Here is a 50050-nt window from a genome sequence, read left to right on the forward strand (position 1 = left end):
AGCGGTAAGGGTGACCGCTCCCCCGTCCAGAAAGCCCTTAATAGCATCGTCGAGGAAAACGGCCTTAATAAGCTCATCCATGAGATGGTCATCGGGGCCGGTATCCGCGGAGACGCTTTCCTTAAAGTGCGATATGACTACAGGCAGGACTTTTCCGAAATCCCCGAAGGTTATCCGAAGCCGAAAGGAACTAAGCCGGAGCCGATTATCGAATCGGTCGACCCGGCCTACGTGTTTCCCGAGGTTTCGGCCAACAGCCGGAAACAGTTTAAAGCTATCAATATCGCATACGTTTACTTCATTGATACCGGTAAGGAGGAAAAGCCGTTCCTCCGTGTCGAGCGACACGTCCCCGGATACGTTATCCGAGAGGACTTCGAGCTGGCGGAAAAACCGCGAGTCGTTACGGTGGACGGAGTCGACCTGCTCCAGTATGACATTATCGACCAGGTAAGCGACCCCGAAATTAAGGCGACAGGAGCCGACGTTCCCCTGGTTTTTCATGTTCCGTATAAAACGACAGATGAATCCTGGGAAGGTATCGGCGGTATCGAAAAAATCCTCTCGCTGTTAGAAGCGATTATGGACCGTCTGGTACAAATCGACTATATCCTGTTTAAGCACTCCGACCCGACTATGTACGGGCCTGCACTTGACGAGAGCGGGACCAGCACGGCGGCAGGCGGTCGGTACCTGGAGGTTAACGACCAGGACGTTACCCCCGGTTATATGACGTGGGAGTCCCAGCTACAGGGAGCTTTCCAGGAACTCGATAAGCTGGTCTCTATGGTTTTTCAAATCTCCGAGACTCCGCAATGGATTTTCGGTACGGTAGTCGCGGACAATGGCTCCGACGGCGGGACCGGTACCTCCCATACGGACGGCATGGCGATTAAGGCCCGGTTTATGCCTATCCTTTCAAAGGTTAAGCGTATTCGCGTCCATGTCGACGAGGCTGTCCGGGACTCGCTCTACTACGCTATGGTCATGGATAAGGAGAAGGGTGGCGCGGATTATAACGCCGAATACCCGAAAATACACTGGAAAGACGGTCTCCCCGATTCCGATAAGGAACTGGCGGAAATTATGAACCTCCGGACCGGCGGAAAACCGACTATCGACGTTAAGACCGCTATTAAACGGATGGACGAACTAGATGACGCCCAGGCGGATGCCATTCTTAAGTCAATCGAAGAGGACACCGAGAAGGCCGCGGGATTCGTTGACGCGTCCATTTTTAATAAGGACTCCGGTACCGAAAAACAAACCGAAGAAAAACCCGAAGGAGACGACGAGCAGGACGGTGGTAGCTAATGCGAACGGCTCCCGAACCGACCTACGAGCACGACGTCGAAACGCTCGCCCGTCTCTATAAGCAAGCGGTCCGAAACATCCTCGCAGAGCTGGAACGAATCGACTTAATGGACCCCTCCCGCCCCTTCGTGCAGACCAGGCTCCGGGAAATCGCCCGTATCCTGGCCGAGCTTAACGAAGCGTCGGCGGCCTGGGTCGAGGAAAACGTACCGAAAGCCGCACAGGACGGCGTCGAGTCGGCCCTGTACGAGCTCGGTATAGCTGAGACGATGGAACAGGCGGCCACTATGGCCCAACTGAACCAGGTTAACGCTGAGGTTGTAGCCGCGGCGGTCGCGGATACCCAGGAGGACCTCCTAGCGGTAACGCGTAACATTGACCGCCGGGTACGACTGGCAGTTCAACAAGTGACGTCGGAAGTTATGCGGGCAAACATGACGGAAGGAATTAACGGCCGTAAGACGATTACCGGCGATATGATGCGCGCCTTACGCAAGCGCTTAGGTGACGCGGTTAACACCGGCATTATAGATGCGGCGGGGCGTCGCTGGCGGCCAGAGGTTTACGTCGACCTCGTAGCCCGTACGAAATTAAACGACATCCACCTGGAGGCAAGAGCTAACGAGGCTATCGCGAACGATTCCCCGTACGGGATTATCAGCTCCCACGGGGCGAAGGACGCGTGCCGGTTCCACGAAAACCGTATCGTTAAGCTGGTCGCAAGTGCTCCGGGTCCTTACCCGACTATTTCCGAGCTTCGGGCCACAAATCAGATATGGCACCCCAATTGTAAGCATACGGTCCACGTCCTACGGGACCCCTCTTTATTGCCGGACGATTTACAACGTACCGCCGAACGGCAGGCGGCCAGGAGTAACGCGGCAATACAGACCGGAAAACGAAACCCCAGCGAGGACGAGCTGGAAACTTAAGGAGGGCTAGCAAATGAGCTTTAAAACGACTATCGAGGAAGACGCTAACGGGCACGTCGTCCAGGAAAGCGTAAAGCGTAAGGCGATTAAGAAGTCCGCTACGGTTAGTATCGCGGCAAGTGGAGCCGACGCTACCGCTACGATTTCCGTACCCGAAGGCGAGCTCTGGTACATCAAGGCTATTACCGTAACGAAAGGAACTAACGTAACCGTCGACTCTATCACTATCGACGGTGAGGTATTCCCCGAAACTGCTACAGTTTCCGACGTTGAGGCCAGTTACGGGGCCCTCGTTTCCGCGGAAAAGTTTATCGCTATTCAAGGCGATAACGCGAACACCACGGTGGCCGAGGACCTGACTATCGAAGTAACCGGCTACTCCATTGTCTAACAGCTCCCGCCCTTCGGAGTGCACCGTGGGGCGGAACTTCTTATAATCGAACGCCGTACAGACGGGCGTTAAACGTCTGGAAACCGGGCGACGGCCCTAAAACGGGAGGAACGCATTATGGCGGAAGAACAACAGCAGAACCAACAAGTCGAGGAACCCCGCAGAGAGGAAACCCAAGGGACTGAAACCGCGGATAACAGTCCGAAAACAATTTCCATGACGCAGGAGGAACTCGACGAGCTTATCGCTAAGCGTGTCGGCCGCGTTAACAAGAAGTTGGAGAAGCTGAAAGAACAATACGCGGACTATGACGACGTTAAGTCCAAGCTTAGCGAGTTCGAATCGAAAGCCGAAGAACAACGGCAGGCGGAACTCTCCGAGGTGGAGCGCCTTAAGGAAGAACTCGAGGTCGCTACCCGCGAAAAGGAGGAGCTCTCGAACAAGCTTAACGAGGTTTCCGAGTCTATGAAGAATAGTAAAATCGACGCCCGGTTCCAGGAGCTGGCTAAGGAGCACAATATCGAGTACCTGGCGGCCGCTAAGAAGTTGGCGGACCTATCCGAAGTGACTGTCGACGACGAAGGCGTCCACGGTATGGAGGACATCGTTAAGAATCTCGTTAAAGAAAATCCTTTCCTCGTTGCTAGAGCCGAACCCGAAACCGTAGGCGAAGCGTCCAACCCTCCGAAGAAAACAGACGCGAAGACTAAAGCGCAGATGCTCGAAGAAGCCAAGCAAAGGGCCCGCTCGGGTAATCCACGTGATATGGCCGCCTATCTGAAACTGAAACGTCAACTCAACACAAAGTAAAACGCCCCGCCTTTTTTGCGAGTTAAATATCAAAATATTTTGAAAAAGGAGAGTTACCTCTACTATGATTTACAAAACGAATCTGCAAGTAGGTATTCCTGAGTCCGTATCCGATGAACTTCTGTGGCTGAATCCGAACCAAATCCCGTTGCTGTCTATGGTCGGGTTTGCCGAGGCCGCCGCCAACACCAAGCACGAATGGCTCGAAGACGAAATGTTCGCCACTGAGTCCAAGCTGGCCGCGGACGTTCTCGCGGGTGATACCTCTATCTCCGTCGAAGACGCTGAGCCGTTCCGCGCGGACGTTATTGCTCGCGTCGGTTCCGAAATGGTTAAAGTAACCAGCGTTTCCGGTACTACTTTGACCGTGGAACGGGGCTACGCTGGCACGACCGATGCCGACCATACCACCGGGGATAAAATCGAATTCCTGTTCGTGGAAGGTGTGGAAGGTGCGGACGCTCGTAAAGCCCGCTTCAAACAGCGTACCCGGAAAGAGAACTATACCCAAATCTTCGACGAAACCATCTCTATCTCCGGTACCTCTTTGGCAGTGGCTAACTACAACATTGACGACATTTACGATTACGAGCGCTCTAAGAAAATGCTCGAGCTGGCCCTGCAATTGGAAAAGGCCGCTATCAGCGGTATCAAGCTGGAAAACGGACAAATCCGCCAGATGAACGGTATCCGTAACCAGGTCGTTACCCATGTTGATTCCGCTAGCGAAGCGCTGACTATGGACAAAATTAACAACCTGGCGCAAGACCTGTACGAAGCTGGCGCGTTCGCTTCCGGTTCCGACCACGTCCTTATCGTTCCGGCCAAGCAGAAGCGCGTCGTTTCTCAGTTTGATAGCACTAAGGTTCAGCTCGACCGTAACGACCGCGTGCGCGGTATGGTTGTGGACGCCCTGGTTACCGACTTCGGAGAGTTCCCGGTCCTGCTTAACAACAACCTGGACGCAAACGAAGCTATGCTCGTCGACCTGAACCGCGTGGCTATCCGCCCCCTGCGCGGCCGCGAGTTCTCCCACGAGTTCCTCGGTAAAAAAGGCGACTACGTCGAGGGTCAAATCGTCGGCGAGTATACCCTGGAACTGTACCAAGAGAAAGCCCACGGCCGCCTCTCCAACCTCACCTAATAAGATTTAAAGTTTCTCGCCCGTGGTCCCTGACTGCGGGCTTTATTTTTTGAAATCATAGCCCGAAGGAGTGAAACGCGTGTACGAACTGATTTCAAAACGTTTCCCCCGGCTGGGCTTCTACGTAAATGGAGAGCGTTACAAATTCTATAACGGAAAGCTCCGCACAGACGACTCGAAAGTCGTAGCCGTGGCGGAAAAGCTGGAAGGCGTAGAAGTGGTAAACAGGCCGGAATCCAAGAAGGAGCCGGAAAAGAAGTCGGAGGAAAAGCCGAAAAAATCGGCTCCGAAAAGAAAGAAAACGGCGAAAAAATCCTCCGATAAGTAAAGGAGGACGCCGTTATGGCTAAGACAGTAAATATAGAGGACGCAGTGTCCTATTTCGATACGGAAGTCCTGCATAGTGGCGCGTGGGACGAAGCGGACGACGCCCTCCGCCAAAAGGCGTTAAACAATGCCGAGCGGATTCTCTACCGGACCTACGGAAAAACCTACGATATCGACGATTCTTCGAAATGGATGCCGGAGGAAGCCGTTTACGAGCAAGCGCTTTGGATGCTACGACAGGACGACGCGGTCCAAAAGACCGAACTCGGACAGGTGGGCGTTAGCGTGTCCGGAATCTCGGTACAAATGGCCGGGAAGCCCCAGTATATCGCCCCCGAGGCGCGCCGGATTATCGCTGAGGACGGCGGTTCTAGTCCCCGCTCTAAGTGGACGGTGATTTAATCGTGGCAGTTATCCCGCTTAAACAGAAGGTCACCGTAACGAAGCCCGGAGAGCTGGACGAATGGGGCGAAATCACCCCCGGAGAGTCTTTCGAGCATAAATGCCGCATCGACGAGGGGTCCGACCTGGTGCGGGATGAGAACGGCCAGGAGGTTGTATCCTCCGCTAGAATCCTCATTGAAGGCCTAGTGGACGTAGGTTATGACGACGACGTTTCCTACACCAACGAGATAGGACAGACCTACAAGGAGAAACCGATACGCATTCGGGTACTCCGGGGACCAAGCGGTAAGCCCTGGTTTACCGAGGTACGGGTTTAACCCCCTCTCCCCTGCCGTTCACTACCTGGAAGGCCCTAAGAAACGTAGCCGGGTCCACCTGTTCGGTATCGGAAGGAGGTTAACGAATGCGGATTAAGGTAAAGGTCGATACGAAGAACATCGGGCGCGCGTCTAAGGCGGCCATAGAGGCGGCGTACCAGTCTACCCAAGATTGCGGGCAGGACTTGGCACGCGCGTCGTCCGGAGCGGCTCCCCACGATAAAGGCATACTCGAAAAATCGTATTCGGTTCTCCCCCGGAAGGACGGTACGGGAGGGTCCGTAACCGTCCGATATGCGGCGTATGAGCGCGGGTATAACTACGCTATCAAGATGCACGAGGGGACGTATAACCTGGGCGAAGGGTCAAGGTCTAAAGGCGGCGGTACCGGTATGTCCGGGACTAACTACTCGGTAGGGCCTAAGTTCCTCGAGCGCCCGCTACGGGGCGAAGCTGAAACGTATAAAGACTTCATACGAAACCAAGTAGCCGTGGCCGTTGCGGCGTTTGGTTAAAGGGAGGCGTGTCGGTTGCGTATTATCGAGCTGGTCCGGTTCGTTAAGTCGGAATATTCTTACGACTTTTACCCGAACGCCTTTCCCGCTACCGCCCCCGATAACTCGGGTATAGTCCGGATTTTCCCCGCCCCCACTACCTCGCGGCAGGTTAACCGCCTGCCCTGCCAGGTGCTGGTCCGGGCGTCGGACATGACCACGGCGGAGTCGAAGGCGTATGAGATTTACGAGTCACTAAGGATGCGGACCGACTTTTACGTAGGACCCGACCGCGTGGTACTGTGCACCGCCTCTCAACCCCTTTTCGTGGAGAAGGACGAGAACAACCGCACGGTCTACTCGGTCAACTTTGAAATCATAACGGAGGAGTGAGCCACGTATGGCCCGTACGGCTATTCCGGTCGATTCTCCTACTACTAACGGTATTCTGCTACAGGTGGATACCACTATCGACCAAACTAACGGGATGGAGTTCACTAACACCGGGCGTGAAGTCCTGCTCGTCGAAAATACCGGTACAGGCGCTCTAACGGTTACGTTGGATTACGCTCCGGACCGTTTCGGAAGAGACGGACAGAAGTCTGTGACGCTCCAAGAGGGAGAAACCAAGGTTATCGGTCCTTTCGACCGTGACCTGTATAACCAAAACAACAAGGTTTACGTGGACTTTGACGCCGCTACGGGTAACGTTGCGGTCGTAAAAGTCCTTCTTTAATTCCGCTAAACGAGGAGGAAAACGCTAATGGCTTCTAACAAAGTTGCAGGCGTGGACATTCTCCTGTATGTGAATACGGGAGATTCCGATACGCCTAACTTCGTTACTTTAGGCGGGCAGGGGGATGCCACCCTTAACCGGGGGGCTGAGGAGGTCGACGTAAGCGCGAAAACCGACGGTAACGGTTACGGGGATTTCTTGCCAGGCCGGAAGAGCTGGTCCGTCGAATGTGAAGGATTCATCGTAGACGGGGATGCCGCGTACGAACAACTCGAAACGAAATACGAGGCTCGCGAGTCCGTGCAAATCGAACTCCGTATGCCTTCAGGTAAAATCTACGAAGGCGAAGTCGTTATTACTGAGTTCCCGATGGAGTTCCCGCAAGACGACGGGGCGACGTTCTCCCTGACCCTGCAAGGTCGCGGACCGCTGACTACAACCCCGGCCGCTTAAGTAACCCTTAGGTATCAAGGGCATTGGATAAACCGATGCCCTATTTTCCCAATAATCTGACAGGAGGAATTATTTACTTATGTCTACCAAACAAAGAGGCTACGTGCCACTTACGCTTGATAAACAGCGTCGAATCCATTTCGGTATGAACGCTTTTTGCGCGTTGGAGGAAAAGGGCTACGATATTACCGCTCTGGAGCAAAAAGGTATCAAGTTTTCCGATATCCGCGCTATGCTCTGGGCTGGACTCCTGCACGACAAGGACTTCGAAGATAACCCGGAATGGGACGAAAAGGCCGCGGGCGACCTCGCCGACAAGGCCGAAAACCTGCAAGAGGTATTTAAAGCCGTCTCCCGTGCCGTCTCCCTCGCGTTCGGCCAGGACCCCGACACTCCGAAGGAGCAGAAGCCGGGAAACTAACGGAACCGTCCGAGGAGTCGGAGCCGTGGGACTGGGAAGGGCTTCAGAAACGAGCCTATGCATTAGGGCTCAAGCCGGAAGAGTTCTGGGCCCTTACTCCCTACCAGTTTACCCTCCTGTCCGACGCTCGGGCGGAAGATGAACAACGACAGTACGACAACCTCCATCACCTTCTCGCGTGGACGGCCGCGAACATTATGAACGCAAGCGGAAACCTTAAGAAACCTGTCTCTGTCGAGAAACTTATGGGCAAGAAAAAGCGGCATGATAACCCGAAAAGGATTCTCACGGAAGAAGAACGCCGGGCGGAACTCGACCGGATTAAACAACGATTCAGAAAGGAGGACGCGTAAATGGCCTTAGCGGAACTAGCGGCAAGAATTAGTGCAGACATTAGCGACTTTAAGTCGAAAATGGCGACAGTGCAAAACGACATGAACAGCACGCGGGGCAACTTCCAGCAAGCCGGGAAGTCATTCCAGCAGGTCGGGCAAAATCTCCGTAGTGTAGGTGCTGGAATGACAGCGGGCGTGACCGCTCCGGTTCTCGCCGCGGGGACGGCCGCTATTATGACCGGGGCGAACTTCGAGTCCGCTATGTCGGAGGTTCAGGCGGTGACGATGGCTACGGGTAAGGACTTTACGAAGTTACAGGAACTCGCGCAAGACCTGGGCTCGTCGACTAAATATAGCGCCACAGAGGCCGCGCAAGGTATGGCGTTCTTAGGGCGTGCGGGTTTCGATACGACGGAGATTATGTCCGCTATGCCTGTAATGCTGGACCTTGCTACCGCTGGTAACCTAGACCTCGCACGGGCCGCGGATATTTCCTCGAATATCCTTTCCGCCTTTGGGATGGAAGCTTCCCAGTCCGGGCATATGGCCGACGTCCTTGCATTCGCCGCGGCTAACGCTAACACTTCCGTGGAACAAATGGGTTACGCTATGGGTTACGTGGGTCCTGTCGCGAACTCCATGGGAATCAGCGTAGAGGAAACGGCGGCCGCTGTCGGGATTCTGTCGGATGCAGGTATCCAGGGCGAGCGGGCCGGTACAGCACTCCGGGGCATGCTTTCTCAGTTGACTACAGTAACCGGACAAACAAAAGACACCCTAGCGGCGTATGGACTGACCGCCGAGGACGTAAACCCGAAAACAAAATCTCTTGCGGAGATTATACAGACGCTTAAAGATGCTGGGGTGCAAGCCTCTGACGCTATGGAACTTGTCGGCCAGGAGGCGGGGCCTGGACTCGCGGTCCTGCTCGAACAAGGTAGTGGAAGCATAACGAACTTTACCGGAGAACTGAAAACCGCCGACGGGGCCGCTTCCGAGATGGCTACAACCATGGGCGAAAACACTAAGGGCGGGTTTAAGGAGTTCCTTAGCTCGCTAGAGGCCCTCGGAATCGCCATCTCGGAAGAGCTTCTCCCTGTGATTAACCCGATAATTGATGGGCTTACTCAGATGTTCCGCTGGTTCTCGCAAATGAACCCGGTAGTTAAACAGGCGGCTATTATTTTCGCACTAGTTGTCTCCGCCATCGGGCCCATTATTATGGTAGTCGGCGGCCTAATTGGTGCCGTAGGTGCCCTCGCCACAACATTTGCCGTCTCTGTAGGCACGATAATGTCATTTATAGGCGTTGCGGTAGCTGTCGTCGCGGGCATAACCGCCCTCGTTGCCGCGTTCATTTACGCATACAACAAAGTCGGATGGTTCCGCGATAGGGTTAATTCGGCATGGGAACGTATTAAATCCGGGTTCCAGGCGGTTGTCGATTTCCTCCGCCCCGCCGTCCAGGCTGTAGTCGATTTCGTAGTCCAGCAATGGGACAAAATTAAAAACTGGTGGGGGCAGTCGGGCGGAACCATTATGCAGGCCGTGAGTAACGTATGGAACTTCATTTCGACGATTATCTCCACGGTTATGAGTGTCATTTGGGGAATCATGCAATTTATTTGGCCCGCTATCCTGTTTATCATTCAAAGCGTATGGGGAAACATCAAGGCTGTAATTTCCAGCGGTATTAACATCATTCTCGCGATTATCGATATCTTCACGAGCCTGTTTACCGGGAACTGGTCGAAGCTCTGGGAAAGCGTTAAGTCGCTTATCTCGAACGCCCTTACGTTTATCTGGAATCTGTTCCAGCTCTGGGGCTGGGGTAAGCTTCTCGCCGGGGCACTCCGTCTAGGAGCGGGACTCCTTAACGCGTTTAAGGGTTCGTGGACGAAAATATGGAACGTCGTTAAAAGCATCGCGTCTAAGCTGTGGAACTGGCTTAAAAGCGCATTTAACAGTGGAAAACAATTCATCGACGACGTTTGGAAAACCATCGGAAACGTAACCAAAACCGTATGGAACGGCATTAAATCAGCGCTTAAAGCTGTTTGGAACGTCATTAAGACCCAGCTAAAAAACTCCTTCAACTTTTATAAAAACCTAATCACCGGGGTTTGGAATGGAGTTAAAAGCGTATCGACCAGGGTCTGGAACGGGATTAAGTCGTTTCTTTCTAACACGTTTAATGCGATTAAGTCCCGCCTAACCAACGCATGGAACGCCATTAAGTCGGCCACGTCCAACGCATGGAGCAAAGTTAAGAGCTATATCTCGAACGTGGGCTCTAACATAAAGAGCACGTTGTCCGGGCTGGCTTCGAAGGCGAAGTCGTGGGGGAGGAACCTGCTAAACATGTTCATCAAGGGGATTAAATCGAAAATCCGGGCAGTCGTCGGCGTCGTATCCGACGTCGCGGGCAAGGTTAAGGGCTTCCTCGGGTTCAGCTCTCCGACTAAAGAAGGTCCGGCCTCGAAGTCGGACAAATGGGCACCGAACTTTATGGGCATGTTCGCGGGCGGTCTGGAGAAAAATATTCCGGCCCTACGGCGGACAGCCGCGAAGGTTGCGGGCGTTATGGAAGGCGTAAACGTGTCGCCTACCGCTCCGAGGGTTTCCCATGCCGCCGTCGGCAACCTGTCGGCGAGCCGCTCCGGGTACGTCTCCCCCGCTGACCGTGCAGAAGCCGCGGGCGGCGTAGTGGTGACCGGTAATACGTTTAACGTACGCCAGGAATCGGATATCGACAGTATCGCGCGCGCTATCGACCGTAAGAAGCGCAATAAATCACGAGCTAGAGGAAGGGTGACGCCGTAATATGTTAACGTTTGATAATCAACACGCTACAAACTACGTCGACAAGGTGCTCGACGTTGTGCGGCCCGCGGCCGCTCCCCGCTCTGCTCGTTTGCAGGAGGTCGAGGGACGCGCGGGCGCTTACTATTTCGGGACCGATACGGAGGTTTACGAGATAGAGGCGCGGCTTTTCATTAAGGGCGAGAACCGCTCGGACTTGTGGCAGAAGGTACGGGCGGCTAACGCCTGGCTACTTAAGGAGGACCTCCGTAAACTCGTACTCGACGACGAGCCGGATAAACACTATATGGCCGTCTGTAATGACGCTATCGACCTGGAGGAAATCCTGGAGTATGGGTTCGCTACCGTTACCTTCATCGTACCGGACGCTTACGCTGTCGGAGAGACCAAGGACGAGCGCATAACCGCCCCTGCCCTGGTATTCGAGCGGAACAGCGTACGATATAAAGACAACGGAAGCGAAATAACGAGCAATTATCCATACTACAAGTCCGGTAAGTATGCTGAAGGAATTTTCGTAGAGGAGGGAACCGAAAACCTCCTCTACTCTGCGGCGGCTCCGGAGTCCGAAGAACTATTCCTCCCGATAAGCTCTGCGTATTTCCTGTCATTAATCGACGGTTCCGCAAGCATTGAGCATAAGTTCTCGAATGCTCCAGCTCAGTCTCTCGATAAAGAGGGCGCGAACTATAACGGATTAGTCGATACCGGCTGGGACGGTGGCACTCATTCCGGAACCACTGGGGTTAGTAACGACTTCCTGGAATTAGCTCGTTCCGGGACTGACCTGTATATCTCACGGAGCACAACTGAGGATTGGGATATGGGAACCCACGTGAACACCGAAGCGGTTAATCATACGCTAACTCTCTCGTCGGATTATATGCCGGGATGGGAAATAGTGGACGAAATGGACGACTATGCGGCTACCGGCTGGACGGAGTTCAGTGGCTCCGGGCCTGTATCCCAGGAGGACGGTTTCGTCCGAATATTCACCCCCGAGGGTGAAACTCAAACCTCTAACACCGGGATTTATAAGGACCACGGCAGTGCCCAAACGAGTTATACTTTTACCTTTAAATACAAGCTAACCGGCGGCCCTGGTCGTGTGTGGGTATCAAACAGTACGGACGCCGTTCGGGCCATCCTGCCAGAAACCGGGGGTGGGTGGAAGTGGGCGTACCTTGATATCCAAGACATTACGTCCTCCGCTGACTTATACGTAGACGGCGAGCTCGTTAACGAAGGAGTAAGCACGGGTTTTTCTTCTAGCTCTACCCGTTTCCAAATTTATATCGATGAACCGGACACCGGGAACGCGGATATTACACTGGACTTCGACGCCTTCCGCGCTGACCTCGGCTATTCAAAAGGCGCTCCGCCTTCTAACGGAGAATGGACCGGAACCTGGACGTCTGGCTATGATTCGTTAAGCTCCGTAGGCAACTCGTTAAATGACCTCGTCGATTCGGCTTTCTCCGTTACCGCGCCGGACGGCTCCGACCAGAATATCGTAATAGAGACCCAGCTAAGGGCCGACGGTGTAGAGCAGGGTTGGAACGAAGTAGCAGGAGGCTCAGGAAGCATTCCGGGAATTAAAGATGGAGACAACCTTTCGAATGTAGAGATTAACCTCCGGTTCGCCTTAACGACAAAGGACCCGGCCCACTCCCCGGAGGTTTATTACGCAGATATCGACATTACTTCCGGGTATTTGACTTCCGGTTACCGCGATTCTCCCGTAGTTACCAGCCTCCAACAAGTCGTAAAAGCGGCACGTACGGCCGTATCGTGGGTTAACAACGCTGTCCCGACGGGAACGTCCGTAAGGGTCTATACGCGATACTCCCCCGACGGAGGAATGACCTGGGCAACGTGGGCAGAAGTCGCAAACAACGGAGACCCGGTAACCGGAATCTCCCAGGATACGGACCTTTCGGACGCGCAATTCCAGTATAAAGTCGAATTAAGCACCGAGGATGTCTCCGTTACGCCTTCGGTCGATAGCCTGTCATACGATTTTTATACCGGATATAAACCATCTCAGACGTTCTCTTTTCCGGCGCAGGATGTAAACAGCATAGGGGTATCTGCGGGTTCCGTTATTGACTGGACCGCTAATACTACGGACACCGGAACTAGCGTAACGGTCGAAACTAGCCTTGACGGCTCTACCTGGACGACGGCCACGGACGGTGGGTCCCTCGTTTCGTCTGGCACTGACCTGACGGGTAAGTCCATTTACGTTAGGTACACGTTATCGACAAACGACACGAACAATACTCCGACTATGGATTACATCGAATGGAGAATCGCCCAGAATGAGCCTAACCACATTGTTCCGGCTACTGGGGCCGTGGTTATCACTCCCACCAACGTAGCACGCTGGCAACTAGAGAGTAAGCCTTACCCCACGAGCTGGCACGATACTGGAACTCGCGAGGACGAAACCGCCAAGGTATGGGTCAAGCAATTCGCCACAACGAGCGGGAACGGAGGAACGGCCGCTCTCTGGTTCGAGAAAAAGCCGTCGGTCGATAGCTCCCGCCGGTTCCTGTGGGAGTTTAGCGGAAGCCTTAAGCCGCTGGCCCTTTTCCGTGAGGACGACGTCTATGTGCTCGAGTACCAAGACGAAAGGGTTATCGAGTGGGACGGCTCCGGATTGGCCGACGGTTTTCACCACGCCGCCGTCCGCTGGTCCGAGGAATCCCTCGACCTGTTTATCGACGGGGAACTGGTCGGAAATCATCCGATGTCCATGGAAATGGACCTTACCGGGGCAGAACACCTATACGTCGGTTGTTCCTCTGCCGGTAACGGCCAGCTTAACGCAGTAATAGACGACATTATGCTCTCGAAAAGGACTTTTACTGATGAGGAAGTCGAGGACCTGGCGAGCTCTGATACGGAGGCCGAAGTCGACAAGGATACCGCCGCTCTCTACCACTTGGACGAATCACTTTCTGCCTCGCAGACCAGTAACGTAGTAGTGTCCGGGACCGCTCCTACCTTCCCGGTATTTACGTTCACCTTCTCGAACTCCCAAGACCACGCGCGGGTATCGAACGGGGCGGACTTCGTACTGGTTAATCGGGATTTCGAGCCCGGAGACGTGCTCGTCATTGACTGCGAGGCGGGAGTCGTAACCCTTAACGGCTCCAGAGATGCGGCTATGCCGTATCTCGACTTCGACTCCGACTTTTTCGCGATAACCTCCGAGTCCGAAATCATCACGGACCCCGCGGACGACGCGGCCGTAGATATTAAATATACTGAAAGGTGGCTCTAATGACATTGGAAAAACTGTTCATACTCGACCGTAACGAACAGGTCCAGGCGGTGCTCTCCAATCGAGGGGCCGCCTGCCCTTTCTATGACGCCGTCCATAAGGAGCAAATGAACGGGGAAAACTCGCTCGAGTTCACCGTACCGACAAACTCCGTCGACTCCCAGTACGTCGTAGAGGAGAACCTCGTACTATTCAAGGACCTCGACCTAGACTACCAGCTATTCGTTATTAAAGAGATGGAGGACGAACACGGAGGCGGACTTTATAAGCGGGTATACTGCGAGCATGCGTCCAGCGAGCTCCTTTATTTTGTTGTAAAAGACAAACGGCCGACGGAGCAGTCGGCTTCTTTTATGCTCGGTGAAGTCCTGAGCGGGACTCGCTGGGAAGTAGGAACCGTAGAGCCTCAGACGCTGGCCTCGGCGACCTTCTACTATCAGAACGTTTCCGCCTGTATCGCGGATATCGTAAACCTGTTCGGAGGAGAAGTGCGCTACCGCGTCGAGTTCCTGGGTAGTCAGGTTATTGGCCGCTATGTCGATATCCTGGAGCAACGCGGGGACCGTAGGGGTAAGCGATTCGTCTACGGAAAGGATGTCAAGGGCATTCGCCGGACGGTCGATACTACCGGGCTGGCTACGGCGGTTATCGGACGCGGTAAAGGTGTCGAGAACGAGGAAGGAACTGGGTACGGGCGTAAGCTCTCGTTTAAGGACGTGGAATGGAGTGTCGACAACGGGGACCCGGTCGATAAGCCCCTCGGCCAGGAATGGGTAGGCGACCCCGCGGCGCGGGATAAATTCGGCTTCCCAGACGGAGACGGCGGGTACCTCCATCGGACCATTACGGTAGACTTCGAAGACGAAGATGACCCGGAGCGCCTGCTTGAGTTCTCGTGGGACCATCTACAAACGGTTAAGGCCCCGCTCGTATCCTACGAAATGGACGTCGTCGACCTGGAGAAAGCGGCCGGGTATGAGCACGAGTCCGTTCGATTGGGCGATACCGTAATCGTCATCGACCGCACTTTTACGCCTGAGCTACGTGTGGAAGCCCGCGTTATCGAAATCGAGCGAAACCTCCTTCGCCCCGAGGATAATAAGGTCGTGCTGGGGAGCTTCGTCGAGCCCTACAAGGTCGACGACAAGTTCCGAGAGGTAGAGGAGCGGGTCAAGGACCGGACGGTCCCTACGTCTATCTTAGACGGAGTAATCGACGCAATACAAAACGAGATACACTCCGGTAACGGCACGGTACGGTCGACCTGGGAGGGGTTTATTAACTACGATAAGCCCCCGGAGCAAGGGCCCGAGAAGTTTATTAAGATGGTAGACGGAAAGCTTATGCTCGGTAAAATCGTAGGCGGCGAAGAAGAGGTCGGAACATTCATCGACGGCAATATCGTTTACGCGGACCTTATCGCGGCGGGTACGATGCTAGCTAACCGAATCAAAGGCGGAAAAATGGCGCTCGGAGGTGATGGGGTTTTCGGAGAGCTTTTCTTCTACGACTCCCAGGAACGTATCACTATGGCTTTTAACGGTGAGACAGGGAGTGTTAACCGGCTTAAGGCGGGCGAGCTCACTAGTCCGAATGTTCCGACGCGTTCTACCCCTAAACAGGAGGCCGGTACGGTTCATCTGTACGTTAACCCCAACAGCGGGAATGACGTGAACGGCAACGGGAGTTCCTCCTCCCCATTCCGGACTATACAGCGGGCCGTAGACGAGGTCCCAGACATCTGCGACGCCGATTTCCATATCCACGCGGACGAATCCGGGGAACAGTTATTTTTCTACGAGCACCTCGTTATCCGCGGAAAAGACGGCGACGGCTCTATCCGGTTTACGCTCGGAACATCCGATTTTATCGGATGGGTTCGTATTTCGGGCGCTGATATCAAGCTTCTATTTAACGGTGGTCGCTGGAAGCACGACGGAACCTCGCACCCCCGCAACGAGGGTGCACCTTACTCAGTATTTCACATCATCCGCTCGGATTCCGTCCTTATGCAAAACTGCACTATCGTCGCTGATAAAGGGTACTACGGCGTAGCCGGCTCGCAAAGCTCCTATATCGAAATACGTAACGGGTCCATACACCGCGCCCAGAGGAGCGGGGCCGTAGCGCAACGAGGGGCCGTCGTCTACCTTTACGACGTGCAAGGCAAGGAGAACGGACTCGACTCGAGCGGAGAGGGATACGGAGCATACGCTCGAACCGGAGGAACTATCGTTATATCTGGTTCGGACGGCTCTAACCCTTATTGCCCAGAAGGAGTGAACGGGTACGCTAACGCGGGTCATACTGGGCAACTTAACGCGAACTCAGATGGGAACTTCCGGACGGGTAGCGCGAATCCCATTTCGGCCCCTAACGAGGAGCTGTTATCGTTCCAGGCTACCGACTTCGAGTCCTGGCGCTTCGGTATGCTTGGCAAATCATACGACGGAGGGACCGCAGACGACGGGTACGGTTGGCATCAGGGATTCTATCAGGGGTCGAACTACTATCCGCATCTAGACGAGGACGGAGACCTTAGCGCGGACTCATGGGGTGCCTCGCATGTTGGTTTTTGCTGGTTCGGAGATAACTACAGCGGCTCGAATAGCTTTTCGAGCCTGCTGGACGGCCGGGACATCGTCGAGGTTCGCCTGAGAGTTCGCAGGAACAGCCGCCACGGCCGGGACATCCCGAACGAGCTTAAGGTCTGGACCCATCAGTACAGCCCAACGCGGAACGAGCCGGGCGACTGGGACCCGACGACGGACTCCGCGGTCGACTTGACTAACGGGACCGTCGTAGGCTCATACGAATACGGTGAGGAGAAGTCGTTCGACCTGCCGCACGCGTTCGGAGATTATCTTCAGAATAACCCCACGTCGGCGGGTATCGCAATTTTCCACGAGGATTATACGCAATCCTTCGAGGTTAAGGACTATACCGTTACCCTGGAGGTGATTGTCGCGTGAACCTCGTGACCTATAACGAGGACACCCACGAAGTACTGGACGTTATACCCGGAGTTAATACACTCCATGTATCCGGTACTCGGATTCGTACGAATGTCTCGGACACCGTTACGAATAGCCCCTTTATCGTCCTGGAGGACGAGGTCTCGAGGGGCGACGTCCTTACCGATGAGTTACTGGCCGCTGACCGCTCAAACTCAGTAATGAATACGTCGGACCCCGCAGTCCTCCTCGAAAAAATCGAAACGCTCGAAAAGCGTATCGCAGAACTGGAGGAGGAGGAGCCCGCGTAAGGGTCCTGTACTACATCGAAAGGAGGTCAAGGCCAAAAGTGGATGGGTTTAAAACGTTTCTTGCTTCCGCCTTCGTCGGTATTTCCTACACCCTATGGGGCGAATGGGTGGCGCTTTTTAATGTCTTTCTCCTCCTGTGTGCTATCGACTGGGCTACCGGTTGGTATGCGTCAAAGGTAGGAGGGACGTTAAACAGCAAGCGAGGGTTTACCGGAATCGGTAAAAAAATTATCGTGCTAGCCTTAGTCGCGGTAGCTCACCAGGTCGACGTTATGATGGGTACCGGAGAACTGGTCCGAAATACTGCGATTATTTTTTATTCCGTTAACGAAGTTGTCAGTATAACTGAAAATTGCGGGAGAGCCGGAATACCTGTTCCCGAGAGGTTCGTAAGGGCTGTCGAGGTACTCCGTAGCTCTCCCCACAAACAAGAGTCGGAATATTCCGAAAGAAAGGATGGATAACTTTGTCTGTACCGATTTATACGAAGTATATCCCGAAGAGTAACACGAGGACCCGGCCCGGCTACTATATGAATCCGCAGTATATCACGATTCATAACACCGCAAACTCCAGCGCTGGAGCCGACGCGGAGGCACACGCTCGACTCCTGGCAGGCGGGAATAATCGGACCGCCTCCTGGCACTATACCGTCGACGACCACGAAGCATGGCACCATATCCCGGACAATGAAAACGCCTGGCACGCGGGAGACGGCGGGAGCGGAACCGGTAACCGTAAATCCCTCTCCATTGAGATTTGCGAAAATTCCGACGGTAACTACGCTAAGGCCGAGGATAACGGCGCATGGCTGGCCGCTTACCTCATGAAAAAGCACGGTATCCCGCTCTCGCATGTCGTCCCCCACCAGAAATGGAGCGGGAAACATTGCCCGCGTAAAATCCTCGACCACTGGTCCCGGTTCATCGCGAAGGTAGAGGCGCATTACAAGGGCGAGGCACAGCCCGCCGAATGGGACGGAAAGTCCTTCCCTGGTCGCGCCGCCTTTATCATCGGTCAATCCCACCCCGCGGTTACCTTGCTCGGTAAGCGTCTTATCGCTCACGGATACGGCGACTACTACGAAGTCGGAGCCGGGCCGACATTCTCCGAGGTTGACCGTAAGGCCTGCGCCGCTTTCCAGCGCGCGCAAGGCTGGAGCGGTGCGGGAGCGGACGGGTACCCTGGTCCGGTTACGTGGGAGCGTCTTATGGCTTCCGCTCCGGGAGAGAATGAGCCAGAACCTAAGACCGAATACCACCGCGTTAAGGTTGACGGCGAGCAAGTCGCGTCCTTTGCGAAGGATGATAATGTCATAGATAAAGTCGTAGAGGTAGTCCGTGAGTCCCTGGAGTCCGACAACAAGGAAATTAAAATCGAAATCGAAAGGGTGTTGCTCTAATGTGGGAAAAAATTAAACCTCGTCTCCGTAGAAAATCTCTATGGGTGGCCGTCGCCTCTCTGGTATTTATGATTCTGCAAGCGTTCGGAGTCTCCGTTGTTGAAGAGCAGTATAACGAGGTAGTTAACGCCATCCTCGGGGTACTGATTCTCGCCGGGATAATCGAGGGTAACTCGCCTCAAGCCCCCGCGCAACCTGAAGACGAGCAGGAATAACAAAAAAAAAGACCCCGCCGCGAGGGCGGGGCGTACATATTAACGGCAATTCATTTCCGGGTTATCCGAGATATTATACCGGTTAAACTTTTCTCCGGCCGCGTCAAACTCCGCCCGACTAACCTCCAGGGATGCGACTACGGCGCCACTCTGCTTCGACTTCATCGAGATAGTAGATAAGTCCTTTGAAGAACCGAAACCAGCGTTAACAACGGCGGCCATAGACTGGTATACGTCGGGGCAACCCATAGCGGCGTCGTCCTGGTTAATAAACACGACCGCGATATAGTCCCCCTCCTTTTCGGTCCCGAAGTTCTCGTTAACCTTGACCTCTTCGACCTTACCGGAAGGCATAGGGGTGCCGGTAAGGTCGTCTTTAATAACGTCCTTCTCGGACTTTTTCGGGGCCGGAGCGGGATTCGACTTTTCTTCCTTTTTCGGCTCTTCCTTCTTTTCCTCTTTTTCAGTCTGGGCCGTTTGGTCGGTCTTACCCGTAGGCTCCGTTTCCTCGCACCCTACCAACAAGACAAGCCCTGCGACAGCCGTAATAGCAGTAACGAATTTCTTAAACAAAGAAACATCCCCCTCTGTAAACGTTATTATGGAGCGTTACGAACATACTGCGGGACCTGTTGCAGTGGTCGATACAATCTCGTAGCCCTCCGCGGACAGTTTATCGAGCTCCTCGGCCGACTCCTTCATGCCCTTTTTAGAGCGGCATGGCAAAAGAATAATTTTATGTTGATACATTAACGAACCTCCCTTTCTATTTGTTATTCGAAACGGTATCGGATTTTTAGTCCATTATGAAAAACCTTGTCCAACCTCTGCCTCGTAGGGGCTCGACAGGGCTACCGGTCGTACCATCCCCGGCGACACTTATGCTTATTTTCCTTCGCTTAGTTTTTCGATATAAAGGGCCGCAAGGGCCCTCCCTTAGCGTTCGTTCGCCTTAATCCAGTTTTCCGTTAGCTCTTCTTGCCTGTACCAGGGAGCGACTTTGCGGTAGAACGTTTTATTAGTTCCTCGGTTAATCAGCTCCTGGATAAGGTCGAACCCCCTTCCCCGAAACTTATAGAACAAAGGCCAGTTTCCGTAGATGAATCCGTCTTCCGTGATTTCCTTCATTTTTCGGCGCAGATACCGGAGCTCCTGGTACATTTCCTTTTTAGTCATTTCCTGCGGCTTTTTCATTTCGTGTCATCCTTTCGGGTTGTTTTTCGTTTCGTTGAGTATATAGTAACAATTGCATTTACATTTGTAAACCCTAATGTTGAATTTTTCGTATAGTTTTTCTATAATAGGGGCCCCGAAGATGCCCCCCATGTCAGTAGTTCAGGGAGACAGGGAGCCCTTGCTTGTAGGCGAAGGCCACCGCGGCATATTCCCGCTTGTAGGTACGGAGGTTATCGTCACGGAAGTCCTTACGGCCGTTGGTGAGGTAGACCCAGTCGTTACGGACCACGTCGTACTCCCCGTCGTACTCCTCTACGGAAATCGTGGAGTATTCGACGTCTTCCTCCAGCTCCAGGCGGAACAGCTTACGCTCGGCATCCTCGAAGAGAGTGTGCAGGGCTTCGGTACGCTCCCGCTCTCCCAGGAATGCTCCGTCCTCGTCGTAGAAGGCCAGCACCTTCGCGTTGTCCATAAGTACCAGAGTCATCATTTCACATCTTCCTTTCAGTTTGGTTTTTGGTTTATCCCTCCTTGGCGCGCTCACCCTCGCGGGGTCGTGGCGTCGCTTCCCCGGAGGGATGCCGCCGCGGGACCGTGTCCCGCTGACATCTTTATAATACCATCTACATTTACATTTGTAAACACTCCTTCGTTATTTTTTTCGGTTTATTTTTCGAAAGAAAAGCCGCCCTTAATGGGCGGCCCCGGCTACTTCAAATCATCCTTTCGTTAAGTATTTGGCCAACCTACTAGTCATCCTCAACCCCTACCCAAATCCAAAAAGGTGTTTCATCCCGGAGTTCTTCTATTTCTCTTCTCCGAATCTGTTTGTATTTTTCACACCCCAGTACAGCCCCCAAAGGGGCCACCAAAAGTAAAGGGGATATGAAATAAAGAAGGAAAATACCTTCAAATAAAGCTAGGTTGAGTCCCGCAATACAAGCCCCCGCCCCCGCCATCGTCGAGCATTGGGCTATTTTTTCGGCCTTTGTCCACCATTCCTTTTTTCTGTACAGTTCTTCGCGATTCTTTTTATACTCTTCTCGTTCTTTATATATCTCTTCCAATTTCTCTTCGTACCTTTCTTTGTATGTTTTCATCCAACCATCCTTTCTTTTTCTTCTTCTGGCCCTCCATTCCGCCCATCCCAGTGGGATGGGCAGTAGCAAGGTCAGACCTCGGTGAGGTCTTTCATGACAGACTCGTGGGCTCCCAGTATCTGTGTAAAATCCGAGGGACATTCATCAAGGCAGATGCTGTTTTGATGAACAATTCGTCTACACCGTGGACTTCGTCCACCTCAAAAATTTCCCTTTTCCCTTCCTCCGAAATAACTTCGAGCCACAAAGGCAAGTAAGGAAAGGGGAGGCGGTCGAACTTCTCCTCGTTCTCGTCAAGAGCGGAATCCATCTGCCCGTACAAGGCAAACGCCGCCTTTTCGTATGGTTGATACCCTCCCGAATCGAACTCCAACTCTTCTCCAATTTTGATTCTCAATTGATATTTCACTATACCTCAATCCTTTCGTTTAAATTTAGTGTGCCGGGATAGGGCTCCCGGCGGGCCGTGGGATTCAGCGTACGAATCGACGAACGGCTTCGATTTGTCCGTCCTTATCCCGGATGACGTCGTTCGATGTGTCCGGGGAAAGAACATCCGTACGCCCCTCCTTTTGGGCGGCTGTCCGGACGATGAAGGAGACCAAATAAACGACTCCTTCCTGCGGTTCCGGTAAACCTTCGATTTCCCCAAATTCTTGGGAAACTATTTCGATTCCGTTGACTTCGTCAACTTTTTCCTGCGAGGTTGCTACTCGGGCCGGTGTCTCTGCCTTTTCAAATGTTGTCCGGGTCCCGTCTTCGTGCTGAACCGTCAGGTCGTGAGGGGTAAGGTTGATGATTTTCATTTTCATTTCCTTTTCCTCCTCTTCGCGTGCTTCTTGTATTTCTTTCGCTTCTTCGATTTCCTCTTTGAACGCCTCAACTACCGCGTCGAACTCATCTTCCTCCGCCGGGAAGTTGGCGGGGTTTTCGTCTTCCGGGTACACGGTGAAGTTTGTTGTCTCCTGGTCAAAATCGATTTCCACTAACACCAAATCTCCGTCTTTCACCTCCGCCAACCGTTCCGCGTCCGTCTCGAAATACCGCTTTGCCTCGATAGTGAAAGAAACTTTTTTCATTTTACATCGTCCTTTCGGATAAGTTTTGCCGCGGTGTCCCGCTGACATCTTCATAATATCATCGGCATTTACATTTGTAAACCCTTTTTCGAAATTATTTTCGTATCATTTTTCGCATATGTATTACGAAAAGGGCAGGCTTTCGGGCCTGCCCTTTTGGGAGGGTAAGTATTTTTGTTACTGCTCGACGCGACGACGGACGAAATAGAGAACAAGACCGGAAAGTGCCGTAACCCCGCCCACCAAGGAGAGGGTTATATCGTTTGTAGCTGTCTTGGGCATTTCCCCGCCTTTTTCTTCCTTGCCGCTGTCGGAGTCATTGGAATCATCGGAACTGTCGCCGTCACCGACGAACGACCCCGGCTCGTGGTCCGGAACAAAGCCCGCGAGGGTATCGCAGGCCAGGCCGTCGTTATCGCGGTCCAAGTCGTGCGGGTCCTTGGCAGGGCCTCCGTTTTCCTCGTAAAACCGTTGTGCATCTTCCCAGGCGGAGAAGTCGCTACAGTTCTTGTCGGCAGGAGACGCGAACGCAGACACAGGAGCGAGAGCAAACACGAGTAAAAAAGCGGATACGATTCCGGCTATCTTTTTCAAACCTATTACCTCCTAAGTTAACCCCTCCCATATCAGTTATTCGAAGGACAAGGTATTTTTCTGTCCATTTTAGAGAAAAAATTTCCGCATTTCTTGCAGATACATAAAAGGCCCCGCCGCAATGGGCGGGACGGTTATTTTACGAGCTCTTCCAAGGAACGCGGAAAGTCTTTACGGGCCAGGACGTCAACAGCTTGGGCGTACCCCTGGATTTCCTTTTGCGCGTCATGAGCCAAGCGCTGGTTCAGGAAGTGGGCGACGCCCTGGAGGCTCGAGGTCCAATACCAGCGGACGTACATCCCGTAGGCAGGGAGGAACAGGCGGGCCTGCTCCGCGCAGATACCAACCTCAAGGGCTTCGCGATACAAACGTTCGCCTTCGTTGATGAATCGGATTAATTTTCCAGAAATCTCTATCCCATCTACGGTATCGACCGGGTCCCCGCTCCCCTGCTTGCTGTTCTCCGGAGCCTGCCGCCACTCATCCGGAGCGAGAATATAGAACGTGGGCTCCTCCGTGACGTAACGGCGGGAGGATTCGTTCCAGGCGACCATGTTGTCCTGGTGACTCGACCCCACTACGTACTTCCACCACTGTCTCGCGACCATTAACGGAGCGTAAATCTCAAACTGGAGGGAAGCATGCCGGAAGGGAGACGTATGTCCCTCACGTGCCAGGAACCGGATAAGCCTCTCGTCCCTTTCGTCCAGCTCTTCCTTTTGTTTGTCGTAAGACACACGAGCGGCATTCACGACAGTTAAGTCGTCGCCCATAGTGTCAACCATTCGTACGTATCCTTTGTCGAGAACCTTTACCGTGGGCTTCCCTTTGATTTCGATAATTTCCATACGAATTACTCCCCCTGCTCGCCCAGGCGGGCGCGCGTAATTTCGACGTACTCTTCCTCGCGTTCAATTCCGACATAATAAAAACCCTCGCGCTTTGCGGCTACGAGGGTCGAACCGGACCCCGCGAAAGGGTCGAAAACGATTCCTCCCGGCGGTGTGATGAGTCGGACCAACCACGCCATAAGGTCGATAGGTTTAACGGTCGGATGGGTATTGCGGTTATACGTTTTCTTCCCGCGCCAGTCTCTGCTTCGGTCTTTCTTGCTCGCTTTTTTACTCAGTTCCTGCGTCGTGACGTTGAAGTATTTGCTATAAAATTGGCCATCTTCAAGGGTGATGCAGTTAGCGGGGAAACGTCCTTCCGGTTTCTTGAAATCTTCGACTTTACGTTCTCTGATTTTAAAAGTCGGCGTTCCAGTCAAACCATTTTCCCCTCCACGTGAATTTCTTCTGGTGTCTTCATTCGGGTCAGTAAATTCAATCCGACACCCATCCACATTAATAGCCCCGGTGCCGTACCGCTCCGCCGTATCACATACCGTCCCGCCCAACGGTTTCCGGCATAGGATAATCGGCTCATGCGCGGGCTTCAACGCCGTCCCCCATCCATCCCATTTTTGGGCAAGGTCGGTGGCGGGTAACGTAATGGGCGTCCCGAATCCGTTGTATTTGCTTCCGCTAACTGGGTCCCACGTTTTGTTGTGATTGAAATTAGGCTTCCTTACGCTCCCGTCATAGGCGGTTAGTTTTTGGCCGATAACCTCCCGCTCCGCTCCCGCCCGCTTGTCAAACGCCTTCCCCACGTCCATGCTCTTCGGAAACCCGCTGAAATAAAGCCACTCGATAACGTCCCGCACTTCGAACCCGGCCAGGCGCAGGGATATCGTCATGAGGTCTTGCGTCCGCGTCCCTGCGAAGCATAGGACGTGACCGCCCGGCTTCAGTATGCGGAAAACCTCTTTCCACACGGACGGCCCCGGAACGAAGGAATCCCAGGACTTCCCCATGAACCCTCCGCCCCGGTGCTCGTAGTCCTCACCGGCCAGCCACTTCGTCAGTACTTCCGTTATATCTGGTTCTTTGCCGAGCCCGTAAGGCGGGTCCGTTACGACCGCGTCGATACTATCGGCGTGCATGTTCTTAATCTCCTCGAGACAATCGCCGTTAAGCACTACGTTTTTCATTCAGCTCCCCCTTGGATTCGATAAGTTTTTCGATATGGCCGTTAACAATCGTTCCGGACCAGCTCCCAAACTTTACGTACCGTTGGGACTGTACCGAAAAGCTCATATGCCTATGCCGCGTAAGTTGAGCGAGCGCAGAGCGTGAAAGACCTTCGATAGCGAACGTATAATTAAGGTGCTCGACCATCGACGTATGGCGGGACCTCCAGTTCTAGCTCCTCCACCAGTTTCTGAGCGAATTTCTCCGACATTTGAGTATATCCGATAAGCGTTACGTTAAGCTCCGTACGACTCATTCGGTTTCCCCCTCTTTTTCTTGTAATTTTTCGTTAATCTGTTCCGCAAGAGCACGCCCCAAATACCACGCCACGCGGGACGGCACGCCATTCCCCACGATTCTATATTGCGCACTGAGGCTAATATCGTCGGGGAATACGTGCCAGTCCGGTACGGATTGAATGCGTAGGCATTCCCGCACCGTGAACCGTCTGGGTGCCCTGTCGGGATGCTGTGGCTGTCCGCTTTTCGGTGTCCAGCAGTCTTTTTTGGTATGATTCACAGGGACACCCGGGTGAAGCTGACATGACAGCTTTTGCATCGGCGTGGTGGTAATGGCTCCCGCCGGTTCGTTCCAGTCTCTTTTCCGTAACCTGTTTGTACTTCCGCCGCCTTTGGGAATTCGCCCGTTCCAGCTCTCCAACTGTTCTTCTTCGCTTAAACTGCGCCAGTTTCCACCGGGCGGTATCTTAAGCGCCCATGGTTTTTCGTCGTTCCGCAGTCCGTAACCAGTGTGATTTATTAACGACGGGTCGAATCCCTCAATATTTCCGTGGTGCTCGCTACGGATAGTTGGGGAAGGGTTCCACGGATTTACCAGCTTATCCCCTTGACTGCCGTCTCCTCTAAACTTTGCTTTACTCCGTCCTCCGTTTACTTGTTTTTCCGGCTCCGGTAAATCCCCGATAGCATCCCGTAATACTTTTGTTCGGTAGTCCTCCGGCTCAGGATTCGGGAAGGCAAAAGAAAAGCCGAAGTCTTTACGAACCCCGACGATAAATACCCGCTCTCGTTTTTGTGCGACACCATAATCCCAAGCGTTAATCAACTTCCAGCTAACCGCGTACCCCATACGGTCGAACTCTTCGAGGAGCTTATCGAAGGTATGTCGGTGCCGTTTTCCGATTAACCCCTTAACATTCTCAAATATAAAAGCTTTCGGCTGCTTCTTCTCGATAATGTTAAGGTATGCGAAAACTAACTTACCTCGCTCGCCTTCTTCTCCGGCTCCTTTGCCGGCCGCGCTGTAGTCCTGGCAAGGCGGTCCACCTGCGATAACATCTACGTCGGGAATATCCGCAGGGTCAATCGTAGTAATATCGCCATGTACGACGTGACCGCCGAGGTTATGGCGGTATGCTTGAACCGCCCGTTTATCGAAATCGTTCGCCCAGACAATATTAAAGCCGGACTCTTTCAGTCCGACCGCCATCAATCCGCCCCCGCAGAACAACTCCGCAACGGTTAAACCGTTGCGGGGTTGTGTGGGTGTTACGTTATATTTCATGTATGCGCCCCTTTCCGGCAACAAACCGGGATGTAAATAACAAGTCGCCTTAGACATCGGAGAAGTAACGATAGTAGTCGACGGTTCATCCCAAGAAAAACGGCGAAGGTATCCGCTTTTTCCGCCGCCGCTTTTATATGCGCCTTTCATGAAATCGCGCTGCTCGTCTTCGGATAATGACCGCCAATTCCCTCCCGGAGGTATTTTGTGCGCGAACGGCTCCTCATCATTTCGGAGACCAAATCCGTAGTGGTTCGCTAACATCTTTTCCCTCCTAACCCTCGGCTCGATAGAAGGCGGTAACTATAACTACCGGCCAGAGAAGCGCCATAAAGACCGCCAAGAAAACGAAGCCTACCACGTAAAATTTAGCGTGCTCACTCTCCGGCACCCCCTTCGCTTCAAGTGCATTCTCGATGGCTTTAGGCGCAACCAGGCCCGCCAGCACCAAGCCGATAAAGAAGTAAATTAACAGATAGAGCATTACGTGTCCCCCTTATTTGCAGTCCTTACGGAAACAATATTTTTCCTTCCACATATCACCCTCGGCGACGAATATTTCCTCGTGATAAGGCTCCTGTGGTGGAAACATACGGCCGCATTTATAGCAGGTCCAAGGAAAGAAGCGGTTACGCTTTCCCTCCTGCGCCTCCCTTTTCTCGCGTTCTAGCTTCCGGTTATGCCGTTCGATTAACCAGTCCCACATAATGGAGACCCTCCTTATTTACGCGTGCCAGTGCTCCCGAATCCGCCCTCTCCCCGCTTGGTACCGGACAGCTCGTCGGACTCGACGAACAGCGCACGCATAACGGGAACGATAACGCCTTGAGCTACGCGGTCTCCCTTACGGATAAGGTGAGTACCTTTTCTATAACGGGCGATATCATCGTGAGGCGCTACGCCGTTTATGTCGTATACCTGAGTGAGAGGGCCGCAAAAAATGGTATTTTCGAACATCATAAAAACCTCCCCGCGGTAGTCCGAGTCGATAGTACCTACCGCGTTAGGGAGGCGAAGGTTAGTCCGTTTAGCGATACCGGACCTCATACGTACTTGCATTTCGTATCCGACCGGGATTTCGAAAGCCAGACCGGTAGGTACCAGCTTAGTTTCTCCCGGCTCGATAACGACGTCCTCCGCGGCTACCAGGTCGAACCCGGCGGAACCGTACGTCGCGTACTGAGGGATAACAGCGTCCTCCTTAACCTTCTTAACCTTTACCCGTACGTCGTAGGGCTTCTTAACCCACTGGCCCGCCCTGTTCTGCTTGTAGTACTCCCGCTCCGGATAGTTGTAGCCACTCATACCCGTAATTCCCCCTTGTTATTTTTCGTGTAAATAAAGAACCCGCCGGGCGGCTTGCTCAACCTCCGGCAGGTGTAAGGGTAAATCGAAACCGGTAACCGACTCGCCGAAGTCCGCGAAGTATTCCGCGTATTCTACTTCGGCGGCGATTTCCGGGTATTTCGTTTGCAGTTCGGCCAGCTCCCGCGCCCATCCGTCATATTGGCCGTCGGAAACTATGCTCGTATTCATCCGGTAATAGAGAAACGAGTGAATGAGAACCTGCCGCCGACGTCGTCGAATAAGCCCTAGTATCTCGTTAGTCGATTTCGTCGGCATCGTTCGCCAACCTTCCGCGGAAGTTAGTAAGCTCGCAAACCTTCGCGTAATCCTTGTCCCGGAAATGCTCGATATAAGGAGCGAATCCGGACCGCTCCGGGTTAGGGAGGTCACACTGGCCGGTATGCCCGATAAGGATAACCCGTGCGTCATCGTGGACCTGCGTTAAGACCTTCCGTAAATCGCTCTTAGTAAAGTTTTGCGCCTCGTCGAGCCGAGACCGTAAAACATTTCGCTTTGCGACGGTAGGGGCATGAGCGTTTCTCCTTTCGGTAGTGGGTAAATGAAAAAGGAGACCCGAAGGCCTCCATCAACGAATCGGACACGCTCCTCCCGCTTCGCACCCATCGGCCCCGAGGTCGAAGTCCTCTCCGCTCTCGAACTCGCGAAGGGTAGCAGGGTCGAACGTTTTTTGCTTAGCTACCAGTTCCTCGTATTGTTCTTTCGTAATGGTTTCGTACGGAGCGAGCTGATAGGAACCTCCGTCGTAAGCCAGGAAGGACACCGCGGCGAACTCATCCCAACGGTCCCATACGATTCCTTCCGCCGTATCCCATTCGTCCGGCCGTACGTGAATCGTATTCGAGCTGTTATGCTCGGTATAGTTACGCTGGAAGGCGAAATACGTCTCGAACTGGTCCCCCACGTAAATATCGTCCTTCGTTACCTTCGCCCCGGACGCGACCGGGAAATCGATAACCAGCGTACGAGCGTTTTCCATCTGCTCCTCGCGGGTCTCTCCGGGTGTTCCGACTTCGGGGCTCGCCTTCCACCCCATTGCGACCACGGCCTTAGCCAGCGGGTCGTCTGCGTTAATCCGAATACGGCGGATATAATACGGAGCGTGCGAATAGTGGAGACCAGACGAGACGCCCCCGGCTACCTGCGAAATGGTACCCTCGGGCTTTACCGTCGTTACCAGAAGCGGAGCGGTAACGCGTAACTCGCGGGCGTACCGGTCGGCTTCTTCGCGGGCGGCTTCGCGCATAAGGCGCATAACCTTACTCTCGAAGTCACTTTCCGCTCCGACCATTGCCATAGCATCTTTCCACCCCGTAACCGAGGTACCGAGCAGGCGGTCGCGGGATTGAATGGCATCCCAATGCGGGAGCTCCATTTCCGCTAAGGTCATACGGAGACCAGCACGGGCGCTCCGGCGTTGGGCCTCGAGCAGGCCTTCGACATCTAAGCGACCATCCTGAACGAACTGGACCACGTTAACCGTCGTAAGGTTGCACACCCCGTAGCCAGCGAGGGCGATTTCGGCGCAAGGATTCATCCCGATATACGCCATAGTCGCCTCTAACAGCTCGCGGGACGGTTCCGTAATACCCATACCACGCAGTCGTCGGCGGGACAGCTCCTCCAGGTTTACGAATCCGGGCTCGCCTTCCATCCGCATCATTTCGAAAATCAGATTAAGGATTTCTCGCTCCGGTTTCTCCGTGAACGCCACGGAGTTATTAGACATTCTCCGATGGTGGAGCGGGCGAGCATTCGGGTCCATAAGCTTGATTTCGCGCATCCACTTAGGAACGGGTACTCCCGCCGTCTCCATTTTCGCGATAACCTTCTTATGCTGTTCCTCGTCCCATACACCATTAATTCCGTACTTCGCGAACATGGACTCGTAGTCGTCAGCATCAAAGAGGAAAATCTCTGCCGTCCTGCGTACTCCGCCGACGACTACGTTATTTCCGATAAGGTTACCCATATCGAGAATATGAATCGGACGGACACAGCCATAAGTGGCTCCGTCGACTTCTTCGACGACTTCCAGAGGGGCCAGGTTCGGGTCGATTTCGTTCTTCAGAACCTGGTCGATACCTTCGAACATCTCGCGCAAGGGCTCCGGGCCGCTAGCCGTTCCGCCGAACGTATTCAGCCGCTCACCCTTCGGCCGTACGCTATGATACGAGATTTTAACGGTATGGACCCCGGCGTACTTCTTGTCGGTCAACAGCCGCAGGAACTCGACGAGAGCCTCCGACCACAAACGGGAATTTTCCCGCTTAGACTATATCATCACCCCGAGGGGTGCCTGGCGCTTCGAGCGGTAGCCTGTCCCCCGCCCTACTCCTTTCGGATAGTCGTTGCACCTTCTTTATCCGCAAACCTCCATATATAGCTGGGGTTTGCGTTTAAAGCTTGGCACAGGATTGTCCTTTTCGGATTCCCCTGTTAGCCCGCGAGTTAAGAAGCCATTTCCTGCTCCAAACTATCGCCACGCGGACACCGCTAGGCTAAGCGTTCACCAGGTTATCGACCGCCGTTACCGGCGAAAGGGGCAAGTCGTTTACCCTCTTTGCTGTCTCCGACGTAGATTTTCGCGTACCCGTTATCCAGTATCCGGATGGCCGTACGTTCCAGGCGCTTCTCCTTCGGAAGCGGCTTATACGGGCTATGAATGACGTTAACGTCCGTCCGGATAGGCGGCAGGTTATGGGCCATCTCCTTAGTGGCTTTAAATCCACAGCCGGTGCCTACCATTAAAAGGTAGAAGATGTCTCCGAGGTCCTCCCACTTGCTAATGTTAACGAAACTACAATTAAAGTTAGCGAGAGGGTACTTATCGGCGACTCCCGTTTCCGCCCCGCCTACCCAGAGCGTGCGGCCGGAGAGAAACTGTCGGAGATTGAACTGCGCGTCGAACAGTTCCTCGGCTTCCCGCTGGTAGTAGCTCAAGTCGACCGGATAACCGAGTTTCGTAAGATGATTAACGGCCAGGTTTACGTTATACAGAACGGACCGAGCTACGGTCTCTTTCCATACCTCCCGACGTCCCTCGGACGGAAGCCAACGGGAGTAAGTCCTGTAATAAACAAAACGCCCGAGCTCCGGCATATGCTCGGGGAAGTCGGGGTATTTTGCGAGAAATTCTCTAGTTAATTGTACGGTTTCCATGCGCTCGGTATTTCCTCCTTTTAATTTCGTGCTGTTATTCGATAAACTAACGTAGGGTCTAGCGCCACCTCCTTTCGATATGTAAAACCCCCTCTAAGGAGGAGGCATCGTATCGCCCTACATATCCTTAAAGGGGGTGAAAATCATTTTTCCGACAGTCTATTGATAACCCCCTCACGAATCAGATACGTAAGAACCACCGCGACCGCGTCGCTTTCGTCATCTCCACGGAACTCCGTATCGGGGAAGTACCGAAGCACTCCGGCCTCTACGGCGTCCTTTCCGGCCTTACCGCTCCCTCCGATTTCCTTTTTCACGGAGGAAGGCGTGTAGTCCGCGAATTTCGTACCGGTTCCCCGTAGGACATGCGCGGACATGGCCCTCACCCCGAACAGAGAGCGGTTAATGTGGGCGTTGAAGCTCCCAACTGCCATTTCGCGGGCAACTGCTTCGAACGGTCCCCACTCGTAAAACTTGCATGCTAGCCAGGCCGCGACATGGTCGAAGCGCTGGCCCTCGTCCCACTTGTTCGAGGTCTTAAGCGTGTCCAGGTGTACGAGATTAATCTTACCGCGGCGGATTTCCGCCACGGCGAGCCCCGGACTCGTTAGCGACAGGTCGAGACCGAGATATCGTTTAACGGCCATCGGGGACGGCCTCCAGGTACACGCGGAGTTTCTTGTGGTTGTATTTGCCCGCGAACTTAGACACTTCGTAGCGCGAGTCTGCATCGCGTAGTTTTTCGACATTATCGGCAGTCAATTCACTATGACAATGCTCCCAAAACGGGCAGAATCCGCACTTACTCGTCATCTCCGGCGTTACCTCCGGAGCCGCCTCGTCCTCGTAAACCTTTCGGGCCTGACGCGCTAGGTCGGTTAGGAGCTCCTCCTGCATATTACGGGTAATCTTAAAGTAGAAGGCGCGCATATCCGGGACTGGCTGGCCCTCTCGCCAAGTTTTGTTGCCCTTGGTTACGGACTTACTTTCCTCGTCGGAAAACCAAGCGGGTTTTTGCGTCGACTCATAAAGGATAATTCCCTCGTTGATACCGAACACCAGGGATTCCGCGGTCACCTGCCGCAGGTGGTCCTCCTGGGCTCCCTGGTAGTCTAGTTTCTGGTTCATGTACTTAATACCGGACGCTTTTGTCTTATATTCGAAAAGAAGCTTATCCCCTTCGTATTCCATGATTCCGTCCGGCTTCGCGAAAATAGCGAACCGACTAACGTAACCGTCCCCCAGGGTAACGTCGAAGACCCGACGATGGGCGGCCGCGTCCTCGAACGCATACTCCCCGTCCTTCGTCTCCTTGATACGGAATTTACAGTCGCCGCCTAGTCGCTTAGGCATGTGAATAAGGTCGAGCTGGACGAAGTCGATAATAGCCGTACCTTGCCGACGCTGTCGCCCCCTATGCGGCAGGTCGTCCGATTTCTCCGGCTTCGCGTCGCCATATTTATAGTAGATTTCCCGGTCGCATTTTGAAGTCTGCGAAGCCCCGAACGTGATAACCCCATCCTTCGGGTACGGCTTAAAGCCTACATGCCGGATTTTTTGCTCGTAAAACCGGCGCTCCAGTTCGTCGTCATAAAAAGAAGCAGACGGAGAGGCGTAAAACCTATCCATCTGCTCCATAAATTCCTTTTCTATTCGGTTACCTCGGTCCTTCCGCTCGTTCTCCTCGTGTAGCCGCGCTCGCAGGCCGTTACTCAAAAGGCATTCCTCCTTATTCGTTAGGAATTTTGTTAACCCAGGCGTATTCTCCTAAAACTTCCGACGCCAGGCGGTTAAATTCACGGGCCGCCTCGTGTTTGCAATTAAAATAACCGCCCCAGCCCGATATGTTGTTGACCTGAGGGCCGCGGTTGCTGTTGTTCTGAGATTTCGTAGCATTCCGCAGGTTTTCCCTACGGTTATCGAGTTTAGTACCGTTTATGTGGTCAAAAATATCTTCCGGTTGCGCCTCATTTATATCGGGACAGCTCCTCGTACATATCATCGTCCACGAGGGCAAATCCTCCTCCGGTCAGGGGTATTTTCTCATTACATAACCTCCCAACCGGCTTTAATTCCGTCCTGCCTACGCTTGAGGACGTATTCCGCGTCTGCGTGCTCCAGCGTTAATTCCTGGCCATCTTTTTTAAATCCGCAAACCCACAAACCTTTAACCCGGTCAAATTTAGCCGATTCTCCCCAACGTTCCGAGATTTCGATATCGGTCGCGGACGGGACCTTAAGCTTTACGGTGTTTACCATGATATCCTCGATAGCGTAAACCTCTTCGATAGTAATGTCACGAGGAACATAGAGCAGGACTTCGTCGTGAATACTGGCGAGAATGTGGAACCGGCGTCCCTCGGCCCGTTTCTGCTTAGCCCATTTATGGAGTGCGAGCATCACGATTTTAGTCTGGATAGCCGCCGAGCCCTGGATTTTTGCGTTAGTGGTCTGCCGTTCCGCCCGATATACCTGCCATTCGTCACGGCTCCAGATTTCCGGGAGACGGCGCTTACGCCCTCCTCCGAGCATTTCCACGTATCCCCTCTCCTTGCACTCCTTCTTATTTCCCTCAATCCACGCGGCTACCTTCGGGTATTTCTTATAAAACTCGGCGATAAAGTCCTCCGCCTCTTGCGCACTGATTCCGAGCTGTTCCGCGAGAGTCTTGGAGCCCGTACCGTACATCGTGGCAAGTAAACCCATTTTCATCATTTTGCGGTATTTAGAACCGTCCCCACATTCCTCAATTGGAATCCGGAAAACCTCCGAAGCCAGGTACGAGTAAAGGTCCCTCCCTTCCTCGTAGGCCTGGATAAGGTCCTCCTCTTCCGTAAAATGAGCCAGCAAACGCGGCTCCTGAGCGCTGAAGTCCGCACCGAGTATGAGCTGTCCCTCAGGAGCGACGAACAGCTTACGGGCCCTTTTTGGCTGATTTTGTAAATTCGGAGACCTGCTAGAAAACCGACCGGTAACCGTAGATGCGGGTAGGAAAGAACCGTGGACCCGCCCGTCCGTCTTAATCTGTTTCGGAAGGGTTTCGACGTACGTTCCGTACAATTTAACTTTATCCCGATATTCGAGGAGCAACTTAGGAGCCGGATGCTCGCTAGCCAGCTTCTTAAGCGTCTTCTTATCCGTGCTCGGCTTCTTCTGTTCCCGGACGGGGAGCTTACGATGGAGCTTAAGTTTGCCGAACAAGGCCTCCGATAACTGGGCCGGACTGTTAAGGTTAATCGGTCCGAGGTGCTTTTCGAGTTCAGCTTCCGCCTCTTTAATCTCCTTCGAGAGCTGTTCCCCGAACTCCGAGGCGAAATCAGTATCGATAACGAACCCTGCGCGCTCCATCTCGATAACGACCTCGATAAGGGGAACCTCGATTTTCTCGTAGTACGACAGAAGACGCGGCAGTTTCCCCAAATGCTCCCGCTGAAATTGGTACATACGGTACGTAATGTCTGTATCTTTTGCCGCGTAAGCCAGCGCGACATCTAACGGAACAGTATCGAAACGGCCTTTGAACAGCGTATCGAAGGTATCGGACGGCTCCCCGAGGTACTTCGTCGCCAGGTCCTTCAAGCGGTAGGACGGTTCGTTCTCGTTCAGGAGATGCATAGCGGACTGGGTGTCCCACATAATCCCCCGGAGCTCGATACCGTGCCGCTTAAACATATGGGCGTCATAAACCGCATTATGAAGTACCTTTCCAACATGCTCGGACTCCAGGAACGGCCGCAGGCTTTCCAGGACGTAATCCCGTTCTAGTTGATTCTCGATACGTACCCGCTTCTGGTTGTCGTTCTGGTCGCTGGCCGGTCCCGTATGGTCGACCGGGATATAGACGTGCTCTCCCCGGTTCGGCAGGGTAACCGAAATACCAACGATAACGTCCTCGTAAACATCGAGGCCGGTAGTCTCCGTATCCAACGCGATAACCGGTTCCTGTTTCATACGAGAAAGAAAAAGACCGAACTCCTCCGCCATGGTAATTAGGCGGTAAGAGTCCGGCGTATTTTCTACGAGCTCCTTAAGCTTCTGCTCCCTCTGGCTATCCATAAGCTTACGCCATAGTCGCAAGGCCTCCGCCTTGGAGAACTTTTTAAGGGCCCCTTTCTTCGTGTACATATCCGCGGGGTCCCGCTCCAGCTCTCCGCGGTCCATGGCCTCCTTAACCTCGTCCAGGCGTTCACGGTCTTTATTGGTAACCTTGGAAGAAAAAATACGGACCCAGGCTTCCTCTAGGGTTTCCTGGGCCGCTTTCTTTTTTTCCTGAACCGCCGCGATACGCTGTTTACGTTCCTCCGCGGTCATTCGCATACCTCCTTATCTACCTTAAATTGATAACTTGCTCGACCGGGGCTACGAGCTCGACAGCGTGAGGCATTTCGAGCTCATCTTCGCGCTTAGCGTTGTAAGCCTCGACCGTAACCATCTCCGGATTATCGCGAAGTGAGTTCCCTGCGCCGTAACCCGTACTTTATCCCCCACCTTGAATTTACGCATAAGCGTACTCCCCTTAAAATTGAATTAAAATAGCCGAGGCGTCAGCCCCGGCGGGAATCAAAACGGCAGGTTGTCGGCTTTCTTGTCGTCAGACTCCGCGACCGGCTTAACATCCTCGGCGAGTGCCTTATCCGCGTCGTCGGACTTAACGGTAGCCGGGGACGCCTGACCCAGTACGGACTTATCAGCGTGGCCCTCGGCGGCCTCCGCGATAATGCCTCGAATATCTTCTTCATTGCGGAATTTCCCCAGGAACTCGTAGTCCGGCTTTTCCGCCAGGAGCTCCTTAACCTTCGCTTGCTGGGCTTCGGTAAGCTCCACATCGTCAGCGGTATCAAACGTAAAGGATTTACCGTCGCTGGTTTTCATCATCTGCACAACATCACCGACCAGAGTGTATTCCTTATTGAATTTCCGAGCGGTCTTTTCGATTTTGTCGTAAGCGGAGACGAGATTCTGGGCGTGAAACTCCTTCGCGTCATAGATACGGAAGCAATCGTGCTCAACGTCATACAAGCGGACCATAAAGTACAATTTCCGCTTAATTCCGGCGGCGCAGGAAAGGCACTTGCTCCCGTCTTTCTTTTCGAAGTTCTCCAGGGCGCTACCTAAACCCCGCGGAGAGTTGATGCAAGTATGCTTTTTAACGAAAACCTCGTAGGGCTTATACTGGAAGTCCTCGTGTACGAAATAGAAGTACCAGTCGTCCGGGTCGTCCAGGATAACGAACGTCCGGCCTTCGTCGTTCAGCTCGTTGTTACGGATAAATCGGCCTACTCCCTCGGGAAGGTCGCTCGGCTTATCGGTGTTGTTGCGAATTTCTTCCCGCTTCTCTTCCCGTTTCTTCAATGCGTCACGGATACCCATTAATGGCATTCCTCCTCTAAGTATTCGGGCCACGCCCGCGGAAAGGTCCCCGGCGGAGACCCTTCGACCGACTAACCCGCAATACCGGCGATAATAAAGAAAACACCAGCGAACAGAGAAAGGACCGTAAGCATAGTTAGAACCGTCCCGGCAAAGTGATAGGACATAGCGTATTTTCCGTGGTAGACTTGCATATGAGCGAACGCTTCCGCCGAGGCGTCCACCGCCTTAAAAAGCGCGTAAGACAGACCGAGCAGAACGATACCGATAAAGATACTTTCCATAGAACGGCCCCCCCTTTTGGGTTTTCGGGCTAAACCCGCAAAAAGGCACCCCCGTAGGGATGCCCTTCGACCGGCTTAGCGGCGTTTAACCTCCTCGTTAAACTGCTTCGTCATGTCCCATACGAAGCGCCAGAGGAGATAAATTACGAGGACTTCCGGGTGCTCGAACGCGTGCTCCAGCAGGCTAACAAACAGGACGCACGATAAAATAAAACCGAGAACGAGCCCCGTAATATTCGCGAATTTAGCCATCCGCTAATCCTCCTTTCGGGACTATGCCCGCGACGATGGGCGACTAGGTTCTCGACCTCTCGGGGTCCGATTAAATCCCGGCCGTCCACCGTCGCCGGAATAACTCCCGGCTCATTTCGTCGTCCCCGATATGCGTGTCCGCGCCTTCGTCAAGGTAGAAATCGGAGTCCATGTCGTCGAGGGGATATCGGCCGTCGTATTGCTCATCCATGTCGCGAATGGCGAAAAGGTTGCCCATTTTTATCATCCTTTCTTTTGTCTTACGTATCCTTAAAGGGGAACCGCTTCGTATTTCCGACAGTTTTTCGTGAGATATTTTCCCGTTGAAAAACATTTTTTCGATGTATACAATTAAAAGCGGTATATACTTTTTGTATGTCGTCAATCCTAGACAGGGGGTTCCCCCGACTAGGCATCGATGCGAGGAACGGAGGTACCGTTGGTCTTTTTTCCGGGCTTAAGACGACAGGATGGGTACATGTAGTCCTCTTTATCTCCGAAGGATTCTTTGTCCCATCGCTTGCCGAGGCGGCGGAGCGCTCGCTTAGCCGTTGTAAAGTCGACCCCATACCTCTCAGCGATTCGGTTAAGCGACAGGTCCGGACGGTCGAGCATCTCTTTGACAACGTAACGCAAAAGCTTACGGTCCTTATCGGGCGCACTCTCTACCAGCTCAAAAATTATCGAGCGGGTTTTTTCCGCCATCATTTCGTTCACCACGTCGTTCTCTACATCGCAGGAGTCCCCAAGCTCCGTGAAGTGATTCGCGGACAAATGGCCGTTAGCAAGGACGGGTACGCATCGCCTTACGTCCGTCTGTTGGATTCCGCTGACGTGCTCGTGCTTATCCGGGTCCGACCCGTCGTTCGACTCCGCGAGCGTCACCACTCTATAGTGGTTAGCGCTACCGCCCACAACGCGGCCCGTCTTAACGTCGACGGCGGCCTTATTTACGTACTGAGAAAGAAACGTAGTAAACGACGCTCCCATATACTCATAGTTTTCGAATGCACGGAAAACCGCCTCGTACATATAAGATACGAACTCCTCCGAGGGAATGCCTGTAACCTGAAAACCATCATACGCGACGTCCTCCACGTAAGGAGCGAGAACGGAAACCGCGTCGTCAACCGCGTAATCATCCCCGTGAACATAAGCTTCGTAGAAGTCAGCAACCTTACGTCCTTTATGGTTCCGAGCACCGAGCTTGAAAGTCTTCATAATATCGAGCTCCTTTTCGTTTGGTTTTGTGGGCATAGGACGCCCAGGATTTACAAAGGTAAATTCCTCTAGACACACGACGAGCGAGTTTTACAAACGTAAATTTTTTGTCATGAAGTGTTTACTTTCGTAAAACTTTGTGCTATATTTGTTTTTGGGCGCAGGAAACCATAGATTTACAAAGGTAAATCCCGTTTTCGAAAGGTTATTCGCTAACTTTATCGTCAGGTTTTTCGCCTACCATTTGAGACGTGAGACCAGCATATCACTACATTTACGATTGTAAAACCCGCATTTTTGGGCAATATGAGCGATTAGGTTTACAAAGGTAAATCCTTTTTTCTTTTACTATTGATACCTCTTATTTTCAAATAAAGAAAATACCCAGGAGGAACACCGAATGATTTCTTATGAACCCCTCTTCAATACGCTCGAAGAGAAAGACGCCAAGCTTATAGACCTCCTAAATGCGAACCTGTTTTCGTCAAGGACTGCGGCAAAATTCCGAAAAGGGGAATCGGTACAGCTATCGACTATCGAGACGCTGTGCAAATACCTAGACGCCCCTATCGAAAAAGTAGTACGAATAGAATAGAATAGCGGCGGGCTATAAGGCCCGTCCTTTTTTATGTTTGTATATAGAACACGACGGAAAGACGTATTTGGATTACATATTCGGAAGATTTTTTAGACAAACAAAAAGAACGTTTGTTCCCTAACCCATCAAGTGATAGAATGTAGGTACTCGCACTCAAAGGGAAGAAAGGGAGGGCGTACGTTGCTAGAGAGATTAGAAGATAACGAGCTTATGGGACGCGTTATGGAAAGGGACTTCGACGCGTTCAAAGCGTTATACAGCCGCTATGAACGTATCGCCTTTGCTCTGGCTTATAAGTTTGTAAGGTCAAGCGTGGAAGCGGAAGAGGTTGTTCAAGACGTATTCATGAAGCTATGGACAAGAGCCCACCAATACAATCGTTTCAATTCATCGAAATTTTCGTCATGGTTGTTACGAATTTGTCAAAACACCGCGTTAGACCGGCTCAAGCAGGCGAAAAACTCCAAACAGGTATCAATCGATAAGGTTGTAAACACTCCCGACTTAGGTGTACACTTAGAAAGTGAGGTAGAGTTGAAATTTTTAAAGCAACGGATTAAGTCTGCTCTAAAAAAGTTACCCAATGACCAACAAGAAATTATCGAATTGGTCTACTTTGAGGGGCTTACCCAACAGGAAGCATCTGAAGCAACCGGGATTCCGTTAGGAACTATAAAAAGTCGTGTGAAATTGGCGAAGATGAAACTTCGAAGGCTTTTAGAAGCAAGCAAAGAAGGGACGTAATAAAGATGTCGGATAAGCCCCGGGACCGGGGTCTCGAGGAACTAGCACTTTCAATAGGGCTAGACCTTGACACCCTGGACCCGCCGAAAGGCATGAAAGAACGTATTTTTTCGAAAATCGAATCGGAACTGGACGGAAAAAATGAACGAAAGAAAAAGAACGAGTAACTTTATATCCGTACCAGGCGCCAGCTAACCCGCTCGGGCTTTTGAAGTAAGCACGACAACGCTTCCGGCTCCTTAACGTCGTTAAGGTCCTTATAGCCCTTCGGGAGCCTTACCCGCCAGAGGCCCACCTGGCCGCTAAGCCGCTTAATAATTTGCTCCTCCAGTGCCTGGCCCGTCATGTCGTTGTCGGCCGCAATAACCAATTTACGAAGGGGGCTCCGCTTAATTAGGGCCGCCTTTTCCTTCGAGAACTTTGCGCCCCCGACAGCGATAGCTGGGAAACCAGAGGACATAGCGTAAAGAGCATCGATTTCCGCCTCCGTAATAACCGCGCAGTCCAGTTCCTTACGATGGATAACGTCGATACCGTAAAGGAGCTCCCGGACGGGGTGGCCGCCTTCCTCCATCGAGAGGAACCGGAAAAACTTCGACGTAACCGACCGGCGCTTAACCTGCACGAGCTCCCCGCGGCCGTTAAACCACGGAATGGTTACGGCCTTTTTATCCCGGTCATAGCCTACCTGCATAGCGCGCTGGACCCGCTCGGTAACCCCTCGTCGTTCGAGGTAAGGGTGGCGGAACTTATACGGGTCCAAGTACGACAACGGTATAGGAGGTCGTTTCCCCGCCTGGCCCGCCTGTATCCACGTAAAGTCGAACTCTATATTACGGAAATCCCCGTCCCATCCCGGCGCGTACTTGTCGAGTAAGTACTGCGCTGTTTCCTCCCTCGTCTCCTGTCGTAGGAAAGATAAAAGCGTAATAAAGTCCCCGCGCTCGTACTCGCTCCCCCCGCTATCTCCCCAGTACCCGGCCTTCGCCCGAAATACCGGGCTATCCTCCAGCCAGACGTAAAAGGAGGGTGTGGAGTCCTGGCGGAAGGGGGAGCATGCGATTAACTTGTCGGTCTCCCACCCCCTCGCTTGTTCCCATTCGAAAGACTCCAGCTCCTCCCGGACATTTACCGCAATGTCCTCGACTCCGTTTAGTTCCATTCCGTTTCCCCCTTTTTAAAATACCGCGGTAAATTGTTCCCGGACAGCCTCTCCGCTCGGGGCCTCCCGGAGCACCCCGTAATCCAGCATGGCAATTAAATCAACGTAAAAGCCCTCCCCGCCATTTCTACCTTTCTCCGTCCCTATACGGGCCACGCCGTCGACGTTATCGAACGAGAACAGGTTTGAGGATACTTCCAGTACGGCTTTAGTCGTCTTAACCTGGTCCCGTGTCGGTAGCTTCAACTCGCGTTTGCCCGCTCGGATTTTCTCCTTATCCTTTTGGCTGTTCTCTACGGAAGCCTGGACAGTGGTAAGTCCTACGACGTCATACTGGCCTATAATTTGCTCGAACCGGCGGGCGGCGGTCTCAGCGGCACCCCCAGCCGTTTTGTTGACGTTTCGACCGTAAACGTCCGATACATTGTTAAACGGGTCAATTACTACGACGTCGATGCCCTGATTAGACCGTAGCTCCTGGTCCAGTTCCGACAGGGAGCGGGTAAGCTCGTGGTCGCTCTTCGCTTGGAGAATAATCTGGCCGGGATAATAGTCGTTAATTTCCCGGACCATCTGCTCATACAGCCCCTCCTCGGCTCCCGTAAGCTTCCCGGTAAGTATGCCTTTATTACGGATACCGATTTTCCGCTTAGTCCGAACATCGGTAAAAGCTTCGTCCCGAGCGGAAGCAATAGAGATAAGCCGCGCCAGAACCAGGAACCATTTAAGCTCGTAGGACTTAAAAAGTACCGTCGCCCCCTGACGTAGGAACTCGTCGAGGAAAGCGATAGTAAGGTACGACTTCCCACGGCCGGACTCGGCGAAGATGGTATATACATCTCCGCTATATAGTCCCCCGATTTCCTTGTTAAGGGTTTCGAAGGGGGTACGCCACATTTTGAACGACTTGCCCTCTTTACGGCGGTGGTACTCTTCCAGGCCGTCCGCGGACATATCCCGCAAGTTCCGGCCCAAGCGCTTAGATACGTCGGCCTCCTGCTCGATATGTTCCAGCTCGGAAAGGAGCCCACGTACTAGCTCGATACCCTCCTTTTCCTCGAAGAGCTTCTTAACCGTTATGCCCCGTACTTGCTCCTCCTGGTCCTGCGGGTCGAGTTTCCCGCGAAGTAACCGGACGGTTTCCCGCTGGGCCCAGTTTTCTTTTACTTCGCGGGCCAGGGATTCGAAAGCCGCGGGGACATCCGGGTAATACTCGAAAGCCACAAACTCCGCGGCTACTTCCTCGGGAGTCGGGCACGCCCCCGCGTTCTTCTGGTTATATTCTTCAATCCACGAGACGATACGCTCTTCGTCCCGCGTAGGGAAATGAACCGGCTTTAACCGGCAACGTTTAAACGCTTCGGAGTCGCTCCTGTCCAGCGCCTTAGAAATAAACCGCATACCCGCGGTACTCATTCCACATGCCCCCTATAATTTATAAGCTCTCGTCGGAACCTTGTCGGCCCATTGCTTCAACCTGGCCGCGTGCCGAAGGTATCTCTCGTCCTTCGTTATGGAGTAGAGCGCCAGCTTACGGTCGATATGGTTATGGATAAGCTCTACCGTGCGACGATTCGACCGCAAACGCTCCCGCGTTTCCCGTTCGCTATGGGTGGCCGGGGTTTTCTTAAGCACTTTGTCCTCCGGCATAATCTCCTCTGGACCCCGCCCGACCAGGACGATATCCTCCTCGAACGCGTCCACGATATTCCACAGAGTCGGGGGCTCGTTTAGGGGATAGAGGAGGTATCCGATAACGTTCGAACCCTCAAAGGTGGTGAAAGCCCTTTCCAGGACCGTATATTGATTTCCTTCATAGCCCCTTACCGTCACAATGTCCCCGACCTTAAACTTAAAAGACGGAGCCCCAGAGAACCCCGCCTGTTCAGCGTATTCGATTTTCGTAAGACACTTAGGAGAAACCGGCGACATTTTACCGGAGATAAAGTAGAGGGTCTCTTTGCCGCTCTCATCGAACCCCGTTACCTCGACCTCAAAAGGGGACCGCCCTCCATCGTCATATAGAACCGTGTCTCCGATTTCGAACTCCCTCTCCGGTCTTACGTACGAGAGGGACTCGGCTTTTACAGGAGGCACGGCTCCCGAAATGAGGTACCGAACCTCCCCTCCGAGATACGAAAGACCAATAACCTCCGTCTCTATCCGGGAACCGTCCGGGGCTGTGTAGTAGACCAAGTCCCCAACATCAAACTTTTTCATTTTATCGAATCCCCCTTTTGCTTCCTCCTTCGAACTCAATCGGCAGGCATAAGTCCCGAACCCGGTCGAAAACCCGGTCGTCGTACAAGCTGGACAGCGTATCGATAGGGACGTTAGAGGTATAGACCGTCGGGAGCAGGTTACTTACCCGCGCGTCCACCAGGTCCAGAACGTCCATATTAAACGCCTCGGAAGCGTGACGGACCCCGATATCGTCAATAACCAGGAACGGAACAGCCTTCGCGGTCTCGTGCGCGGTATAGTACGCGTCGGCCGCCGGTCCTCCAATGTGCTCCGGTACATTCCGACGGTTAAAGGCGTGGAACTGGGAATGCCAACGGTTAAAAGACAAGAAAAAAGCCGGTCGCTCGAGGGCGTTTTTCCCCCGGTACCGGCTTCCGAGATAATGTCGGGTAAGGTATTCATTAGCCAGGGCGGACGCGGTGTACGTTTTACCGGTCCCCGGCGGACTGAACAGGTACAGGCTTTTTATTTGTTTCGCTCCATCCTCGAATTGACGGTTAAAAGTAGTAACGTATTTATCGAGTAGCCGGTACGCCCGTTCCTGCTCCTCACGTACCGGCGAATTACTCAGAGTAGCCAGGCGGTAGTCGGCCGGAATGTTCGCCCGCGCTACCATACCGCCACCCCCGTCCGCCCCGTGTAACGGCACGAAGTACGGACATTTGTTGTTACAAAAGTCAGGGGCCCCGGCGTTATTACAGGGCCCGCTTAAGATACAGACTTTCTCGTTAGTGTTCATATGGCGGCCTCCTTTTTAAAGCCAGTCGTCTACGTTCTCGACCTTCGGGATATGTGCCTTAGCCCGCCGGTTCCGCTCCTCGTTAACGGCCTTCTCCAGAACCCGCGGCAGTACGGCCGACTTCATGTACGTAAACATGAACCAAAAGGACAGGCCGGGGTACTTCGGTGTCGGAGTGTACGAGCGGAAACACTCGTCGATAAACGCCTTAGTCGTCCCCGGTCCGTAATTCTTAATCATATGGCTAATCTGTCCGAGCTCCACCTTAAAGTTTTTCGGAACGTACGGGATACTTAGTTCTTCCTCGTGTCTGGCCTTAAGATAGGCGCGTACGGTCGTCGTATTCCAGTCGGAAATATCCCGCGCCTTCCAGTCGTACGCCTTCGGTTTCGTTTCCCTAGTCATGAATACCACGCTCCATCAGGTATTCCGACAAGTCCGCCGCCAGAAAATCCCCGTTATCATAAACGAAGGACTTACCATCCGGGTAAACTAAGTTGAAAACCCCGTCGGTGTGGTCGTAATACAAACTGACTCCGGGCCAAAATACGATATAGTCCCCGTTTTTGGTCACCTCGACGGCTTCTTCCGCACGGTTATGCATATTGAGAATACCTCCTTTAAAGATTAAGAACCGCCTGTACCTGCTTGGGCCCTTGAGTATCGAGCGTCGTATCCTCGTAACACTTCTTCCGACAGCGTCCGCACTCCACGGAGATAGCCGGAATATGCAACGCAATAGCATTATCACAGGACGGACAACGATAAACAGTCGTAGGAGCGACCGTTTCCGTCTTGCGTGCAGATTCCCGGACGGTCTTCCGCTTGGTGATAGACTTGCGCGTCTCCGGGGCATTCTTCTCCTTCTTTTGCTCAAACAAATCGAGAGAACCTTGCATAGTTTTGTTCCTCCTAACTCCTTAAAGGGGAGTCGATTTCAATCCCCGACAGGTCCCCGTTTCGATTGGATAGGAGACAGAGAAAAGCGCCTCGCATATCCTTAAAGGGGGAACTGCGGATGATTCCGACATAACATCGGAAATTTATTCGGTTATTTTTTCGATATAAGATTTACAGGTACTCGAAGTAATCCACGTCTGGAGGGCCGTATACCCCTTCCTCGGCCTCCAGGTCGCTCTCCTCGATAACCGGGTAATGGTCCTCCATGGCGGAAGATAGCCAGGACGGCATATCTCCCATAGACTCGCGCCGGACCTCTACTACCTGCTCCTGTTCAGCCAGACGGTAGTAAGTACCGTAGAAGTATCCGAAGAAATCCCCGCGAACCCTTCCGGACTTGTAGGCAAACAGAGTCGACTTAAAGGCGTCCAGGGCCAGTTCATCACGGACGTGGATATCCCCGAGCTTACGGGTAGCTAGGATGGCGCGCTCGTACAGCTTGACAATATCCAGCGCATTCTTCAGATAGCGGCCCACAAAGTCGGAGAACTCACTTGGAACCATATGGGGGACGAGCTCCTTTCCCATATGGACATCCTCGCGAATCTCTACATCCTGATTAGCCCTATCTTTTTCAGCCCCGTACGCGTCCTTGTACGTATGTACGTAGTCTTTAGAACTCATATTCTCCTCATATTCCACATACTCTACATATTCCGCCCCGGAATTATCGGCCTCGGAGCCAGTATCCGCGGGGGTGGAAGCGTTCTCGGTCGCAGTGTTTTTCGAGGTGTAATCCGGAGTGTTGTTCGGGGTGAAAACTACGATACAAAAAATATTCGCCCCGTCCCCGCCTTGTAGTTCGCGTGTCTGAGCGTGCTTTTCGATAATTCCAAACTCGGTCAACTTCTTAACGGCTGTGATGACGGTACGACGGGTAACCCCGACGTATTCCGCGATAGTTTCGTACTTAAGGAGTGCGACGCCAGGAACGATTTTTCCGTGATGCTGGATAACGCGGAGAGCCCGGAGCTGAGTTTCCGTTACCAGGTTGTCGTCCAGGAACGACTTTACGGACCGGGAAACCTCCTCAAAGGACTTATGTTTCTGATATCCGCGTAGTTTCTCGATGACTTTCTTATGCAGCATATATCTAGTTCCTTTCGTTAAGTTTTTCGATAAGTACAGGAACAACTTTACCACAGATGTTTTACTTTTGTAAACCCCTTTTCTTAAAAGCGTACGTAAACCCTTAAAGGGGGAGAGTGAGTCGTTTTCGACACTTGCAACAAAAAAAAATAACCCCGCTCGATGCGGGGCATAACAGGAGCTTATTAAAACAGCTTCTCGATAGGGCTATGCTTTTTGTGCGACTTCGTTATCTCATCGGAAAATAACGCTACATACCTTTTCGTCATTTCGAGCGTAGTATGCCCGAGGATGCGCTGAAGAGTGAACGCGTCGCCGCCACTGGCTACGAACATTCGCGCGAAGGTATGGCGCGCAGTGTGCGGCGAGCATCTTACGTTAGTGATTCCCGCAATACGCCCGTAGATTCTAAAACGGTTCTGTACCTGGCGAATGGATATCGGCTCGTTATCAATATTCACGAACAGGAAGTCGTGCTCGAGCTTTCCGCGGAGGGAAAGGTATTTACGAAGCTGGCCCCTTACCGTCGTCTGGAACGGTACCAGCCGCTCGTTAATCCCCTTCGGGTCCTGGACGCGGAGCACCCCGTCCTCGAACCGTATGTCGTCGATACGTACGTTAACGAGCTCCTTTACGCGGAGTCCTGTTTCGAATAGGAGCAGGAGTAGAGTATAGTCGCGGACCCCGGTAAAGGTCATCTGGTCTGGCGCTCCAAGAATAGCGAGAACCTGCTGACGGGTAAACGTCTGAACGACCGACCTTTTTTGCCGGACCAATTGTACGGATGCCATGGGATTATCCATGATATACCGCTCGCGCTCCAGGAAATTAAAGAACGACCTGGCCGCCCTAAGCCGAGCGTTAATCGTCGTCTCTTTTTTACCCGCGTCCATCATCGGGAGTATTACCGCTTCCTTAATATGTTCTGCCATAATTTTCGTCGGGTCCGTCGGGGCCTTTCCGGCTACTAATGTTTTCCGGAGCGTCTCCAGTTCGTTACGGTAATACTTAACGGTGTGCTCCGACAGGTTCCGGACGCGGCAGTCCCGGAGGAACGAGTCGCGGGCAAGGTCCCAGTCGTCCAACAATTCCGCGTCTACCTGCTTCGGGTTTACGTCCATGGTTAAACGGTTGCGCCTTCGCGGCATTCTTCGTACGCCTCCTTTAATCGAATCGTACGAAGTTATGCCATTGGCCTCGTAATGACCTATGCGTACTATTAAAAACGGGCCCCCGCTCCCTCTCGGAAGCGAGAACCCGCATTAAATCCACGTTTTAGTCGTTACGGATTGACCCTGCTATTTTGAGTCGTGCGCGTCTGCCAATTCCGCCACTTCGGCCCGATGGGTCATTTTTTATTGCGGCGTTGCCGTCAACGATTTATATTATATGACGGGAGTCGGTTCTTTGTCAAGGGATTTACTTTTTTATTTTTGGAGTTTCGGTTTGTCCCCGAGAATACCTCCTTCCCTTCCGGTACATCCTATGGGCACATCCTTCCCTTGGAGGGCGGTTACCTTGGATAAAAGAAAGTATTATGTCGATCTCCATTCCGGTGAGACCATGGGGGAAATCCTGCAGGAAAAAGGAACCTCTCCTTACGGATTCCAAATTGAGGCGACGGATGAGGAGGTCAGGAAGCTAAACCGCCTTCTCGCCAATAATTCCACGGAAGACATGGAAACCTTTTGGGATGCCCACACCCCTTTCCTCCAATACAATCAGAACCGGGAAAACGACGGCTACGACCGAACCATGCAACAAATCTACCGTCAGATCTACCGGTTGGGCACACCGGAGACCCGACATCAGATGGAGGAATTGGGCCTGATAAACCCGTAAAGAAACCGAATTGAGTAAAAGAAGAGGGATCCTATGAAAAAGTGGCTCATTTTATTGCTTGCACTGCTTATTTATTTCATCGTATCCAGAAGCTCGATCTCCTTGACGTTCAGCTGGCCGGAGAAAAAGGGAGAATCCAAAGAGAAAAAGGAGGCGGGATCCACGGCCGGACCCGCCTTTGTCGCTAAAGCGGGTTGGCTTTAATCCGCAACCCCCTTTCCCAAACATAAAACCCGCCGGAAATCGCATGGAGTGACTTCCTGACGGGTTCGGTGGTCCTATCGCATCGCTTCAATTCGCCGGCGGATCTGGTCCCGGGGAAGAATGGCCTGGACAAATCTCCCTTCGCCGACCACCGATTTGTCATGAGCGGCCCGGACCCGGCAGACCACTTTGTCCAGTTTGACTTCCACCGCCTCCGCTGTAAAGATCACCGTTTTGCCGACCGGAGCCGGAGCACGGTGCTTTACGGAGATGGAACCGCCGACTCCTTCCTCCCCTTCCTCCAGAAAGGGCAGGATCACCCGGCGCCCCGCCCATTCCATGTAATAAACCATGGTGACAGTGGACAGGGTCGGATGAACTTCTTCCCCGCCGAAGGAAGCAGTCATCTCCCGGGTCACCGTCATTTCAATCGTCTCCCGGTGTCCCGGTTTCAATCCCTCCTTCATCGGCAACCTCTCCTAGACACCAAAGGGATTGATCGGTTTGGGACCGATATAGGCGTTGACGCTTTTGGTTTCCGTGTACAGATCCAGGGACTCGATCGCCAGCTCCCGGCCGAAACCGGACTGTTTATAACCCCCGAAGGGCAATCCCGGCATAGCGGAGAAGGGATTGTTCACCATCACCGTCCCCGCTTTCAGCTTTCCGGCAACCCGGTGAGCCCGGCCAAAGTCCTGGGTCCAGACAGCGGCGGCCAGGCCGTAGATGCTGTCGTTGGCTTGGCGGAGAACCTCTTTTTCGTCGCTGAATTTGATAATCACCACAACGGGGCCAAAAATTTCTTCCTGGGCGACACGCATATCGTTCGTGACATTGGTAATCACCGTCGGCAAATACCAGTGCCCTTTCTCGAAGGCGGCTCCCTCGGGGCGGCTACCGCCGTAGAGGACACGCCCCCCTTCCTCGGTGGCCAGCTTCACATAGGAATCGATCACCTTCCATTGATCGTCGGAGATCACCGCCCCGATATGGGTCTCCTTGTCCATCGTGTCTCCCAGCTTCAGTTTCTTTGTTTTTTCCACGAACCGATCGACAAAGGTATCATAAATCTTTTCATGGACAAACAGGCGGGAACGGGCTTCACAGGACATTCCGGTATTGAAGTAGATTCCGAAGAGGGAACCGTCCACCGCCGCTTCCAGATCAGCGTCATCAAAAACGATGGCGGGGGATTTACCGCCGAGCTCAAGCGTAATCCGCTTCAGCGTTTCCGAAGCGTTCTTCATGATGTCCTTCCCGGTTCCCGTTTCTCCGGTAAAGGCCACTTTATCCACACCCGGATGCTCCGTCAGGTAAGCGCCGATGGTGGAGCCGCTCCCGGTGATGACATTGATCACCCCGGCGGGGACGCCGGCCTCATGGCAAATCTCCGCGAGCACATGGGCGGTGACCGGAGTGAGGCTGGCCGGTTTCAGCACAATCGTACAACCCGCCGCCAAGGCGGGAGCGATCTTCCATGCCGCCATCATCATCGGATAATTCCAGGGAACGATCTGAGCGCAGACACCGACGGGCTCCTTGACGGTATAGTTGAGAAATCCATTGGGAACCGGCTTGGTATCCCCCGATAAGGTATGAACCGCTCCAGCGTACAACTCGAAATCCTCGATCGCCTGATGGACTTGTCCCTGGGCGGCGGACAAGGCTTTTCCGCTGTTCAGAACCTCCAGCTTCACCAGGTCTTTTATCCGTTCCCTCATGATGGCCGCTACGCGGTTCAGGATCTGCCCGCGGCGGGCGGCAGGCCATTTGGCCCATTTACTGTTTTCCAAGGCATCGCGAGCGGCCGCTACAGCCCGGTCCACATCATCCTCCGTCGCTGTCGCCACCTGTGCAATCCTTTCGCCGGTGGCCGGATTGTATGTATCAAACCAATCTCCACCGGAACCGTCAACATACTCTCCGCCGATGAGCAGCTGATATTTTTCTTTTAACAAGGTGTCCTTCACCTGATCTTGAAGCATGGACAAACCTCCTCATCATTCTAAAAAACGATTTCGACCTTTGAAAATCCGCTTCAGCAGTCGTGACACGGCTTGATTGGTGCTTTTTGAATACAGGGCATCGCTGAATGGCCAGACCCTTGAAGCGTTGTGATTTTAGCACATCCTTGGTGGGTGGGTCGGGGTGGGGTTCCACACTCCGTTTCGTTGTTCTGACGAGCCAAAGGTACTC

Annotated in this window: 59 protein-coding genes and 4 pseudogenes (1 of these 63 running past the window's edge); 25 read left to right on the forward strand and 38 right to left on the reverse strand. The window is 53.1% G+C overall.

The annotated features are described in order from the left end of the window. From CHM34_RS06850 to CHM34_RS06950, 21 genes and pseudogenes are all read left to right on the forward strand, one after another. Nucleotides 1-1314, forward strand: the 3' portion of a protein-coding gene (locus tag CHM34_RS06850) for a phage portal protein (RefSeq protein ID WP_094263841.1). It extends 261 nt beyond the left edge of the window; only the last 1314 of its 1575 coding nucleotides appear in the window; its start codon lies beyond the left edge, outside the window; the stop codon is at nt 1312-1314. Beyond that, on the forward strand, nt 1314-2246 hold the full coding sequence (locus tag CHM34_RS06855) for a phage minor capsid protein (RefSeq protein WP_094263842.1): 933 nt from the start codon (nt 1314-1316) through the stop codon (nt 2244-2246). Before CHM34_RS06850 ends, CHM34_RS06855 begins: the two co-directional genes overlap by 1 nt. Nucleotides 2247-2259: 13 nt before the next feature. Next, entirely contained in the window at nt 2260-2637 is a 378-nt protein-coding gene (locus tag CHM34_RS06860; RefSeq protein ID WP_094263843.1) for a hypothetical protein, read from the forward strand. 117 nt (nt 2638-2754) lie between these two features. Then, entirely contained in the window at nt 2755-3447 is a 693-nt protein-coding gene (locus tag CHM34_RS06865; RefSeq protein WP_094263844.1) for a phage scaffolding protein, read from the forward strand. Between the two features lie 64 nt (nt 3448-3511). Next, nucleotides 3512-4591 carry an SU10 major capsid protein gene (locus CHM34_RS06870; RefSeq protein ID WP_094263845.1) on the forward strand — a complete coding sequence of 360 codons (1080 nt, stop codon included), beginning with the start codon at nt 3512-3514 and terminating at the stop codon, nt 4589-4591. A 79-nt stretch (nt 4592-4670) separates the two neighbouring features. Further along, nucleotides 4671-4919 (forward strand): hypothetical protein, encoded by a 249-nt coding sequence (locus tag CHM34_RS06875; protein WP_094263846.1) that lies wholly within the window; start codon nt 4671-4673, stop codon nt 4917-4919. A gap of 14 nt (nt 4920-4933) precedes the next feature. Then, on the forward strand, nt 4934-5320 hold the full coding sequence (locus tag CHM34_RS06880; RefSeq protein ID WP_094263847.1) for a hypothetical protein: 387 nt from the start codon (nt 4934-4936) through the stop codon (nt 5318-5320). 2 nt (nt 5321-5322) lie between these two features. Continuing rightward, nucleotides 5323-5640, forward strand: coding sequence for a hypothetical protein (locus CHM34_RS06885; protein WP_094263848.1), 318 nt, complete (start codon nt 5323-5325; stop codon nt 5638-5640). An 86-nt stretch (nt 5641-5726) separates the two neighbouring features. Next, nucleotides 5727-6155: a hypothetical protein gene (locus CHM34_RS06890; RefSeq protein WP_094263849.1), complete on the forward strand. Its 429-nt coding sequence runs from the start codon at nt 5727-5729 to the stop codon at nt 6153-6155. Between the two features lie 15 nt (nt 6156-6170). Then, entirely contained in the window at nt 6171-6527 is a 357-nt protein-coding gene (locus tag CHM34_RS06895; RefSeq protein ID WP_094263850.1) for a minor capsid protein, read from the forward strand. Between the two features lie 7 nt (nt 6528-6534). Next, nucleotides 6535-6870 (forward strand): hypothetical protein, encoded by a 336-nt coding sequence (locus CHM34_RS06900; protein ID WP_094263851.1) that lies wholly within the window; start codon nt 6535-6537, stop codon nt 6868-6870. A 27-nt stretch (nt 6871-6897) separates the two neighbouring features. Beyond that, the gene (locus CHM34_RS06905) at nt 6898-7323 is read left to right on the forward strand and encodes a phage tail tube protein (RefSeq protein ID WP_094263852.1); all 426 of its coding nucleotides are present in this window, start codon (nt 6898-6900) and stop codon (nt 7321-7323) included. Between the two features lie 79 nt (nt 7324-7402). Continuing rightward, complete coding sequence (locus CHM34_RS06910) at nt 7403-7744, forward strand: hypothetical protein (protein WP_094263853.1); 342 nt, start codon at nt 7403-7405, stop codon at nt 7742-7744. A gap of 44 nt (nt 7745-7788) precedes the next feature. Further along, a pseudogene (locus CHM34_RS20160) lies at nt 7789-8097 on the forward strand (phage tail assembly chaperone); the annotation flags it as partial. Next, nucleotides 8098-10902: a phage tail tape measure protein gene (locus CHM34_RS06920; protein ID WP_094263854.1), complete on the forward strand. Its 2805-nt coding sequence runs from the start codon at nt 8098-8100 to the stop codon at nt 10900-10902. It begins immediately after the preceding pseudogene. A gap of 1 nt (nt 10903) precedes the next feature. Then, nucleotides 10904-14191, forward strand: coding sequence for a distal tail protein Dit (locus CHM34_RS06925; RefSeq protein WP_094263855.1), 3288 nt, complete (start codon nt 10904-10906; stop codon nt 14189-14191). After that, nucleotides 14191-17163 (forward strand): phage tail protein, encoded by a 2973-nt coding sequence (locus tag CHM34_RS06930; protein WP_094263856.1) that lies wholly within the window; start codon nt 14191-14193, stop codon nt 17161-17163. Before CHM34_RS06925 ends, CHM34_RS06930 begins: the two co-directional genes overlap by 1 nt. Continuing rightward, nucleotides 17160-17456, forward strand: a complete 297-nt coding sequence (locus CHM34_RS06935) for a hypothetical protein (RefSeq protein WP_094263857.1) — start codon at nt 17160-17162, stop codon at nt 17454-17456. Before CHM34_RS06930 ends, CHM34_RS06935 begins: the two co-directional genes overlap by 4 nt. A gap of 38 nt (nt 17457-17494) precedes the next feature. Next, nucleotides 17495-17920, forward strand: coding sequence for a phage holin family protein (locus tag CHM34_RS06940; RefSeq protein WP_169713632.1), 426 nt, complete (start codon nt 17495-17497; stop codon nt 17918-17920). A 2-nt stretch (nt 17921-17922) separates the two neighbouring features. Next, complete coding sequence (locus tag CHM34_RS19545; protein ID WP_206093756.1) at nt 17923-18858, forward strand: peptidoglycan-binding protein; 936 nt, start codon at nt 17923-17925, stop codon at nt 18856-18858. Continuing rightward, entirely contained in the window at nt 18858-19073 is a 216-nt protein-coding gene (locus tag CHM34_RS06950; protein WP_094263859.1) for a hypothetical protein, read from the forward strand. Before CHM34_RS19545 ends, CHM34_RS06950 begins: the two co-directional genes overlap by 1 nt. Before the next feature lie 39 nt (nt 19074-19112). On the opposite strand, the gene CHM34_RS06955 is transcribed toward CHM34_RS06950, so the two are convergent. The 27 genes and pseudogenes from CHM34_RS06955 to CHM34_RS07080 form a co-directional block, all read right to left on the reverse strand. Next, the gene (locus CHM34_RS06955; RefSeq protein ID WP_094263860.1) at nt 19113-19646 is read right to left on the reverse strand and encodes a hypothetical protein; all 534 of its coding nucleotides are present in this window, start codon (nt 19644-19646) and stop codon (nt 19113-19115) included. A gap of 363 nt (nt 19647-20009) precedes the next feature. Further along, a complete protein-coding gene (locus CHM34_RS06960) occupies nt 20010-20267 on the reverse strand; it encodes a hypothetical protein (protein ID WP_094263861.1) in 258 nt (85 codons plus the stop codon). A 133-nt stretch (nt 20268-20400) separates the two neighbouring features. Next, the gene (locus CHM34_RS06965) at nt 20401-20793 is read right to left on the reverse strand and encodes a hypothetical protein (RefSeq protein WP_141201649.1); all 393 of its coding nucleotides are present in this window, start codon (nt 20791-20793) and stop codon (nt 20401-20403) included. A 205-nt stretch (nt 20794-20998) separates the two neighbouring features. Beyond that, nucleotides 20999-21349: a hypothetical protein gene (locus CHM34_RS06970; protein ID WP_094263863.1), complete on the reverse strand. Its 351-nt coding sequence runs from the start codon at nt 21347-21349 to the stop codon at nt 20999-21001. Between the two features lie 91 nt (nt 21350-21440). Next, the gene (locus CHM34_RS06975; RefSeq protein ID WP_094263864.1) at nt 21441-21758 is read right to left on the reverse strand and encodes a hypothetical protein; all 318 of its coding nucleotides are present in this window, start codon (nt 21756-21758) and stop codon (nt 21441-21443) included. A gap of 64 nt (nt 21759-21822) precedes the next feature. Further along, complete coding sequence (locus CHM34_RS06980) at nt 21823-22428, reverse strand: hypothetical protein (protein WP_094263865.1); 606 nt, start codon at nt 22426-22428, stop codon at nt 21823-21825. A 177-nt stretch (nt 22429-22605) separates the two neighbouring features. After that, a complete protein-coding gene (locus tag CHM34_RS06985) occupies nt 22606-23022 on the reverse strand; it encodes an excalibur calcium-binding domain-containing protein (RefSeq protein ID WP_094263866.1) in 417 nt (138 codons plus the stop codon). Nucleotides 23023-23156: 134 nt separating this feature from the next. Then, nucleotides 23157-23870 (reverse strand): FAD-dependent thymidylate synthase, encoded by a 714-nt coding sequence (thyX, locus tag CHM34_RS06990; RefSeq protein ID WP_094263867.1) that lies wholly within the window; start codon nt 23868-23870, stop codon nt 23157-23159. A gap of 5 nt (nt 23871-23875) precedes the next feature. Then, on the reverse strand, nt 23876-25054 hold the full coding sequence (locus CHM34_RS06995) for a DNA-methyltransferase (protein WP_094263868.1): 1179 nt from the start codon (nt 25052-25054) through the stop codon (nt 23876-23878). A gap of 61 nt (nt 25055-25115) precedes the next feature. Next, a pseudogene (locus CHM34_RS19805) lies at nt 25116-25256 on the reverse strand (FAD-dependent thymidylate synthase); the annotation flags it as partial. Continuing rightward, on the reverse strand, nt 25225-25350 hold the full coding sequence (locus tag CHM34_RS19965; RefSeq protein WP_276207685.1) for a hypothetical protein: 126 nt from the start codon (nt 25348-25350) through the stop codon (nt 25225-25227). The gene CHM34_RS19965 and the pseudogene CHM34_RS19805, both read right to left, overlap by 32 nt. After that, complete coding sequence (locus tag CHM34_RS07005) at nt 25347-26882, reverse strand: DNA cytosine methyltransferase (protein WP_094263870.1); 1536 nt, start codon at nt 26880-26882, stop codon at nt 25347-25349. Before CHM34_RS07005 ends, CHM34_RS19965 begins: the two co-directional genes overlap by 4 nt. Before the next feature lie 10 nt (nt 26883-26892). Further along, complete coding sequence (locus tag CHM34_RS07010) at nt 26893-27102, reverse strand: hypothetical protein (RefSeq protein ID WP_094263871.1); 210 nt, start codon at nt 27100-27102, stop codon at nt 26893-26895. A 236-nt stretch (nt 27103-27338) separates the two neighbouring features. Continuing rightward, nucleotides 27339-27923, reverse strand: coding sequence for a dUTP diphosphatase (gene dut, locus CHM34_RS07020; protein WP_094263873.1), 585 nt, complete (start codon nt 27921-27923; stop codon nt 27339-27341). A gap of 18 nt (nt 27924-27941) precedes the next feature. Continuing rightward, a complete protein-coding gene (locus tag CHM34_RS07025; RefSeq protein ID WP_094263874.1) occupies nt 27942-28241 on the reverse strand; it encodes a DNA ligase LigA-related protein in 300 nt (99 codons plus the stop codon). Then, nucleotides 28222-28443 (reverse strand): annotated as a pseudogene (locus tag CHM34_RS20165) (PhoH family protein); the annotation flags it as partial. The gene CHM34_RS07025 and the pseudogene CHM34_RS20165, both read right to left, overlap by 20 nt. Before the next feature lie 108 nt (nt 28444-28551). Continuing rightward, nucleotides 28552-30234, reverse strand: a pseudogene (locus tag CHM34_RS07035) (ribonucleotide reductase barrel domain-containing protein); the annotation flags it as partial. 266 nt (nt 30235-30500) lie between these two features. Then, the gene (locus CHM34_RS07040; protein WP_169713633.1) at nt 30501-31145 is read right to left on the reverse strand and encodes a hypothetical protein; all 645 of its coding nucleotides are present in this window, start codon (nt 31143-31145) and stop codon (nt 30501-30503) included. 143 nt (nt 31146-31288) lie between these two features. After that, entirely contained in the window at nt 31289-31792 is a 504-nt protein-coding gene (locus tag CHM34_RS07045; RefSeq protein ID WP_169713634.1) for a crossover junction endodeoxyribonuclease RuvC, read from the reverse strand. Beyond that, on the reverse strand, nt 31782-32861 hold the full coding sequence (locus tag CHM34_RS07050; RefSeq protein ID WP_240511912.1) for a hypothetical protein: 1080 nt from the start codon (nt 32859-32861) through the stop codon (nt 31782-31784). Before CHM34_RS07050 ends, CHM34_RS07045 begins: the two co-directional genes overlap by 11 nt. A gap of 13 nt (nt 32862-32874) precedes the next feature. Continuing rightward, on the reverse strand, nt 32875-33147 hold the full coding sequence (locus CHM34_RS20170) for an HNH endonuclease (protein WP_094263877.1): 273 nt from the start codon (nt 33145-33147) through the stop codon (nt 32875-32877). Between the two features lie 44 nt (nt 33148-33191). Next, nucleotides 33192-35456 carry a DNA polymerase gene (locus CHM34_RS07060; protein WP_240511913.1) on the reverse strand — a complete coding sequence of 755 codons (2265 nt, stop codon included), beginning with the start codon at nt 35454-35456 and terminating at the stop codon, nt 33192-33194. Nucleotides 35457-35705: 249 nt separating this feature from the next. Beyond that, complete coding sequence (locus CHM34_RS07065; protein ID WP_094263879.1) at nt 35706-36515, reverse strand: hypothetical protein; 810 nt, start codon at nt 36513-36515, stop codon at nt 35706-35708. Between the two features lie 71 nt (nt 36516-36586). Continuing rightward, a complete protein-coding gene (locus CHM34_RS07070; protein WP_094263880.1) occupies nt 36587-36799 on the reverse strand; it encodes a hypothetical protein in 213 nt (70 codons plus the stop codon). Nucleotides 36800-36874: 75 nt separating this feature from the next. Beyond that, a complete protein-coding gene (locus tag CHM34_RS19260) occupies nt 36875-37051 on the reverse strand; it encodes a hypothetical protein (RefSeq protein ID WP_169713635.1) in 177 nt (58 codons plus the stop codon). Between the two features lie 70 nt (nt 37052-37121). After that, nucleotides 37122-37289 carry a hypothetical protein gene (locus CHM34_RS19265; RefSeq protein WP_169713636.1) on the reverse strand — a complete coding sequence of 56 codons (168 nt, stop codon included), beginning with the start codon at nt 37287-37289 and terminating at the stop codon, nt 37122-37124. Nucleotides 37290-37459: 170 nt separating this feature from the next. Further along, nucleotides 37460-38272, reverse strand: coding sequence for a hypothetical protein (locus CHM34_RS07080; protein WP_141201650.1), 813 nt, complete (start codon nt 38270-38272; stop codon nt 37460-37462). Between the two features lie 400 nt (nt 38273-38672). Here CHM34_RS07080 and CHM34_RS07085 point away from each other — a divergent pair, with 400 nt between their 5' ends. Then, on the forward strand, nt 38673-38867 hold the full coding sequence (locus tag CHM34_RS07085) for a helix-turn-helix domain-containing protein (RefSeq protein ID WP_094263883.1): 195 nt from the start codon (nt 38673-38675) through the stop codon (nt 38865-38867). Nucleotides 38868-39050: 183 nt separating this feature from the next. Continuing rightward, nucleotides 39051-39614, forward strand: a complete 564-nt coding sequence (locus CHM34_RS07090) for an RNA polymerase sigma factor (RefSeq protein WP_094263884.1) — start codon at nt 39051-39053, stop codon at nt 39612-39614. A gap of 169 nt (nt 39615-39783) precedes the next feature. On the opposite strand, the gene CHM34_RS07095 is transcribed toward CHM34_RS07090, so the two are convergent. The 9 genes from CHM34_RS07095 to CHM34_RS07135 all read right to left on the reverse strand — a co-directional run bounded on the left by CHM34_RS07095 (nt 39784) and on the right by CHM34_RS07135 (nt 46956). Next, nucleotides 39784-40776, reverse strand: coding sequence for a toprim domain-containing protein (locus tag CHM34_RS07095; protein ID WP_094263885.1), 993 nt, complete (start codon nt 40774-40776; stop codon nt 39784-39786). Between the two features lie 15 nt (nt 40777-40791). Beyond that, nucleotides 40792-42192, reverse strand: coding sequence for a DnaB-like helicase C-terminal domain-containing protein (locus tag CHM34_RS07100; protein ID WP_094263886.1), 1401 nt, complete (start codon nt 42190-42192; stop codon nt 40792-40794). A gap of 12 nt (nt 42193-42204) precedes the next feature. Then, complete coding sequence (locus tag CHM34_RS07105; protein ID WP_094263887.1) at nt 42205-42996, reverse strand: hypothetical protein; 792 nt, start codon at nt 42994-42996, stop codon at nt 42205-42207. Nucleotide 42997: 1 nt separating this feature from the next. Then, a complete protein-coding gene (locus CHM34_RS07110; protein WP_094263888.1) occupies nt 42998-43759 on the reverse strand; it encodes a P-loop NTPase family protein in 762 nt (253 codons plus the stop codon). Between the two features lie 15 nt (nt 43760-43774). Further along, nucleotides 43775-44164: a hypothetical protein gene (locus tag CHM34_RS07115; RefSeq protein ID WP_094263889.1), complete on the reverse strand. Its 390-nt coding sequence runs from the start codon at nt 44162-44164 to the stop codon at nt 43775-43777. After that, the gene (locus CHM34_RS07120; protein ID WP_094263890.1) at nt 44157-44363 is read right to left on the reverse strand and encodes a hypothetical protein; all 207 of its coding nucleotides are present in this window, start codon (nt 44361-44363) and stop codon (nt 44157-44159) included. Before CHM34_RS07120 ends, CHM34_RS07115 begins: the two co-directional genes overlap by 8 nt. Nucleotides 44364-44379: 16 nt before the next feature. Continuing rightward, nucleotides 44380-44658, reverse strand: coding sequence for a hypothetical protein (locus CHM34_RS07125; RefSeq protein ID WP_094263891.1), 279 nt, complete (start codon nt 44656-44658; stop codon nt 44380-44382). Between the two features lie 172 nt (nt 44659-44830). After that, nucleotides 44831-45808, reverse strand: coding sequence for a helix-turn-helix domain-containing protein (locus CHM34_RS07130; RefSeq protein WP_094263892.1), 978 nt, complete (start codon nt 45806-45808; stop codon nt 44831-44833). A gap of 185 nt (nt 45809-45993) precedes the next feature. Continuing rightward, the gene (locus tag CHM34_RS07135; protein WP_094263893.1) at nt 45994-46956 is read right to left on the reverse strand and encodes a tyrosine-type recombinase/integrase; all 963 of its coding nucleotides are present in this window, start codon (nt 46954-46956) and stop codon (nt 45994-45996) included. Nucleotides 46957-47326: 370 nt separating this feature from the next. Here CHM34_RS07135 and CHM34_RS07140 point away from each other — a divergent pair, with 370 nt between their 5' ends. Together CHM34_RS07140 and CHM34_RS19270 are read left to right on the forward strand one after the other, a co-directional pair. Continuing rightward, on the forward strand, nt 47327-47650 hold the full coding sequence (locus tag CHM34_RS07140) for a hydrolase (RefSeq protein ID WP_240511914.1): 324 nt from the start codon (nt 47327-47329) through the stop codon (nt 47648-47650). Nucleotides 47651-47683: 33 nt separating this feature from the next. Then, on the forward strand, nt 47684-47854 hold the full coding sequence (locus tag CHM34_RS19270; protein WP_169713637.1) for a hypothetical protein: 171 nt from the start codon (nt 47684-47686) through the stop codon (nt 47852-47854). Nucleotides 47855-47928: 74 nt separating this feature from the next. On the opposite strand, the gene CHM34_RS07145 is transcribed toward CHM34_RS19270, so the two are convergent. Continuing rightward, nucleotides 47929-48321: a thioesterase family protein gene (locus CHM34_RS07145; protein WP_094263894.1), complete on the reverse strand. Its 393-nt coding sequence runs from the start codon at nt 48319-48321 to the stop codon at nt 47929-47931. A gap of 12 nt (nt 48322-48333) precedes the next feature. Then, entirely contained in the window at nt 48334-49839 is a 1506-nt protein-coding gene (locus CHM34_RS07150) for an aldehyde dehydrogenase family protein (protein WP_094263895.1), read from the reverse strand. Nucleotides 49840-50050: the final 211 nt, after the last annotated feature.

The organism is Paludifilum halophilum (assembly GCF_002245355.1).
Classification (GTDB): domain Bacteria; phylum Bacillota; class Bacilli; order Thermoactinomycetales; family DSM-45169; genus Paludifilum; species Paludifilum halophilum.

Bases quoted from the DNA above. Each gene is read 5' to 3' on its own strand.
- CHM34_RS07110 (WP_094263888.1), bottom strand. From the start codon at position 43,759: ATGAACACTAACGAGAAAGTCTGTATCTTAAGCGGGCCCTGTAATAAC.
- CHM34_RS07060 (WP_240511913.1), bottom strand. From the start codon at position 35,456: ATGACCGCGGAGGAACGTAAACAGCGTATCGCGGCGGTTCAGGAAAAA.
- CHM34_RS19260 (WP_169713635.1), bottom strand. From the start codon at position 37,051: ATGGCTAAATTCGCGAATATTACGGGGCTCGTTCTCGGTTTTATTTTA.
- CHM34_RS06905 (WP_094263852.1), top strand. From the start codon at position 6,898: ATGGCTTCTAACAAAGTTGCAGGCGTGGACATTCTCCTGTATGTGAAT.
- CHM34_RS07065 (WP_094263879.1), bottom strand. From the start codon at position 36,515: ATGGGTATCCGTGACGCATTGAAGAAACGGGAAGAGAAGCGGGAAGAA.
- CHM34_RS07105 (WP_094263887.1), bottom strand. From the start codon at position 42,996: ATGAAAAAGTTTGATGTTGGGGACTTGGTCTACTACACAGCCCCGGAC.
- CHM34_RS07085 (WP_094263883.1), top strand. From the start codon at position 38,673: ATGATTTCTTATGAACCCCTCTTCAATACGCTCGAAGAGAAAGACGCC.
- dut (WP_094263873.1), bottom strand. From the start codon at position 27,923: ATGAGTGGCTACAACTATCCGGAGCGGGAGTACTACAAGCAGAACAGG.
- CHM34_RS07145 (WP_094263894.1), bottom strand. From the start codon at position 48,321: ATGAAGGAGGGATTGAAACCGGGACACCGGGAGACGATTGAAATGACG.
- CHM34_RS06880 (WP_094263847.1), top strand. From the start codon at position 4,934: ATGGCTAAGACAGTAAATATAGAGGACGCAGTGTCCTATTTCGATACG.
- CHM34_RS19270 (WP_169713637.1), top strand. From the start codon at position 47,684: ATGAAAAAGTGGCTCATTTTATTGCTTGCACTGCTTATTTATTTCATC.
- CHM34_RS06995 (WP_094263868.1), bottom strand. From the start codon at position 25,054: ATGAAAAACGTAGTGCTTAACGGCGATTGTCTCGAGGAGATTAAGAAC.
- CHM34_RS06890 (WP_094263849.1), top strand. From the start codon at position 5,727: ATGCGGATTAAGGTAAAGGTCGATACGAAGAACATCGGGCGCGCGTCT.
- CHM34_RS19265 (WP_169713636.1), bottom strand. From the start codon at position 37,289: ATGGGCAACCTTTTCGCCATTCGCGACATGGATGAGCAATACGACGGC.
- CHM34_RS07115 (WP_094263889.1), bottom strand. From the start codon at position 44,164: ATGACTAGGGAAACGAAACCGAAGGCGTACGACTGGAAGGCGCGGGAT.
- CHM34_RS07150 (WP_094263895.1), bottom strand. From the start codon at position 49,839: ATGCTTCAAGATCAGGTGAAGGACACCTTGTTAAAAGAAAAATATCAG.
- CHM34_RS07070 (WP_094263880.1), bottom strand. From the start codon at position 36,799: ATGGAAAGTATCTTTATCGGTATCGTTCTGCTCGGTCTGTCTTACGCG.
- CHM34_RS19965 (WP_276207685.1), bottom strand. From the start codon at position 25,350: ATGAGTCGTACGGAGCTTAACGTAACGCTTATCGGATATACTCAAATG.
- CHM34_RS06900 (WP_094263851.1), top strand. From the start codon at position 6,535: ATGGCCCGTACGGCTATTCCGGTCGATTCTCCTACTACTAACGGTATT.
- CHM34_RS07040 (WP_169713633.1), bottom strand. From the start codon at position 31,145: ATGGAAACCGTACAATTAACTAGAGAATTTCTCGCAAAATACCCCGAC.
- CHM34_RS06930 (WP_094263856.1), top strand. From the start codon at position 14,191: ATGACATTGGAAAAACTGTTCATACTCGACCGTAACGAACAGGTCCAG.
- CHM34_RS07005 (WP_094263870.1), bottom strand. From the start codon at position 26,882: ATGTTAGCGAACCACTACGGATTTGGTCTCCGAAATGATGAGGAGCCG.
- CHM34_RS06950 (WP_094263859.1), top strand. From the start codon at position 18,858: ATGTGGGAAAAAATTAAACCTCGTCTCCGTAGAAAATCTCTATGGGTG.
- CHM34_RS06920 (WP_094263854.1), top strand. From the start codon at position 8,098: ATGGCCTTAGCGGAACTAGCGGCAAGAATTAGTGCAGACATTAGCGAC.
- CHM34_RS06865 (WP_094263844.1), top strand. From the start codon at position 2,755: ATGGCGGAAGAACAACAGCAGAACCAACAAGTCGAGGAACCCCGCAGA.
- CHM34_RS07045 (WP_169713634.1), bottom strand. From the start codon at position 31,792: ATGGCCGTTAAACGATATCTCGGTCTCGACCTGTCGCTAACGAGTCCG.
- CHM34_RS07010 (WP_094263871.1), bottom strand. From the start codon at position 27,102: ATGCTCTATCTGTTAATTTACTTCTTTATCGGCTTGGTGCTGGCGGGC.
- CHM34_RS07100 (WP_094263886.1), bottom strand. From the start codon at position 42,192: ATGAGTACCGCGGGTATGCGGTTTATTTCTAAGGCGCTGGACAGGAGC.
- CHM34_RS06910 (WP_094263853.1), top strand. From the start codon at position 7,403: ATGTCTACCAAACAAAGAGGCTACGTGCCACTTACGCTTGATAAACAG.
- CHM34_RS06860 (WP_094263843.1), top strand. From the start codon at position 2,260: ATGAGCTTTAAAACGACTATCGAGGAAGACGCTAACGGGCACGTCGTC.
- CHM34_RS07130 (WP_094263892.1), bottom strand. From the start codon at position 45,808: ATGCTGCATAAGAAAGTCATCGAGAAACTACGCGGATATCAGAAACAT.
- CHM34_RS06925 (WP_094263855.1), top strand. From the start codon at position 10,904: ATGTTAACGTTTGATAATCAACACGCTACAAACTACGTCGACAAGGTG.
- CHM34_RS06980 (WP_094263865.1), bottom strand. From the start codon at position 22,428: ATGAAAAAAGTTTCTTTCACTATCGAGGCAAAGCGGTATTTCGAGACG.
- CHM34_RS07120 (WP_094263890.1), bottom strand. From the start codon at position 44,363: ATGCATAACCGTGCGGAAGAAGCCGTCGAGGTGACCAAAAACGGGGAC.
- CHM34_RS07135 (WP_094263893.1), bottom strand. From the start codon at position 46,956: ATGCCGCGAAGGCGCAACCGTTTAACCATGGACGTAAACCCGAAGCAG.
- CHM34_RS07080 (WP_141201650.1), bottom strand. From the start codon at position 38,272: ATGAAGACTTTCAAGCTCGGTGCTCGGAACCATAAAGGACGTAAGGTT.
- CHM34_RS06870 (WP_094263845.1), top strand. From the start codon at position 3,512: ATGATTTACAAAACGAATCTGCAAGTAGGTATTCCTGAGTCCGTATCC.
- CHM34_RS07025 (WP_094263874.1), bottom strand. From the start codon at position 28,241: ATGCCGACGAAATCGACTAACGAGATACTAGGGCTTATTCGACGACGT.
- CHM34_RS06855 (WP_094263842.1), top strand. From the start codon at position 1,314: ATGCGAACGGCTCCCGAACCGACCTACGAGCACGACGTCGAAACGCTC.
- CHM34_RS06960 (WP_094263861.1), bottom strand. From the start codon at position 20,267: ATGAAAAAGCCGCAGGAAATGACTAAAAAGGAAATGTACCAGGAGCTC.
- CHM34_RS06970 (WP_094263863.1), bottom strand. From the start codon at position 21,349: ATGAAAACATACAAAGAAAGGTACGAAGAGAAATTGGAAGAGATATAT.
- thyX (WP_094263867.1), bottom strand. From the start codon at position 23,870: ATGGAAATTATCGAAATCAAAGGGAAGCCCACGGTAAAGGTTCTCGAC.
- CHM34_RS20170 (WP_094263877.1), bottom strand. From the start codon at position 33,147: ATGATATGTACGAGGAGCTGTCCCGATATAAATGAGGCGCAACCGGAA.
- CHM34_RS07125 (WP_094263891.1), bottom strand. From the start codon at position 44,658: ATGCAAGGTTCTCTCGATTTGTTTGAGCAAAAGAAGGAGAAGAATGCC.
- CHM34_RS07095 (WP_094263885.1), bottom strand. From the start codon at position 40,776: ATGGAACTAAACGGAGTCGAGGACATTGCGGTAAATGTCCGGGAGGAG.